Annotated in this window: 55 protein-coding genes and 1 pseudogene (2 of these 56 cut by a window edge); 32 read left to right on the plus strand and 24 right to left on the minus strand. The window is 47.6% G+C overall.

Annotated elements, in window-relative coordinates; translation table 11 throughout:
• The 3 genes from FHS17_RS09890 to FHS17_RS09900 all read left to right on the plus strand — a co-directional run.
• A protein-coding gene (locus tag FHS17_RS09890; RefSeq protein WP_167278260.1) for a hypothetical protein crosses the window boundary here: on the plus strand, positions 1–19 show its end. 1,409 nt of this gene lie to the left of the window's left edge; 19 of the gene's 1,428 nt are visible here — the last part of the coding sequence; its start codon lies off the left edge, out of view; its stop codon occupies positions 17–19.
• 389 nt (positions 20–408) lie between these two features.
• Positions 409–1,509, plus strand: coding sequence for a glycosyltransferase family 2 protein (locus tag FHS17_RS09895; protein ID WP_167278261.1), 1,101 nt, complete (start codon positions 409–411; stop codon positions 1,507–1,509).
• On the plus strand, positions 1,506–2,108 hold the full coding sequence (locus FHS17_RS09900) for a glycerol-3-phosphate acyltransferase (protein WP_167278262.1): 603 nt from the start codon (positions 1,506–1,508) through the stop codon (positions 2,106–2,108). The genes FHS17_RS09895 and FHS17_RS09900 overlap by 4 nt, the downstream gene beginning before the upstream one ends.
• A gap of 85 nt (positions 2,109–2,193) precedes the next feature.
• On the opposite strand, the gene FHS17_RS09905 is transcribed toward FHS17_RS09900, so the two are convergent.
• The 3 genes from FHS17_RS09905 to FHS17_RS09915 form a co-directional block, all read right to left on the minus strand.
• Positions 2,194–3,480, minus strand: a complete 1,287-nt coding sequence (locus tag FHS17_RS09905; RefSeq protein WP_167278263.1) for a WD40/YVTN/BNR-like repeat-containing protein — start codon at positions 3,478–3,480, stop codon at positions 2,194–2,196.
• Positions 3,481–3,720: 240 nt separating this feature from the next.
• A complete protein-coding gene (locus tag FHS17_RS09910; protein ID WP_167278264.1) occupies positions 3,721–4,629 on the minus strand; it encodes an AraC family transcriptional regulator in 909 nt (302 codons plus the stop codon).
• Between the two features lie 140 nt (positions 4,630–4,769).
• Positions 4,770–5,690, minus strand: coding sequence for an aldo/keto reductase (locus tag FHS17_RS09915; RefSeq protein ID WP_167278265.1), 921 nt, complete (start codon positions 5,688–5,690; stop codon positions 4,770–4,772).
• 304 nt (positions 5,691–5,994) lie between these two features.
• On the opposite strand from FHS17_RS09915, the gene FHS17_RS09920 reads away from it, so the two are divergent.
• Together FHS17_RS09920 and FHS17_RS09925 are read left to right on the plus strand one after the other, a co-directional pair.
• Positions 5,995–6,855, plus strand: coding sequence for a patatin-like phospholipase family protein (locus tag FHS17_RS09920; RefSeq protein ID WP_167278266.1), 861 nt, complete (start codon positions 5,995–5,997; stop codon positions 6,853–6,855).
• 237 nt (positions 6,856–7,092) lie between these two features.
• Complete coding sequence (locus FHS17_RS09925) at positions 7,093–7,746, plus strand: FusB/FusC family EF-G-binding protein (RefSeq protein ID WP_167278267.1); 654 nt, start codon at positions 7,093–7,095, stop codon at positions 7,744–7,746.
• A gap of 48 nt (positions 7,747–7,794) precedes the next feature.
• Here FHS17_RS09925 and FHS17_RS09930 read toward each other — a convergent pair whose 3' ends face one another.
• Positions 7,795–8,241: a DUF4395 domain-containing protein gene (locus FHS17_RS09930; RefSeq protein ID WP_167278268.1), complete on the minus strand. Its 447-nt coding sequence runs from the start codon at positions 8,239–8,241 to the stop codon at positions 7,795–7,797.
• 180 nt (positions 8,242–8,421) lie between these two features.
• Here FHS17_RS09930 and FHS17_RS09935 point away from each other — a divergent pair, with 180 nt between their 5' ends.
• The 3 genes from FHS17_RS09935 (at position 8,422) to FHS17_RS09945 (ending at position 10,783) form a co-directional block, all read left to right on the plus strand.
• Positions 8,422–8,880, plus strand: coding sequence for an HPP family protein (locus FHS17_RS09935; RefSeq protein WP_167278269.1), 459 nt, complete (start codon positions 8,422–8,424; stop codon positions 8,878–8,880).
• 103 nt (positions 8,881–8,983) lie between these two features.
• On the plus strand, positions 8,984–10,381 hold the full coding sequence (locus FHS17_RS09940; protein ID WP_167278270.1) for an MATE family efflux transporter: 1,398 nt from the start codon (positions 8,984–8,986) through the stop codon (positions 10,379–10,381).
• 249 nt (positions 10,382–10,630) lie between these two features.
• Positions 10,631–10,783 (plus strand): anti-repressor SinI family protein, encoded by a 153-nt coding sequence (locus tag FHS17_RS09945; RefSeq protein WP_243865285.1) that lies wholly within the window; start codon positions 10,631–10,633, stop codon positions 10,781–10,783.
• A 2-nt stretch (positions 10,784–10,785) separates the two neighbouring features.
• Here the strand turns inward: FHS17_RS09945 and FHS17_RS09950 are convergent, their stop codons facing one another.
• Positions 10,786–11,130 carry a helix-turn-helix domain-containing protein gene (locus FHS17_RS09950; protein ID WP_167278271.1) on the minus strand — a complete coding sequence of 115 codons (345 nt, stop codon included), beginning with the start codon at positions 11,128–11,130 and terminating at the stop codon, positions 10,786–10,788.
• 357 nt (positions 11,131–11,487) lie between these two features.
• Here FHS17_RS09950 and FHS17_RS09955 point away from each other — a divergent pair, with 357 nt between their 5' ends.
• Genes FHS17_RS09955 through FHS17_RS09965 form a run of 3 tightly spaced genes read left to right on the plus strand, consistent with a single transcriptional unit; the run spans position 11,488 to position 13,871 of the window.
• Positions 11,488–12,612 carry a hypothetical protein gene (locus FHS17_RS09955; protein WP_167278272.1) on the plus strand — a complete coding sequence of 375 codons (1,125 nt, stop codon included), beginning with the start codon at positions 11,488–11,490 and terminating at the stop codon, positions 12,610–12,612.
• Positions 12,584–13,168 (plus strand): signal peptidase I SipW, encoded by a 585-nt coding sequence (sipW, locus tag FHS17_RS09960; RefSeq protein ID WP_167278273.1) that lies wholly within the window; start codon positions 12,584–12,586, stop codon positions 13,166–13,168. The genes FHS17_RS09955 and sipW overlap by 29 nt, the downstream gene beginning before the upstream one ends.
• Positions 13,125–13,871, plus strand: a complete 747-nt coding sequence (locus tag FHS17_RS09965) for a TasA family protein (RefSeq protein WP_243865286.1) — start codon at positions 13,125–13,127, stop codon at positions 13,869–13,871. The genes sipW and FHS17_RS09965 overlap by 44 nt, the downstream gene beginning before the upstream one ends.
• Before the next feature lie 68 nt (positions 13,872–13,939).
• Here the strand turns inward: FHS17_RS09965 and FHS17_RS09970 are convergent, their stop codons facing one another.
• From FHS17_RS09970 to FHS17_RS10000, 7 genes are all read right to left on the minus strand, one after another.
• Positions 13,940–14,179: a DUF6953 family protein gene (locus FHS17_RS09970; protein WP_424992010.1), complete on the minus strand. Its 240-nt coding sequence runs from the start codon at positions 14,177–14,179 to the stop codon at positions 13,940–13,942.
• A 346-nt stretch (positions 14,180–14,525) separates the two neighbouring features.
• Positions 14,526–14,960 carry a hypothetical protein gene (locus FHS17_RS09975; protein WP_167278275.1) on the minus strand — a complete coding sequence of 145 codons (435 nt, stop codon included), beginning with the start codon at positions 14,958–14,960 and terminating at the stop codon, positions 14,526–14,528.
• 34 nt (positions 14,961–14,994) lie between these two features.
• On the minus strand, positions 14,995–15,900 hold the full coding sequence (locus tag FHS17_RS09980; RefSeq protein WP_167278276.1) for an ABC transporter ATP-binding protein: 906 nt from the start codon (positions 15,898–15,900) through the stop codon (positions 14,995–14,997).
• Complete coding sequence (locus tag FHS17_RS09985) at positions 15,887–16,918, minus strand: ABC transporter ATP-binding protein (RefSeq protein ID WP_167278277.1); 1,032 nt, start codon at positions 16,916–16,918, stop codon at positions 15,887–15,889. The genes FHS17_RS09980 and FHS17_RS09985 overlap by 14 nt, the downstream gene beginning before the upstream one ends.
• 42 nt (positions 16,919–16,960) lie before the next feature.
• Positions 16,961–17,806: an ABC transporter permease gene (locus FHS17_RS09990; RefSeq protein WP_167278278.1), complete on the minus strand. Its 846-nt coding sequence runs from the start codon at positions 17,804–17,806 to the stop codon at positions 16,961–16,963.
• Positions 17,807–17,810: 4 nt separating this feature from the next.
• Positions 17,811–18,761 (minus strand): ABC transporter permease, encoded by a 951-nt coding sequence (locus tag FHS17_RS09995; RefSeq protein ID WP_167278279.1) that lies wholly within the window; start codon positions 18,759–18,761, stop codon positions 17,811–17,813.
• A 108-nt stretch (positions 18,762–18,869) separates the two neighbouring features.
• Entirely contained in the window at positions 18,870–20,483 is a 1,614-nt protein-coding gene (locus tag FHS17_RS10000; protein WP_167278280.1) for an ABC transporter substrate-binding protein, read from the minus strand.
• 467 nt (positions 20,484–20,950) lie between these two features.
• On the opposite strand from FHS17_RS10000, the gene FHS17_RS10005 reads away from it, so the two are divergent.
• From FHS17_RS10005 to FHS17_RS10035, 7 genes are all read left to right on the plus strand, one after another.
• Positions 20,951–21,820: a hypothetical protein gene (locus tag FHS17_RS10005; RefSeq protein WP_167278281.1), complete on the plus strand. Its 870-nt coding sequence runs from the start codon at positions 20,951–20,953 to the stop codon at positions 21,818–21,820.
• Between the two features lie 145 nt (positions 21,821–21,965).
• Positions 21,966–22,874 carry an ArsR/SmtB family transcription factor gene (locus FHS17_RS10010; protein ID WP_167278282.1) on the plus strand — a complete coding sequence of 303 codons (909 nt, stop codon included), beginning with the start codon at positions 21,966–21,968 and terminating at the stop codon, positions 22,872–22,874.
• Between the two features lie 204 nt (positions 22,875–23,078).
• Positions 23,079–24,818 carry an ABC transporter substrate-binding protein gene (locus FHS17_RS10015; protein ID WP_167278283.1) on the plus strand — a complete coding sequence of 580 codons (1,740 nt, stop codon included), beginning with the start codon at positions 23,079–23,081 and terminating at the stop codon, positions 24,816–24,818.
• 59 nt (positions 24,819–24,877) lie between these two features.
• Positions 24,878–25,831, plus strand: a complete 954-nt coding sequence (locus FHS17_RS10020; protein WP_167278284.1) for an ABC transporter permease — start codon at positions 24,878–24,880, stop codon at positions 25,829–25,831.
• A 36-nt stretch (positions 25,832–25,867) separates the two neighbouring features.
• The gene (gene opp4C, locus FHS17_RS10025) at positions 25,868–26,779 is read left to right on the plus strand and encodes an oligopeptide ABC transporter permease (protein ID WP_415639901.1); all 912 of its coding nucleotides are present in this window, start codon (positions 25,868–25,870) and stop codon (positions 26,777–26,779) included.
• A 13-nt stretch (positions 26,780–26,792) separates the two neighbouring features.
• The gene (locus FHS17_RS10030; protein ID WP_167278286.1) at positions 26,793–27,776 is read left to right on the plus strand and encodes an ABC transporter ATP-binding protein; all 984 of its coding nucleotides are present in this window, start codon (positions 26,793–26,795) and stop codon (positions 27,774–27,776) included.
• Positions 27,769–28,734 (plus strand): ABC transporter ATP-binding protein, encoded by a 966-nt coding sequence (locus FHS17_RS10035; RefSeq protein ID WP_167278287.1) that lies wholly within the window; start codon positions 27,769–27,771, stop codon positions 28,732–28,734. Before FHS17_RS10030 ends, FHS17_RS10035 begins: the two co-directional genes overlap by 8 nt.
• 380 nt (positions 28,735–29,114) lie before the next feature.
• On the opposite strand, the gene FHS17_RS10040 is transcribed toward FHS17_RS10035, so the two are convergent.
• Together FHS17_RS10040 and FHS17_RS10045 are read right to left on the minus strand one after the other, a co-directional pair.
• Positions 29,115–30,626, minus strand: coding sequence for a response regulator transcription factor (locus FHS17_RS10040; protein WP_167278288.1), 1,512 nt, complete (start codon positions 30,624–30,626; stop codon positions 29,115–29,117).
• Positions 30,623–32,404 (minus strand): cache domain-containing sensor histidine kinase, encoded by a 1,782-nt coding sequence (locus FHS17_RS10045; RefSeq protein WP_167278289.1) that lies wholly within the window; start codon positions 32,402–32,404, stop codon positions 30,623–30,625. The genes FHS17_RS10040 and FHS17_RS10045 overlap by 4 nt, the downstream gene beginning before the upstream one ends.
• A 134-nt stretch (positions 32,405–32,538) precedes the next feature.
• On the opposite strand from FHS17_RS10045, the gene FHS17_RS10050 reads away from it, so the two are divergent.
• The 3 genes from FHS17_RS10050 to FHS17_RS10060 are packed head-to-tail and all read left to right on the plus strand — an operon-like array spanning position 32,539 to position 36,039.
• Positions 32,539–33,438, plus strand: a complete 900-nt coding sequence (locus tag FHS17_RS10050) for an ABC transporter permease (protein ID WP_167278290.1) — start codon at positions 32,539–32,541, stop codon at positions 33,436–33,438.
• Positions 33,439–33,449: 11 nt separating this feature from the next.
• The gene (locus tag FHS17_RS10055) at positions 33,450–34,322 is read left to right on the plus strand and encodes a carbohydrate ABC transporter permease (RefSeq protein WP_167278291.1); all 873 of its coding nucleotides are present in this window, start codon (positions 33,450–33,452) and stop codon (positions 34,320–34,322) included.
• Positions 34,323–34,353: 31 nt separating this feature from the next.
• Positions 34,354–36,039, plus strand: a complete 1,686-nt coding sequence (locus tag FHS17_RS10060) for an extracellular solute-binding protein (RefSeq protein ID WP_167278292.1) — start codon at positions 34,354–34,356, stop codon at positions 36,037–36,039.
• A gap of 335 nt (positions 36,040–36,374) precedes the next feature.
• Here FHS17_RS10060 and FHS17_RS10065 read toward each other — a convergent pair whose 3' ends face one another.
• From FHS17_RS10065 to FHS17_RS10085, 6 genes and pseudogenes are all read right to left on the minus strand, one after another.
• Positions 36,375–36,794 carry an SRPBCC family protein gene (locus FHS17_RS10065; RefSeq protein WP_167278293.1) on the minus strand — a complete coding sequence of 140 codons (420 nt, stop codon included), beginning with the start codon at positions 36,792–36,794 and terminating at the stop codon, positions 36,375–36,377.
• Positions 36,795–36,848: 54 nt separating this feature from the next.
• Positions 36,849–37,166, minus strand: coding sequence for a metalloregulator ArsR/SmtB family transcription factor (locus FHS17_RS10070; RefSeq protein ID WP_167278294.1), 318 nt, complete (start codon positions 37,164–37,166; stop codon positions 36,849–36,851).
• A gap of 17 nt (positions 37,167–37,183) precedes the next feature.
• Positions 37,184–37,606, minus strand: coding sequence for a DoxX family protein (locus FHS17_RS10075; RefSeq protein ID WP_167278295.1), 423 nt, complete (start codon positions 37,604–37,606; stop codon positions 37,184–37,186).
• A 306-nt stretch (positions 37,607–37,912) separates the two neighbouring features.
• Positions 37,913–39,001: an S-layer homology domain-containing protein gene (locus tag FHS17_RS10080; RefSeq protein WP_243865287.1), complete on the minus strand. Its 1,089-nt coding sequence runs from the start codon at positions 38,999–39,001 to the stop codon at positions 37,913–37,915.
• 159 nt (positions 39,002–39,160) lie between these two features.
• Positions 39,161–39,577 (minus strand): annotated as a pseudogene (locus FHS17_RS31225) (cohesin domain-containing protein); the annotation flags it as partial.
• Positions 39,578–39,692: 115 nt separating this feature from the next.
• The gene (locus tag FHS17_RS10085; RefSeq protein WP_243865288.1) at positions 39,693–41,879 is read right to left on the minus strand and encodes an amidase family protein; all 2,187 of its coding nucleotides are present in this window, start codon (positions 41,877–41,879) and stop codon (positions 39,693–39,695) included.
• A gap of 727 nt (positions 41,880–42,606) precedes the next feature.
• On the opposite strand from FHS17_RS10085, the gene FHS17_RS10090 reads away from it, so the two are divergent.
• Positions 42,607–44,166, plus strand: coding sequence for a DUF1565 domain-containing protein (locus FHS17_RS10090; RefSeq protein ID WP_415639900.1), 1,560 nt, complete (start codon positions 42,607–42,609; stop codon positions 44,164–44,166).
• Between the two features lie 124 nt (positions 44,167–44,290).
• Positions 44,291–44,719: a hypothetical protein gene (locus tag FHS17_RS10095; RefSeq protein ID WP_167278297.1), complete on the plus strand. Its 429-nt coding sequence runs from the start codon at positions 44,291–44,293 to the stop codon at positions 44,717–44,719.
• A 148-nt stretch (positions 44,720–44,867) separates the two neighbouring features.
• On the opposite strand, the gene FHS17_RS10100 is transcribed toward FHS17_RS10095, so the two are convergent.
• Together FHS17_RS10100 and FHS17_RS10105 are read right to left on the minus strand one after the other, a co-directional pair.
• On the minus strand, positions 44,868–45,506 hold the full coding sequence (locus FHS17_RS10100) for an HD domain-containing protein (protein ID WP_167278298.1): 639 nt from the start codon (positions 45,504–45,506) through the stop codon (positions 44,868–44,870).
• A 32-nt stretch (positions 45,507–45,538) separates the two neighbouring features.
• Positions 45,539–46,186, minus strand: coding sequence for an FMN-dependent NADH-azoreductase (locus FHS17_RS10105; RefSeq protein ID WP_167278299.1), 648 nt, complete (start codon positions 46,184–46,186; stop codon positions 45,539–45,541).
• 191 nt (positions 46,187–46,377) lie between these two features.
• On the opposite strand from FHS17_RS10105, the gene FHS17_RS10110 reads away from it, so the two are divergent.
• On the plus strand, positions 46,378–46,890 hold the full coding sequence (locus FHS17_RS10110) for an Rrf2 family transcriptional regulator (RefSeq protein WP_167278300.1): 513 nt from the start codon (positions 46,378–46,380) through the stop codon (positions 46,888–46,890).
• A 145-nt stretch (positions 46,891–47,035) separates the two neighbouring features.
• On the opposite strand, the gene FHS17_RS10115 is transcribed toward FHS17_RS10110, so the two are convergent.
• Positions 47,036–47,569 carry a DinB family protein gene (locus tag FHS17_RS10115; RefSeq protein ID WP_167278301.1) on the minus strand — a complete coding sequence of 178 codons (534 nt, stop codon included), beginning with the start codon at positions 47,567–47,569 and terminating at the stop codon, positions 47,036–47,038.
• Between the two features lie 67 nt (positions 47,570–47,636).
• On the minus strand, positions 47,637–48,584 hold the full coding sequence (locus FHS17_RS10120) for a helix-turn-helix transcriptional regulator (protein ID WP_167278302.1): 948 nt from the start codon (positions 48,582–48,584) through the stop codon (positions 47,637–47,639).
• A 264-nt stretch (positions 48,585–48,848) separates the two neighbouring features.
• On the opposite strand from FHS17_RS10120, the gene FHS17_RS10125 reads away from it, so the two are divergent.
• The 8 genes from FHS17_RS10125 to FHS17_RS10160 all read left to right on the plus strand — a co-directional run.
• On the plus strand, positions 48,849–50,069 hold the full coding sequence (locus FHS17_RS10125) for an ABC transporter substrate-binding protein (RefSeq protein ID WP_167278303.1): 1,221 nt from the start codon (positions 48,849–48,851) through the stop codon (positions 50,067–50,069).
• 23 nt (positions 50,070–50,092) lie between these two features.
• Positions 50,093–51,898, plus strand: a complete 1,806-nt coding sequence (locus tag FHS17_RS10130; protein WP_243865290.1) for an ABC transporter permease — start codon at positions 50,093–50,095, stop codon at positions 51,896–51,898.
• Between the two features lie 2 nt (positions 51,899–51,900).
• The gene (locus tag FHS17_RS10135) at positions 51,901–53,091 is read left to right on the plus strand and encodes an ABC transporter ATP-binding protein (RefSeq protein ID WP_167278305.1); all 1,191 of its coding nucleotides are present in this window, start codon (positions 51,901–51,903) and stop codon (positions 53,089–53,091) included.
• Positions 53,063–53,827: a PHP-associated domain-containing protein gene (locus tag FHS17_RS10140; RefSeq protein ID WP_167278306.1), complete on the plus strand. Its 765-nt coding sequence runs from the start codon at positions 53,063–53,065 to the stop codon at positions 53,825–53,827. Before FHS17_RS10135 ends, FHS17_RS10140 begins: the two co-directional genes overlap by 29 nt.
• 26 nt (positions 53,828–53,853) lie before the next feature.
• On the plus strand, positions 53,854–54,693 hold the full coding sequence (locus FHS17_RS10145; protein WP_243865291.1) for a MurR/RpiR family transcriptional regulator: 840 nt from the start codon (positions 53,854–53,856) through the stop codon (positions 54,691–54,693).
• 195 nt (positions 54,694–54,888) lie between these two features.
• Positions 54,889–55,494, plus strand: coding sequence for a hypothetical protein (locus tag FHS17_RS10150; RefSeq protein ID WP_167278307.1), 606 nt, complete (start codon positions 54,889–54,891; stop codon positions 55,492–55,494).
• Positions 55,495–56,042: 548 nt separating this feature from the next.
• A complete protein-coding gene (locus tag FHS17_RS10155; RefSeq protein ID WP_167278308.1) occupies positions 56,043–57,194 on the plus strand; it encodes a hypothetical protein in 1,152 nt (383 codons plus the stop codon).
• A gap of 13 nt (positions 57,195–57,207) precedes the next feature.
• On the plus strand, positions 57,208–57,671 hold the 5' portion of the coding sequence (locus FHS17_RS10160) for an ATP-binding protein (protein WP_167278309.1). Its footprint extends 1,279 nt past the window's final position; the window shows 464 of its 1,743 coding nt (coding positions 1–464); its start codon is at positions 57,208–57,210; its stop codon lies off the right edge, out of view.

A 57,671-nucleotide genomic window follows, 5' to 3' on the forward strand; every position in this document is an offset into this window, starting at 1 on the left:
GAGTATTAAACTTGCATAGAGGTGCAGATGTTTTAGCTGCTCAAACAACAATAAGACCCTGCCAGGGTCTTATTGTTGTTTGAGTGGTTAATTTTGGCTGAGATAAGATCCTACGGGGATCTTATCCGTCAGTGAATGGGCGTGAAACAAGCCGAATTGGCTATTATGTGAAGCGATAAAACCCTGCCAGGGTCTTATCGCTTGTTAGGGCAGTTAGAATTGGCGGGATAAGACCCTGCGAGAGTCTTATCGGCCAGCTAACGGGAGACATTTTTCATTGAACGATCCTATTTCAAGCGATTGTCATAAAAAATGAAAGGTCCAAGCCTGCCTCGCGGGCAGATAAACGTTCTTAGAACAACAGCAGGGGCCATATATTTGTTATATATGCAAAATGGGGGTGTGGATATGGGGATGTTGATCACAGCATTGCTCGTATGCGCTTGTGCCATGGGGCTGGTGTTGTTTCGGAAAAATACGATCCCTATCTATCGTGAAGGTCCCATTCAGCAGAGGAAGCTGTCTGTCATCATTCCGGCTAGGAATGAAGAAAGCAATCTGCCTTTTTTGCTGAGCTCACTTCAAGCTCAAACCTACACGGACCTGGAAATTATCGTCGTAGATGACCATTCGGAGGATCGGACCAGAGAAATTGCGGAAAGTTACGGAATCAAGGTGATTACGAATCCCGAGCTCCCTTTGGGATGGACAGGCAAGAATTGGGCGGTATGGAACGGTTACCTTCAGGCTACCGGTGATTTAATTGCTTTTCTGGATGCGGATGTCCGTCTTGCACCACATGCACTTCGTTCACTTCTTACTGCAAGAGAACAAGAGGGAGGGGTAATTTCTGTTGTGCCGTTCCATATTGCTGAGAGGTTTTATGAGCGGTTAGCGTTGATTGTGAACGTATTAGGCTTATTTGCCTTCACGTCCCCTATGGAGCGGACAAACCCGAATAAAGGCTTATATGGCTCCTGCATCCTCACCACAAGAACGGATTATGAGCAGGCAAAAGGCCATGAAGGTGTAAAGGCTGAAGTGCTGGATGATCTCAACTTAGGGGCAAGGTTTATGGAAGCCGGTGTAAAAGTGACCAATTACATCGGACGCGATATGGTCTCCTTCCGAATGTATCCAGGTGGTATCAAGAGTGAGATCCAAGGCTTCAGTAAAGGAGCGGTGCTTAGTACAAGTAAGTTGAATATCGGTACATCGCTACTTGTTGCCGTTTGGCTGATCGGCTTAATTGCTGCAGAAGCAGCGCCTTTTGTTATAGGTACCTCTTATCTGCTGCCGTTTGCTATTGGATATGTGCTGTACACGCTGCAGATTTATTATTTTGTCCGCTATACCGGAAGGTTCGGGAAATGGCTGCCGATCGTCCATATACTGAGCACGGTCTTTTTCCTCTATATCATGCTGTATTCGCTTTATCAGGTGGTGTTTCTACGGCAGGTTGCTTGGAAAGGCAGAAGCATTAAGGTTGGGGGGCGTGGCAATCCATGATTATTTTATGGACAGCGGCATCGTTTCTGGCAGGATCCTTGATGTTCTCGTATTGGATTGGTTTAGCGAAAAATCATAATCTCCAAGAATATGGTGATGGTAATCCCGGTGCAATCAACTTGTGGAAAGCAACGGGTTATACCTACGGCATTGCCGGTATTGCACTGGACTTCTTGAAAGGGTATTTACCGATGCTTTGGCTTCACCATAGCGGCGATGTTACTGGATTTGCTCTTGTTTTTCCGGCAGCAGCGGCTATTCTTGGACATATCTTTTCTCCGTTTACGGGCTGGAAAGGCGGTAAGGCCATTGCAGTGACGTTTGGCGTATGGAGCGGGCTGACTGGATTTGCGGTATCGCTTGCGTATGCGATTATACTTGCTGTACTGCTCTCGGTAACGAGACTGATCAACAAGGGCAGGTCAACCTCCTCAGAAACGGATGCTTTTCATGTTGTGCTTGGTATGCTCCTGCTGTCGATTTATTTGGTTCTGGATCATTACTCTTGGCCCATTGTTCTGCTTGGCGTTATTAACTTTATTCTGCTTTCCTATTCGCATCGAAAGGAGCTCATTGGCGTTAAGGATGTGAATCATTAATGTCATATAGTTTTATATAAAAAAAACCCTCCATCATACACCGATTGATTATCGGGTATGAGGAGGGCTTTTCTGGCTATTCTGCTTATGGCTTCTTGAAGGTATAGACCTTATGCAAGGTCTTGCCGCCATCCGTAGAAGTGTACAAGACAGATGGATCGGTATGATCAGTAGTGATGAACCAGATATGACTCGCGTCAGAAGCACCAATAACCTGGGTGCCGTAACCGGTCAATTCGGCCTTGCTGATCGTCCAGCTCTTACCGCCGTCTTTGGTTTCCATCAAAGTGTTGGCTTTATCACAAGCTTGGCATTGACCGCCCATAATCGCTGTTTGTGAATTGACAACATACAACGTGCCCGGGCTTGTGCTGGTCATGCCGCTTGGAACCTTCGGATCATCCATTGTAAACCCTGGGGCTGGACCGGATCCTGCGCCGTTCTTCACGATTGCCGGGAGCCAAGTTTTGCCGCCGTCGGTTGTGTGGAAGAGCGAGTAGGAGGTTTGCGACATACCTGAGCCTCCAATGAGCTCAATCCAAGCATCGTTTGCTGCCGTAGAGCGGATGATGACGTTATTAGGGGCTTCTTCTGTTGAGCGTGTCATAACAGTATCCCAAGTTTTACCGCCATTGCCTGTATGCATGAAGAGCATCCTGCCATTCACCATTTGTACGGCCCAGCCATTGTTGAGGTCATGGAAGTACACTTCGCCGATTTCTTTGCCAGGTGTTTGCAATGTTGTCCAGGTCTTACCGCCATCCTTGGACATGGCATCGTCGCTAAAGGCTGTTTTTTCATTAGTAAAATGGAGATAGCCGCGGTTAGGCACAGTGCCTGCTTTCGTCCATGTTTTGCCGCCGTTAGTAGATTGAATCAGTGTCAGGCTGCTTGCGCTCTCGTCGCCAATGGTTGCCCAAACTTTGCTGCTGCTCAGAGCGAAAATTTGGTTAACCGGTTTGTTGCTTGCGTATTGAAGCTTCCAGTGAGCACCACCGTCTTCTGTTCTTGCAATTTGGCCGTTGCCGGCAACCCAGCCGGTCTTGGAGTCAGCAAGGCGCAGGGCTGTAACGGTGCTGATTTGAACGGTTTTTTCACCAGTACTAACTGGAGTTGGATTTCCTGAGGTTCCGCCACCGGTATTACCGGGCTGCTGAGAAGAAGTGCCTTCGTCAGGGCTGGTACTAGGCGTACCCGTATCCGTGTCCGTATTTGTATTGCTAGGGTTCGATGAAGGAGCAGAGGAGTTGTTCCCGGCTTCTTCCGATGCTGGCGTATTATTCGAAGTATTGTCAGCTTTCGAACAGCCTGCCAAGAGCAGGGATAAACTGAGCGTCACGAGGAGAAGCAGGGTGCTGATTTTCTTAATCATGATGTTCACCGCCTAAATGGTTTATAGATATAGCTTAACCTTCCTCCCCTTAGACGAACCATATAAAGAGAGTGTTGCAGTAAATTTTAGTAATAAAGTATTTTTGGACGAAAGATAGAGGAAGGAGTTGGGTGAACGGGTACGAAAAGCGAAATAAGAGGAAAAACCGTATTACAGGGGGCGTCGAACGTACGATTGCAAAAAAAAGCGCGAGAGCATAAGCCCTCGCGTTGTCCCAAGCTATTCAGCTTTTTTCTTAATCGGGATATAGATATCCATCTGGATTTCAGACAGCTCATGGTTGCTGCGCTCATCATACAGCTCGAACTCTGGCTTGCCTGCATGCTCGTAGCCGGAATGAGGGAACCATTCCCCGAAGATTGTCATCCAGGTGCTTTGGATCGAGGAGGAGAACTGTTCACGCGGAACCTTTGGCGTGGTGAATACAGCGTACTCCGCGGCATCAAACTCGCTGCAGACGAGGTCTTCGCCCTCTACACCTTCAAAGCTTTCCGCTTCCATACCAATCAGATAAGAGAAGCTGTCGGAGTCCATATCGAATTTATGGCAGATACCAAGCTCGACAGGGGAGTCCTTATGCACACGGTTGGGGATGTTTTTAGACAGCCCTTTTTGAATATATTCCTGCCAGAAGGTCGGGATCTCTCTATGATTGTCACCATTTGCTCTTGTACGGATCTCGTAGCCGATCACTTTGAAGGCAGGCTTCGTTATAATTTTGTAATCCATTCGTATTCCTCCTAAATAGGGATTGTACTTGCGCTGCAGCACATTCAGCTTGGAGTATGCCGGGGGTCTAATCTCCCGTTTACGGTAGTCGCCCGGTGTCATTTCGAATATGCGCTTGAAAGCTCGGGTAAAGGTCTCATGATTCTGAAACCCCGTATCGAGCGCGATATCGATCAGCTTCGCATCCGAATATGCAACCTGATAAGCGGATATCGCCAGACGACGTTTACGCACATATTCCATCACGGTCTCTCCTGCCATGGATTGAAAGACACGGTGAAAATGAAAGTCCGAAAGCCTCGCAACCTGCGCCAGCCGCGATAAAGACAGCTCTTCGGAAATATGGGCTTCGATGTAATCAATCGTCTGTTGAATCTGCCTCAAATAATCCTGCTTCATTCGGATGACTGACCTCCTCGTTCTCGATGACCTCATTGTATACGAATGGATGATCCCGTTCTTGATGATTCTTGCTCTATGAAATGAAACAGCAGCCTCTGGTCATTTAAGACCAGAGGCTGCTGCTATACCTTCGAAGCTTATGGCAAAATATTGCCTGCCGCGCGGTAGATCGCGTACCATTCTTCGCGGGTAAGTGTAATGTCGGATGCTTTAACGCAGTCTTTCAGACGCTCGATGTTCATCGAACCGATAACCGGCTGCATTTTCGCAGGATGACGGAGGATCCAAGCGATCGCAATCGTTGTGTTGCTCACGTCATATTTGCCAGCGATCTCATCGATCACTTGGTTCAGCTCAGGGAACTTGTCACTTCCGAGGAATACACCTTCGAAGAAGCCGTATTGGAATGGCGACCAAGGCTGTACCGTAATGTCGTTCAGGCGGCAGTAGTCGAGAATGCTGCCGTCACGGTTAATCGCGGAGCTGTTCTCCATGTTCACATTGATGCCGTTGGAGATCATGTTCGCGTTCGTGATGCTCAGTTGAAGCTGGTTCGCAACGATTGGTTGTTTCACCGATTTCTTGAGCAGCTCGATTTGCATCGGGTTCTGGTTCGATACGCCGAAGTGACGTACTTTGCCGGAGCTTTGCAGACGGTCGAAGGCTTCAGCAACTTCATCAGGCTCAACCAATGCATCTGGACGGTGCAACAGAAGAATGTCGAGGTAGTCGGTGTTCAGACGCTTCAGAATCGCATCCGTCGAAGCAAGGATATGCTCCTTCGAGAAGTCGAACATAACGCCCGGCTTAATGCCGCATTTGGATTGCAAAATAATATTTTCACGAACACTGTCGTTCATATGAATCGCTTCTGCGAAAATTTCCTCGCATGTGCCGGCGCCGTAAATATCCGCATGGTCGAAGAAGTTTGCCCCTTGCTCAAGTGCCGTTTGGACAAAACGCTCTGCCCCTGCTTTATCCAAGGAATTAATACGCATACAGCCAACCGCAACTACCGGTACTTCGAGCGTGCTGTTTCCGAGTTGAATCGTTCTCATTGATAAGTCCTCCTAAAAAGAATTGTGAAGCAATTCTTACTTCGTAAGCATTTGCTTAAAGAATTGTGAAGCAATTCTTGCTTCGTAAGCATCCGCTATAAATCGCATATGTAACCTTTTTGATTGTGACATAGTTGGCAAGCGGTTTCAAGACAAGGACTTAGGGAAGTTTGTTAAGTTTTTTTAGCCATGCCTCTGCGCCTATCCATTTTAGGCCGGATGCCAAATTGACTAACACGAACGGCGATGGCTACAATTACAGTAACGAATAGAGGCAGAGCCTCTTATAGGGAGGCAAAAGGGCATGAGCCAAGCAGATTCGATCGGACTCATATTGGAAGGTGGAGGCATGCGCGGCGTTTATACGGCCGGGGTACTGGAGTTTTTTTCAGAGCATAACATTTATTTTCCATATATGATCGGGGTGTCGGCGGGTGCCTGCATGGGGGCTAGTTATCTGTCGAGACAGCTTGGACGCAACCGGATCGTGAATGTAGAGTGGGTGAGCGATCCGAGATATATCTCATGGAACAATCTTTGGAAAAAAGGGCAGCTTTTCGGGATGGACTTTATTTTCGATGAAATCCCAAATAAACATGTTCCATTCGATTACGAAGCTTTCCGGAATAGTCCGGAGGAGTTCGTCATCGGCACGACTGACTGCGTAACGGGCGAGACCGTCTATTATCGGAAAAGCGATCCAGACTTCGACCTCTTGCAGCTGCTCAGGGCATCCAGCTCCCTTCCCTTTATTGCACCAATAGTCGAATATGGCCGCCGGAAGCTGCTGGATGGCGGGATCTCCGATCCGATTCCACTGCGAAAAGCCGAGACTGATGGCTGTAAGCGGAATGTTCTTATTTTGACAAGGAATGAGGATTACCGGAAGTCGCCGGGGCGGTTTGGCTGGATTGTTCAGCGTGCCTACCGGAAATATCCGAATCTGGTGGAGAAGATGTTCAAGCGGCATGAGCGTTACAATGAGACACTTGATTATATAGCGGAGCAGGAGCGCACGGGCTTGGCATTTGTGATTCGGCCGCAAGAGACGCTTGTGGTCGGGCGGATGGAGCGGGACCCAGCGAAGCTAGACGCGCTTTACAGGCAGGGATACGAGGATGCGAAGCGGATGATGCCGCAGCTCCGGGAATGGTTGGAACAATAAGAACGAGGATTGCGGACGGTGCAGCGTTTATTTTATAATCTTAGTAGTAAAGGGAGGCGGTAAAAATGGCAAATCAATTTGCCGGATTACGAATCAGCTTCATGCAGAGCCTGAATTAGGGGCGATACTTTGCATGGGGCGTACTTGAAAGAATGGTCGCCCGGCTATCGTTTCTAATAATGGGCTTTGCACCTTATTGATTTATGATTTTATACCAAATAAGGGGCTGACAAAGCAATGTATACACCATTTATTAGAAACCATCAATTGAACGTCATTAAAAAGCAAGCAGGTCAACTGCAGCAAGCCTGCAGTACCGTATCGGATCCGAAGGTGATTGAATCGGTTCGATCAAACACGTCATTTAAAGTCATGGAAGCTTTCCCTGGGGCATCGGAGCAAGAGCAGCAGCTGCTTGGAAGCTTTGCGTCATTAAGTTCCCCGCAGGAATTTCAGGGCTATGTGCGTTCACTTGAAGAGTACGTTCTGCCATTCGAGAAGGTCGAGGAGAAGCAGCTGAAGAAGCTGTTCCCGAAGGTAAAGAAGCTGAAGGTTCCTGACCTCGCGGCGATGGATCTTCGCTATATCACTTATATGGGCTGGACGGATATTGGCACGAACAAGATGTATCTCGCTTATCATTTGAACAGTCGACTGGTAGGGGTAGAGGCTAGATTCACGCCTGTGCAGAAGAAAAGCGTATGCTTCTTATGTAACAAGCATGAAGAAGTGGCGTTAGTCTCGGCGATTACAAAGTCGAAGCCGGCGAATGCTTCGCCAGATTACTACAAGGCGATTGGCAACTATATGTGTGTGAACAGCGACAGCTGCAACAAGAACATTACGGACGTGACCGTTCTAGAACGGTTTATCTCTGATATTGTTCTCTAAGCTTATATACAAAAGAGCCCACCAAATTTGGCGGGCTCTTTCTCATGGTTAATGTCTTTGCTGGCGCAGACGAAACTGTTTGTATTGGAAGTACATAAAGCAGCCAAGGCAAAAGCCGCTTAAGGCAGCCACAACAGCAGCTGTGAGCATACCAAGGCTGATATAGGACAGCACGGTCAAGCCGAGATAGTGAGCTGCGAGTGTAACGACGAGAAAAAGAATAGCGAGCAGATTGTTGAAACGCAGCAGCTCGCGTGCTTCGGTCCGTGGGCTTACCGGTAGTAACGGCGAGAATAGGCGGACGAAGACGTTATATTTTACTCCATACGTACGACTGATTAATTGCACGACTAGGGGCAGGGCAAGAATCCACCATTGCTGGGTTAGGACGGTTGCGATCACGCTCAGTAGAATGCCAAGCTGATTGCCGCGTACACGGTGTAAAGGCACTTCCTCTACACATTCATAACTTAAGTTAACGACCGGCTGGGACATGAACATCCTCCGTTCAAGGTTCGATTTATAAAATCGGTTATATTCAGTATACACTAAATCATAGTTATCTGGTGGGAAATAAAGAGTATAATTTTAGAGATTGACGCTCTATCCAAAACTCTTTACAATGGAGCAGGCGCAAAATTGCACGGCCGCTGACAGGAGGTAATCAAGAAGCTCATGAACTTGAAAACAATCGTGATTTGTCTCTATGTAGGGCTTATTTATTGGCTGTCTCTACATTTCTCCTTCCTGGATACACTGTTCTTCCCAACGCTTGGTGCGTTTAGTTTTCTCTTCCTATCCCGCTCATCGACCATATCCGAAGTGGGAAAAGTCACCTTTGGTGCCGTCGTATCGTCCGGAGTTGGAACACTGCTGTATTACATTTATCCAAGCACAATCTCGTTATTTATTAACGTCATTATAACGATCTGGTTAATTAATAAATTCAAGTGGAATGCCCCGCCAATTGTGGCCGTGGCGCTTATTCCGTTCTTTTCACACTCGGCTCATCACTGGGCTATTCCGCTCTCCGTATGTGCGGCGCTGCTTGGCCTTATGCTTGTACTCTACATCGCCGGGCTCGTCGAGAGCAGACGTGCGACTGCTTATGAATCGAAATCCACAGCCGCTTAGGCTGTGGATTTTATGTCTTTGGGAGCAATCCACAAAGGACAAATCTCTGCTATAGTAAGAGATAACTGAAGCTTTACCAATCCAACAAGAAGAATGTGATGATATGGGTATAGGACGACCCAGACAACTAGGAAAGCGTGAAGCTTTCCTGAATCGACACTTTACCGGAGTGTCCATTGATTACAGACAGATTATATCCTTGTTTATTCCGATTCTGATCGATCAGGCGTTCCTCGTTGGTCTGAACCTTGTGAATACAGCGATGATTAGTTCATCTGGTGTTGACGCGGTTAGTGCCGTTAATATGGTGGATTCGCTTAATATATTCCTGATCAGTGTCTTTATCGCGGTGTCGACCGGGGGAACGGTTGTTGTTGCCCAGTATAAAGGCAGCGGGAACGATCAGATGGTATCCAAATCAGCGGCGAGCTCCGTATCCTCGGTTACACTAGTTGCTCTTGCGATCAGCTTGATTGTGGTGGCTTTCCATAATCCAATGCTGAATCTGCTGTTTGGTGCTGCAACACCGGAAGTATTCGCAGAAGGCAAGACGTATCTGATCGGCAGCGGCTTGTCCTATGTCGGGATTGCGATGATGGAGGCTGTATGTGGAGCATTGCGTGGTATCGGGCGAAGCCGGGCTTCTCTCATGTTGTCCCTCGTTATGAACCTGTCGTATGTACTGCTGAATATTGTCTTTATTAACCTGATGCATATGGGCGTGCTTGGACTGACGATTTCCGTGAATATCTCCCGGTATGCGGCGGCCATTCTCGCTATTATTTATCTGGTGAAGATTGATACTAGCCTGCGGCTGCGTATTCGCGATTTGCTGGCATTTAATTTGACCATGCTGAAAAAGATTCTGTTCATCGGTATGCCATTTGCAGCGGAGCAGATGTTCTTCAATGGCGGGAAAATCGTCACCCAAACGTTTGTCGTTGGCCTTGGCACCTATGCCATAGCGACCAATGCGATTAGCGGCTCGCTTGCGAATGTCCTTCAAATTCCTTCGAATGCCTTGGCGATCACGACGATTACGGTCATTGGTCAATGTATTGGGCAGCAAAATATTGAGGATGCCAGGAAGTTTACACGATCTTTCCTGTGGCTGTCCGCCGCCTGTTTGCTCTTCATGACGATTATTATGATTCCACTATTCTATCCGCTGGTAGGGCTGTTCCATCCCCCAGCAGAGATTGTAGATGATATCCTGATCATTTCGCTTATTAATGCCCTCATGCAAGTGGTGTTCTGGTCGATCAGCTTTATTATGCCGTCGGCTCTTCGCGCAGCTGGGGACTCGAAGTTTACTTCCGTCGTTTCCTTATTGTCCATGTGGCTGTTCCGGATTGTACTTGGTTACTTGCTCGCTATCGTCTTCGATTTCGGAATCATCGGCGTCTGGGTTGCGATGAATCTGGAGTGGGGCGTGCGGGGAATGATCTTCCTCTGGCGCTTCCGCGGCAAGAAGTGGTATCGGCATAAGTTAATTGATTAACAAGTAACCCTCGGCATCGTATGATGACTGAGGGTTATTTTTTTGCTGCGATTACGTGGAATTGAAGGCTTATTGTGGATGTAAGACTTTAGAACCGGTTGGGAAAAATATTTTAATAGTCTGTCAAGGTTCGACAACCTTTTTAGGATACAATCTGTATCATATTGGTTGGAAGTAACTATAGAGTGTAGGCCTCTAGTCCTGTTTGAGAGCGAAAGGCGATATAATTTCAATGGAGGGCCGGATAACATGCTATCGATGACAACGAGGGATGTTGCAAGTGAACAGGATTGGATCCATTTATTGATGGAGGCAAAAGATATAGGGGTATCCATCGAGGAAGTTAGAAGGTTCTTGCAATCTTATACGGTTATACAACAAAACAATCCGGAATGGTCATAGGACTATTCCGGATTTTCATTATTCTTCTTCCATTTTTGAAACTCTAGAAATTCCTTGAATTGACTTTTGCTAATGCCCGAGTCCATTGCTTCTCGTAATAGGAGCTGCCAGTCGTTATCAAGCAATTGCTCAGTCTGCGTGGGATCATTGTACAGAATAGAGTGAATCGATACATCCAGGGCAGATGCTACCTTCTCCAGAAACTGAATAGAAGGATTAGACTGTAAACCTCGTTCTACATTACTTATATAAGATTTAGCGACTTCAGCCCGTTCAGCAAGCTCGGATATGGACATGCCCTTGTCGCTTCGCAGTTGTTGGATTCGTTTTCCAATCTCATCAATCATGTTCATGCATCCTTATCTTAAAAAATAATAGGAATTGCTTTGTATTTATTATCATCTTACGGACATTAACTATTTTTGTAAAGAAACATGTAACATTTTCATGAAATCCGGCTATGGGGCCGGATTTTTTTTGTTAATCGGGACATTTGATAAGGAGCTGTTCATTATTAAGAACGAAATAAGGAGATATGATGAGATAATAAGTGATTTTCGGGTTAAAAGTGACCCATTTGTTCTTAAAAGAGAATATTGGGCGTTATTTCCACCTTTTCAAATATGGGAGATATAGGATATATTGAGTATACAAAACGTTCTTAATAACGAACAAAAACGTTCTTAGTGAAGGCGGGTGTGCTCTTGCAGCGAAGATCAGACAGGTTTAAGCGAAGTAGGAAAGAGCGTATTCCGAAGATCCTTTTTGTAGTCATGAATACCCTCTCTATCGTGTTCCTGCTATTCATTATGACAGCGAGCCAAGTAGGTACGACCTTCGGGAATTTCACAGCAACAGCTGAGGTAACAGGAGAGATTGGGATCTGCTCGGTGTTTCCGGATCAAGTGGAGCAGCTGTTAGGACAAGCTGAACAGCATGTCCATGAAGGTGATGCGGAATATGCAGAAATATCGGGTTATACAGGATCACTGGATGAAACTGCTGGGGATTTGGATCTGTCAATGGTATCCGATGAGCAGTTAGGGACATTAGGTGATGGAATTAACTCGCAAATCAGCGGTATTGCAGGAAAGTTAAATCGTCTAGCCGAGCGTTCGAGCACGAACGTATCCGCATGGGAGGATGCACAAGGTGAGCTTCATTCCTCTTCGGTGGTCCTCACTGAACTTTCCGATTATATGTCGAGTGTCAGCTTGAGCTGTCTCACACCTAGAGATCCATCAGTATTGTCCAGCTTCCTTGCCTCGATGAATGGAAGCAGCATGGCTTCAGAGGCATTGGAGTCACGAGCTTGGGAAGTCTACGAAGCGTTATCCGGCAGCCCGGTATATACCGTCTCAGCAGAACCCATTGCAGGATCACATGCAGTCCTGTCGCCAGTATCACCCATTAGTGAAGAAGCCGAAGCCGGCTATGAAGCTGCACAAGCTTCTATTCATGATGCCAGCGCTTCTTATATACAGCAGCAAACAAGCTTACAGCAACAGCTTGCACAGGTAAATGCAGAAATAGCAGCAAGAGAGAAAGCAAAGGCGGAAGCCGAAGCTGAAGCAGCGGGTGAAGTAGATGTGCCGGAGAGCGAAGTTGTTCCGGGAGAAGAGCAGGCTGTAGATCAAGAGACAGGACAAGCTGTAGAAAAAAGTCCAAATGGAACGGCTGATCCTCAGAGCCATCCAGAAATCTCTGAACCAGATCAACAGCAGGTACCTGATGATACTCCAAGTCTAGAGATTGCAGAAGAAAGTCCATCAAACTCCAATGAACCAGGTGGTGTATCGAATGAAACTAATGAAATCAATCATGAGTAAGGCAGTAACGCTATTGCTGCTGGTCGTATTCCTTCTAGTTGCCTTCTCCGTGATTGTCTCCAAGGCATCAGGCGGAGAGCCTAAGCTGCTGGGTTACGAGATCAAGATTGTATTGTCTGGCTCCATGGAACCGGGCATCCATACAGGCTCCATCATTACGATCAAGCCGGGCGGGGATATGAACCGCTTTAATGTCGGCGATGTCGTTACTTATAAAGATAGTGAAAATCGCTTGATTACGCACAGAGTTGCAGCCGTTGATACGAAGGATGGACAAAAAGTGTATACGACCAAGGGTGACAATAACCCTACGGCCGACACAGCACCAGTACCGGCCAATCGTATCGTTGGGCAGTATTCCGGATTGACCATTCCTTATGTGGGATATGGGATGAACTTTGCCAACTCTAAGATTGGAGGCCTCATGCTCCTACTTGTTCCTGGCCTTCTCTTAATTCTCTACTCCATCATTAACATCTTGAAGGCGTTCGCTGAACTGGAGAAAAAGAAGAATGAACCAAGCACACCTAACCCGAATCCAGAAGCTTTATCGTAAACTGATTGTCCTTCTTGTGCCAGCGCACAAGGATAACAATATAAAAAACAAACCTCAAAATGAGGAAACCTTGGGAGGAAACAAAAAAATGGGAATCAAAGCTAAATTGGGTCTGAGTATGGCAACAGCAGCACTGGGTATTTCGTTGGTAGGCGGCGGTACGTTTGCATATTTCTCGGCTACTGAGAATACAACAGGTACATTCGCCGCAGGGTATATCGACTTGACTGCCAATCCAACGACGGTAATTAATGTAACTGACATTAAGCCAGGTGATTCTTGGACGAAATCATTCACCCTTAAAAATACCGGAACAGTTGATATCGCAAAAGTTCTTTTGCGCACAACTTATGAAGTTGGAGATTATGGCAGCAATAATACATTAGATCTTGGCAATTACATCAAAGTTGATTTCTTACGTAATACCACAAACGACTTGCCTGGAGAATATATCATTGAATCAATGACACTTAATCAATTGCAAGCTCTGACTAACTCACAAGATCCGGATGTTGTAAAAGATAAGCTTGGCTGGCTTACGGATTGGATTGACAATAGTGGATTGGATAAAATCAATAATGGCGAATCCAATGACTTCTCAGTACGATTCACATTCGTAAATGAGAACGGTGAGCAAAACCAATTCCAAAGAGATAGCCTTACTTTGCACTGGGACTTTGAGGCTCAAACAAAAAACCCATAATATTAAAAATTGGCGTCAATGACTATAGTCATTGACGCCAATTTTTATAGCTATAACTTACTTTCCAGCTATGTCCAAGCCCAAAAGAATCCGTCTCGATCCCAAGCGATACGGCCGCCATGCTGCTTGCGGAAGGCCTTCTTTACTTCTTTTTCGAGAGAGACGTTACCCTTTTCATTTACAAATACATATTGTTCTCCGAAGTGTTGTTTGACGTGCTCGATGGCTTCCTCTTGGCGAAGCATCCCCCGGAATTTAATCTCGTTAATCATCCATTCGGCAATTTGATTCTCTGTTGTTGTATCCACGTTTCGTGTGACCTCCATTTAGCTGCTAACTAGTTCCCGTTATTATACCATCATTGAGCGTTTTCTTTGCTATTTCGAGCTGACCTGTCTAAATCGTCTCTTTATCTGGAATAGTGAGGTTTTACACCTTATTCAAACGTCGCCCCTCACTAACAGTGAGTCTAGCCTCACTGTTGCCTCAAAAGTTACTCGAACACCATCGTTTACGGCGAAAAGCCTCACTAATTAGTATGGCTCCTTCACTCGGGAGGCGGAGGAAGCTGCGAGAGCTGGAGGGCAGGTTGGTGAAACTAAAAAATAAAAGAGCAGCTTTCTCGAAGGAGAAAGCTGCTCTCATCAACCCTATTTACCGCTGTATAGGTTCGATCCGGTACGAACCAGCCTTGCCGTTAATCGGCTCGATCGACCAGCCGAACGACAGCGCCATTTTAACGCGTTCCAGTTGTTCTGGTGTTAGCTGTGCCGTTACGGCTTCTTGTCCGGCTTCGAGCTCAAGCTGAGGCTCTTCGCCAAAGGCAACCCAGATCCAGCTGCGAATACCGCGCACGGTATTGTACTTAATCTGGTAGCCGTTACGTACCGCAGATTCGAACGTCTCCCGATCTTTCTGAGCAAAAGCAGCCAGATCGCTGTAGTTAAATTGGAAGATACTATCGTCCGTTGGGAGGTCAATTCCACCTGTTACTTTTGCAATAATCTCGTCGTTGGACCAGCCATGTCCCTTACGGAGCGACTCCACGAGTAATGCATCCCATTGCGACAGCTTCACGATATTCGTCATTAGGTTTCAGCCTCCCTTAGCTAGCTCGTATGCCTTACGGCAGTGCTACAAAATGCCCCGGACTTACTTCTCTCAGCACCGCAGCTTCTTCGGCTGCAGCATCCGGTGTATAAATAACCCGTTCGACCACTGCACGTGGATCCGGTACCGGAATCGCGGACAGCAGCGCTTTTGTATACGGATGAAGGGGATTCTCGTACAGCTCATCACTGTCCGCTACTTCCACAAGACGGCCGTGATACATCACGCCGATCCGATCCGAGATATGCCGAACCATGGACAGGTCATGTGCGATAAACAAATACGTCAGGCCAAATTCAGCCTGTAAATCTTCAAGCATGTTAACAACCTGTGCCTGTACGGATACGTCCAGCGCTGAGATTGGTTCATCACAGACAACAAAGTCGGGACGTACGGATAAAGCGCGGGCAATCGAGATCCGCTGGCGTTGACCACCGCTGAACTCATGAGGGAAACGGGTCAGATGCTCACGCTTCAGACCAACCTTTTCGAGTAATGCGCCAACGGCTTCTTTCCGCTCATCCATATTTTTATATAGACCGTGAATATTCATCGGCTCGCCGATCAGGTCCAGCACGCTCATGCCGGGGTTCAGCGAGGAATAGGGATCTTGGAAAATCGACTGGATACGCCGGCGGAACGGCTTTAGCTGTTTCTCACCAAGCTTAGCTAGATCATGTCCGTCGAACTTAACTGTTCCATCCGTGTAATCGTACAGACGCAGAATGCATCGGCCAACCGTTGATTTACCGCTGCCCGACTCGCCAACAAGACCAAATGTCTCGCCCTGGCGGATCTGGAAGCTGACACCGTCAACAGCCTTCAATACTTCCGAAGTACGGCCCCAAGCATCACGGCTCTTTACAAAATGTTTCTTAAGCTGCTGGACATCCACCAGCACTTTTTTATCCTCTGACATGTGCAGCGCTCCCTTCAAGCTCCGGATGGCGCGCGATTTCGGCTTGAACTTCAGCGTCGTTCAACCAGCAGAGGGCACGATGGCCTTCGCTGATTTCAAAATGCGGAGGAAGCTCCGCACATTTTGGCATCGCATGCGGACAACGCTCCATGAATGGGCAGCCCGAAGGTGGGTTAAGCAGATCCGGCGGAGTGCCTTCAATTGGTACAAGCCGCTCACGTGAACCGCCTTGGCGCTGCGGAACCGAACGAAGCAGGCCTTGGGTGTATGGATGCTTGGAACGATAGAAGATGTCTTCCACCGTACCTTCTTCCATGACCATGCCGCCGTACATGACGATGACGCGGCTGCATACTTGCGCGACAACACCAAGATCATGGGTGATCAGCGCAATGGATGCGCTGGTTTTATCTTTTAATTCCTTCAGCAGATCGAGGATCTGCGCTTGAATCGTTACATCTAGAGCGGTTGTTGGCTCATCGGCGATAAGCAGCTCCGGCTGGCAGGACAAGGCCATTGCGATCATGACGCGCTGACGCATACCGCCGCTGAATTCATGCGGATACTGCTGGACGCGCCGTTCAGGCTCGGTAATACCAACCTGCCGAAGCATCTCGACCGCTTCTTTTAAAGCGGCTTCCTTGCTAAGACCACGATGCCGTCGAATGACTTCGATCATCTGATGACCGATCTTTTTGACTGGATTAAGCGAGGTCATCGGATCCTGGAACACCATTGCGATCCGGTTGCCGCGGATCTGACGCCATTTGCGCTCGGATAAACCGCTCAGGTTCTCTCCGGCAAATGTAATATCTCCGCTGACAATTTGGCCTGGAGGCGGGATCATCGCCATGATAGCTTTGGCGGTAACGCTTTTGCCGCTGCCGGATTCACCAACGATGCCGATCGTTTCGCCTTGATCAATATGAAGGCTGACGCCGCGAACCGCTTTGTTTTCTCCGCTGCGGGTATGGAATGATACTTGTAGGTTATTGACGGTTAGCAGCCTGTCTGCCATCTAACGTTCACTCCTCTCGGACGCGCACGGGGCAAGAAATGATTAACGTTTGCCCAGCTTTGGCTCGAAGCCAACGCGCAGTATATCACCTAGAATATTAAAGCTGAGCACCGTCAACAGAATGAATAAACCTGGGAACAACGCAAGGTAAGGCGCTTGTGCAATATAGCCCTGCGCATTGTTCAGCATACTTCCCCAAGTTGCATTAGGAGCTTGTACCCCAAATCCGAGGAAGCTTAGAGATGATTCCATCATAATCGCGGATGCCACGTTGTTCGTAGCGCCAACGATAATGACCGGAACAAGGCTAGGGAAGATATGACGGAAAATAATACCCCAGTGATTCTGGCCGGAGGCTTTGGCATACAGCACGTACTCGCGCTCCAGAATCGTCATCGTTTCCGCTCGTATGATACGGGCCATGTTCATCCACATCAGGAGTCCGATAATGAGGACGATACTGGTCAGGTTCGGCTTCAGGAACACGCTGAGCAGGAGCATAACCAGGAACGATGGGATGGACAAAATGACTTCCAAAAAACGCATCAGCAGATTGTCGATCCAACCGCCGAAGTAGCCGCTGACAACGCCAACGATCACGCCGATTGAAGTCGCCAGAATCATAGCCGAGAAACCAACCATGAGGGATACTCGTCCGCCGTACAACGCACGGGCGAAGTAGTCACGGCCATAGTCATCTGTGCCGAACCAATGCTCGGCGCTTGGCGACTTCAGTCGCTGCAAGGCGTCCAGAGCATTCGGATCATGAGAGGAGAGGAAAGCAAAGACCGCTCCTAGTATAAAAATAACGAGAATCGCGATAGACACGATCCCCATTTTGCTGCGTACGAGCTCGAGGCCCGCATTTCGCCATTTGGTCCGATTCATGAGCTCACCTCGTTGATTTGATTCTCGGATCGGCGAATCCGTATAAAATATCCGCAAGCAAGTTGCCGATGATCAGGAACAAGGCGGAGAAGAGTGTAATACCCATAATAACGGGATAATCCATCCCTTTTACAGCTGTCATGCCAAGCGAGCCAATGCCCGGCCAGGAAAAGACCGTTTCCGTCACAATCGCGCCGGTAACAAGGTCCGCCATCGACATCCCAAGCAGTGTAATAACCGGCAGCAGGACATGCTTCATCACATGCCGGAACAACACTTGCCGGCGAGTTGCGCCAAAGGCGTATTGAATCTGAACGTAGTCTTCCTTCAACTGGCCAATCGTGCTGGAACGGATGTACCGTACATAGACCGACAAGAAGCCAAAGGCGAGAACTGTACAAGGCAGAATGCCATGCTTAATGACATCCCAAGCAGAGTGGACACCAATCGTCCGCATACCCATAATCGGGAGCCAGTGCAGTTCAATTGCGAATAAATAGATAAGTAAAATAGCGAGATAGAACAGCGGTACCGAAATGCCGACGTAAGAGATCATGTTAATCAGCTTATCCTGCCAGCGGTCACGGTTCGCACCGGCTGTGAGGCCAAGCGGAATAGCTAACAGAACAGCAAGGACAAGGGCGCAGCCCATCAGTCCTGCCGTTGCCGGCAAACGGTCTAGAATTTGGTCCATAACAGGCTGATGATTCACAAGCGAATAACCAAGGTTGCCTTGGAACAGCTCTTTGATCCATAACAAATATTGCATATAAGCAGGCTTATCGAGCCCTAAGTTATGACGAATACGTTCAATGTCTTCGGGATGCATATTAGGCGTCACGAAGGAAAGAACAGGATCCCCGGGAGCCAGCTTAATTAAGGCAAAGCAGGCGATCGAGACGAAGAGCAGCAATGGAATCGTCTGCAGTAAGCGTCTAGCGATGAGTTGTCTCATACGATTGTCTCCTATGCTGTTTACGGCAAAAAATAACTGAGAAAACTCAGCTATTTTTTGCCTGTATCAATATTCACTTTAATTTTAAAGCAGAGAGCAGAGGTTTTCTTATTTCATGTACAGCTTGGACGGATCTTCGAAAATAACGACTGGTTTCAGAACCGCTTGATCGAGGCCGCCGTAACGTTTGTCGATAGCTACGATTGTTTTTGTGTAGCCTACAGGGTATACAACAGCATCATCAGCGATGATTTGCTGCAGCTTTTGGTAAGCCTCGCCGCGTTTAGTTGCATCTGCTTCACCAGCACCTTGGTTGAACAGTGTATCTACTTCTGGGTTCGAGTAACGAGCGTAGTTGGAATTGGAACCGCTTGTGAACAGAATGCGGTAAGCATCCGGGTCGTAACCCATGATGTAGCCTGCATAGGTCAGTTCATAATCTTTGGATTTCAGGTCCGTAAATTTCTGACCGTAAGCCGAAGCGTCCATGCTTTGCAGTTCAACCGTGATACCAACAGCTTTCAGCTTTTGCTGAATGTACAGGGCAGCTGCTTCTTGTGCTTTGTTGCCGCTGGATACGATGAAACGAAGCTTCAGGTTGCTTTCGCCAGCGGAAGCCAGCAGTTCTTTTGCTTTATCTACATCATTATCGTAAGAAGTAACGTCGTTCGTGTGGAACAGGCCGTCCGGTGTTACGAACGATTTGGCTTGGTCGGCATAGTCGCTCGAGCCATATACCGTTTGGATCAGCTCTTCACGATTCAGGGCGTAAGAGATCGCTTGACGAACTTCTTTTTTCTTCATAGCGCCAGTGTCGCTGTCTTCATTAAAGAGCAGGTAAGCAAGGCGGCCTTCGCTGTAAGCTTGAATATCGAAGTTGCCAGTGCTTTCGATTGTCGATACGTCTTGCGGATCAAGGTATTTCACATTGATTTCGCCATTTTGAAGAGCCAGGTTCGCTGCGTTCGCATCTTTTGCTACACGGTAAGTGATCGAATCCAGATGCGGTTTGCCTGCGAAGTAGTTATCGAAACGCTCAAGCGTTACATACTCGCCTGTTTTGTATTCTTTGAATTTGAAGGCACCAGAACCTACTGGTGTGTTGTTCTTTGTGCTTTTCTCAATATTCGCTTCGCCTTCGAAAATATGCTTAGGAATCGGAGTCAATTGCACAAGTGTTGCTTCGAATGCCGGGTTAACTTGCGGCAGTTGAAATTCAACTGTTGTATCGTCAACTTTCACTGCTTTGACCGGCTTACCGCCGATGATCAGGTTCTCACGGAAGAAGCTGTTTTGCTTCTCGTCAAGAATCGAATCGAAAGTGAAGACAACGTCGTCTGCTGTGAGCGGCTGGCCATCATGCCAAGTAAGACCACTTTTCAGCTTCAAAGTATAAGTCAGGTTGTCAGCCGAAGGCTCAAGGCTGTCAGCCAGGTAGAATGTTTTCTCACCGTTGTTCACTTGGAACAGTGGAGCGTAAAGGGCTTGGTCAATTGTCAGGCTGACACGGTCGCCTGCATAGATTGGGTTAAGAATGACAGGGTCGGCTTGTACACCAAGGATCAAGCTGCCACCGTCTTTTGGTTGATCGGCTGCTGCCGTATTCGAAGGCGATGCTTCGGAGTTGTTGCCTGCATTATTGCCATTGTTGTTACCACTGCAAGCACTGATTACTACTGCTAGAATAATGAGGGTAAGTAAAGCGGGAATGCTTTTGCGCATGATTCCATCCTCCAGTTTTGTCTGAGCTGTTCTGATGAAATTTATATTACATCGGATTACTCGGAATTACAACCTTTTAATTTCCACAACTGAAATTTTCAAAATCAAAAATTTTGTTTGGCGCTAAATCCTTCCTTTAACCGCGGTCGCTCATCGTGAATAAGCTTCGATAGAGGATTTATTATATTTCTCTCATTATGCTCCAAAATAGTAGTGCTGTCGATGCAAGGAACCCCCTCTTATGGCGGGATATTACAAGGTTTCCCTTATCTTGGGGGATGTTATTCATAAAATTAATGTAACCTTTACAGGAGAGAATTCGTTTGTAATGGTGAGCAGTGCTTACGAAGTAAGAATTGCGTTGCAATTCTTTAGCTAATGCTTACGAAGTAAGAATTGCGTTGCAATTCTTTAGCTGATGCTTACGAAGTAAGAATTGCGTTGCAATTCTTTATAGGAGGTAACAAATGAAAAACAAGAACATCACGACAAAATGGACTATTCTGCTTAGCAGTACTGTCCTGGCAGCTTTTCTACTGTCCGCTTGCAACGGTAACAACAATAACAATGCGGCTCCTACGACGAGTCCAACGGAATCGGCAACACCGGCGCCTACGGAATCACCAAATGCAGAAACCAAACAAGGTCATGGCGTGTTTGTCGGCTTGGCCGACTCCCATACGGTTGAAATTACAGTGGATGGCGAGGCAGCTGCCTACCAGCTTGGAGAGGGAACAGAGGAAGCGGCAAACGCTCTGAAGGAAGGCGATGCCGTAACGTTCGAGTACACGGAGGCTGCGATTGAAGGTGATGCAACAGTCAAAGTGCTCACCATTACGAAGATCGAGAAGGCGGCAGGAGATACGCCAGCCAAGGATCTCCCAGCTACGAAGGACTTCAAATTCCAGCTGGAAGGCAATGAAGAGACCCGTACCGGCACGCTGGCGAAAGGCGAAGGTTATGCGCTGTATATCTTCGAGCAGTTCAAATTCGATGCGGCTGCGAACAAGCTGATCATGAATGTCGACAACAACTATTATGTAGAGATCAGCAAGCTGCCGGAAGGCTTCAAGCTGGACGATATTAAGGCAGATGCGGAGAAAGAGCTTGCAGCTACAGGTGATGTGCAGACGATTGATCCGAAGGACTCAAGCTCCATGATTGGCGACTTCGACCTGATGCTCAAAGCCGCGGGCGATAAACTGACGAAGGAAGTCATCGTGAAGACGGTTGACGGCGCGAGCTTCCTGTTCAAAGTGAATCAGCCGGTAGGCGAGCCAACGGAAGGCTTCTCTCCGCTGGCATCTGCATCGATGGGTTCCATTGTTAGCCAATAATTAGAATCTACTATTATAAAAGAGCAGCATCCGGGGAGCATTATGCTCCTTGGGTGCTGCTCTTCATGTTGCAATCGTATTCATTTCCGTGTAGAATACGCCCAAGTCAAGGTATTTCGACCTAGAAGGCGAAGGGTGGGTGTGGATGGATTACCATATAGACATCGAATTTAAACCGCTGAACGAAGCGATCAGTAGTTTGCATACCTATATTTGCCGAAAATCACATAAGAAGCTCGATCTTTCACCTAGCTGGGCACAGGAAACCCGCATCAAGCTGACTCCGGATTTGGCGGAATGGCTGGATCAACTATCTATTGATCAGGAATGGAAATATGCGTTTCTGCTTGTTCATTTGTGTCCGGAAACGGATGTTCCGGCCTTTGTGAATTGGCTGTCCAAGCAGGGTATGGGCGAACTGTATGAAAGGATGTCTCCGTACAGCAGCAACTTCCCGGTAGATATGAGCGCATTCAAAGAGAAGATCCTCAAGCTGTTCACCATGTGGCAGGAGCAATATTTCGAGCATATCAGCCCGCGAATATTGAGCAGCCTGGAGGAGGTTGCAGCGGAGAGAAAGAACGCCAAGTCAGCCACGCCAGCCTGGCAATTCATAGATGAGACGACAAACGGACTTATTTTTGAGCCTATAGCGAGTTTAAGTAAGCTTGTGATGATTCCGCAGTATCACTTTCAGCCCATTAATGTGATATCGCACTTTAATCAGCTAACGCTTTGCTACTACTCAGCGAGAGTGGACCTTAGCGAAGGGGATTTTTTATCCGCCCATGATTATCGCATCTTAAGAAGCTTGGGGGAGAAGAGCAGACTGAAGATCCTGCGTTATCTGCATCAAGGCCCAAGAACCTTTATAGAGATTCACCGCCATTTAAAGCTGTCTAAAGGAATTACGCATGATCATATTACGAAGCTTCGGAGCGCGGGACTGATTCATGCCCATTTTGAAGGGGAGAACTTGACGGTTTACAGCTTGCGTGCCGGAACGCTTGATCGTTTGCAGCATGCCATTATGGATTATATAACCGGAAAATAGCAACATTGAAAATGCCGCTTGCCCCAATTAGGGGAAAGCGGCATTTTTGTTATTCCCTTTATTTCTCTGAAAAAAGAAATATTTTTTAGTTCTCTCTTTACAGAACTGTATCTAGTTTCTATAATAGGGACTAAAGATTCCAATTCATAGTCATTTAATCGGAATTAATCGGATATCAGTATTGTACATTATGGGAGGGTATTTATGAAGAAGTTAACTTTAGCCACAACATCGGTTGTGCTTGCCGGCACCTTGTTCCTTGCTGCTTGCTCTAATAATGGCAATGAGGCGCCCGCGAATTCACCGACATCCGGCAATACCAATGTTCAAGCCGGCAGCGGCAATAACTCCGGCTCTGCTTCGCAAGGATTAACGGACACGATTCTAGCCAGCGACATCAGCAAATTGCCTGATCAAGCAAAAAAGCGGACGGATATGATTATTGTCGGACTCACCGACCCAAGCGGTGCATTTACTCCTTATTTCCAGCAAAGCGGTTATGACGGCAACGTCTCTTCGCTTCTCTATACCCCGCTTGTAACCGTGGATGACGAGGGCGTTCCTCAGCCAGGACTGGCGGAGAAATGGGAAGTATCGCCTGACAGCTTGACCTATACGTTCCACCTGCGCAAGGATCTGAAATTCAGCGACGGCTCTCCGCTTACAAGCGAGGATGTAGCGTTCACGTGGACGATCCTGAATGACAAGTCGTATGACGGTGATTCGCAGGTCAATACGCTGGGTGTTAAAGGAAGCGCGGCTTACAAAGACGGAAGCGCGACCTCTATTGAGGGAATCAAGGTGACAGATCCGCAGACTATCTCCGTCACTTTGGATAAGCCCAATGCGGCTGCCCTGGTGCTGCTTGGTTCCGATGTTCTGTCCAAGGCTTACTACGGCAAGGACTACAAGCAAGGCAATCTGGATTATATGAAGCAGCTTAGCTCGAAGCCGCTTGGCACCGGCCCGTACAAGCTGGAAAAATTCATTCCTGGCCAAGAGGTTCGTTTTACGGCTAATGAGAACTACTACGGCGAGAAGCCGAAAACCAAAAACTTCATCTATAAAACATCCGAAGGCGATACGTGGCAATACCTGGAGACAGGTGAAGTTGACTATGCCTCATTCAGCGCCACTACCGAAAATATAGACAAGCTGAAGTCGCTCGGCTTCGTTAATATCGTTCCATATACGCCAAGCACTTACAGCTACCTGCAGCTAAACTTTGAGCACAAGGCGCTTCAGGACAAGAAGGTGCGTCAAGCTCTAACCTACGGTCTTGACCGCCAAAGCATCTACGTCGATGCCAACCAGGGAGCAGGCGTTGTGGCTAATATTCCATCTTCGCCAATCTCTTGGGCTTATACGGAAGATAACATTAACCCTTACAAATTCGACACGGAAAAAGCGAAGTCGCTTCTCGATGAAGCCGGTTGGACCGTTGGAGCAGGCGGCATTCGCGAGAAAGACGGCGAGAAGCTGAAAATCCATTATCTTGGCACGAAGAGCAAGAACACGGATATTTTCATCGCGGTTGCCAAAGAAAACTTGTCCGCGCTTGGCGTAGAGTTTGAGCCTGAAGTATTTGCCGATTTCAACTCGCTGGTCTCCAAGGTAGAAGGCGGAGACTACGACATGGTTTCTTTCTCGACACCGCTTCTGACGGATCCTTCCGACGGTTTGTTGCAATTCGTAGACGGCGAGATTAAAGGCTATGATAATCCGAAGTTCAAGGAGCTGTACGAGAAAGGGCTTGCTACAACCGACATGGAAGAACGCAAGGCGATTTACAAAGAAATCTTCCAGCTTCTTAACGATGATCTGCCGGTTATCTTTACCAACTACAAGAAAAGTGTCTATGCTTATAACGCAAGAATTGAGAACCTGTCCCTCAGCCCATTCTACGGACTGGCGTCAAGCCTGCCGAATTGGAACCTGAAGTAAAAATAATGTCCCCTGCCCGGAGCAAATCCGGGCAGGGGATGTGAGGTTAAGGAGCCGATATGAGCACTTATTTCGTGAAGAGATTTACCTACATGGCTATTATATTGCTCGCCGCTTCCTTTCTGATCTTTAGCTTGTACGCCTTGACGCCGGGTGATTTCATCACCGGCAATATTAAATTAACCCCGGAACGCAAGGCGGAGCTGCGGGAAATTTACGGGCTTAACAAGCCATTGATCGAGCGGTATCTCACTTGGATGAAGAATGCCATACATGGAGACTTCGGCTATTCGCTTGCCCAGCAGAAGCCGGTACTCACCTTGTTCAATCAATACATCTGGAACTCATTCCTTCTTGCGGCTATCTCCACCTTCTTTACCTGGCTTATTGCCGTCGTGATTGGGGTCATTGCGGCGTATAAACAATATTCCTGGTTTGATACGCTGGTGATGGTGCTTATTTTTGCCGCGATGTCTATCCCATCCTTCTTCATCGGGCTGTTCCTGATTAAGGTGCTTGCCGTTGATTTGAAATGGCTGCCTCCAGGAGGAATGATTACGACGGGCAGCAACGCCCAAGGATTTGCCTATGTGAAGGAAGTGATTCATCATATGACGCTTCCGGTAATTGTTATGACGCTGCTGGGCGTTGGTTCGCTGACGCGTTACTTCCGCAGCAACATGATTGACGTCATTAAACAGGACTATATACGAACTGCCCGGGCGAAAGGGTTGACGGAACGCAAGGTATTATTCACCCATGCGCTTCGCAATGCGTTGCTGCCTGCCATCACGCTGGTTGGCTTCGAGCTTCCGGCCTTGTTCGGAGGATCTCTTATTATTGAGAAGATTTTTAACTGGCCGGGTATCGGGCAGCTGTATATGCAGTCCTTCGGACTGCGCGATTATCCGCTGCTGATGGGCTTTACGATGTTTATCGCCGTGCTGACGGTAATCGGTACGCTTATGTCCGACATTCTGTATCATCTCGCGGATCCGCGCGTGAAGCTGTAGGAAGGGGGCTTATAGATGACGATTGCCAGTGGTGAAATGGCTCAGGGAGTAAAAGTCAATAAGAATCAATCGCATGTCCGTTCTTCGTTATGGCAGCAATCCTTCCGGAGACTTGTGCGCAACAAATTGGCGATAACGGGTTTTGCTGTTGTCATTATTATGTTTTTGTCTTGTTTTATCGGACCGTTCTTCTCGCCTTATGCCGATAACAAAATCAATATGGCGTTAATGAATCACGCTCCATATGCCAAGCACTGGCTTGGTACTGACACGCTTGGTAGGGATGTGCTGACCCGCGTGCTTCAGGCGGGGAGAATCTCGCTTACGGTCGGACTCGCTTCGATGGTATTGTCCGTCTTCATCGGTACTTTACTTGGCATTATTGCCGGTTATTATCGCGGTGTTGTCGACCAGCTCATTATGAGGCTGGCGGACTTGCTGCTGACGATACCAAGCCTTCCGCTCCTGTTCATTATCGGTGCGCTGCTATCGGAGTGGAAAGTGCCGCCGGACTACCGGATGTATATCGTAATGCTGATGCTTAGCATCGTCAGTTGGCCGGGATTAGCCCGGATGATTAGGGGGCAGATGTTGTCCTTGCGAGAGCGGGAGTTCATGCAGGCGACGATCGTACTTGGCCTCAGCGATAGACGCAAGCTGTTCCGGCATCTGCTTCCGAATCTTGTGCCGCTTATTATCGTTATTGCAACGCTGAATATCGGCGGCGCGATATTGAGCGAATCGGTGCTTAGCTTCTTCGGATTGGGCGTTATGCCTCCGACGCCGACATGGGGGAATATGATTGATGCCGCGAATAACATGATTGATTTCCAGGAGCGGCCATGGCTGTGGATTCCGCCGGGCTTGTCCATTTTTGCGACTGTCATTGCCATCAATATATTTGGCGACGGCCTGCGCGATGTGCTGGATCCGAAACAGAAAAGGTAGGTGAGCTTCTATCATGAAGGATTTGCTAACAATTGATCATCTCCAGACCTTCTTCAAGACGGAAGCCGGAACTGTCCGTGCCGTGGACGATGTCAGCCTGCGGATCAAGCCGGGTGAAACGGTCTGTATCGTAGGGGAATCCGGCAGCGGAAAAAGCATCACTGCCATGTCGGTAATGGGGCTTATAGGAAATGCGGGCGGCAAGGTAGAGGGCGGCAGTATCCAGTTTCAGGACCGCGATCTGCTCAAGCTGTCCCGTAATGAGCTTCGTACGATACGCGGTCATGAAATCGCGATGATCTTCCAAGAGCCGATGTCTTCGCTTAATCCCGTTCTGAAGATCGGCGAGCAAGTGATTGAACCGCTGATGGAACATCTGAAGCTGAGCAGGAAGGCGGCGCGCAAGCGTGCAATTGAGCTGATTAAGCAAGTGGGCATTTCCAGGGCGGAACAGATTGTCGATGCGTATCCGCATGAATTAAGCGGCGGCATGCTGCAGCGGGTTATGATCGCAATGGCCATCTCCTGCGGGCCTAAGCTGCTTATTGCCGACGAACCAACTACAGCGCTCGACGTGACCATCCAAGCGCAAATTCTCGATCTGCTTCGCAGCCTGAAGGAAGAGAGCGGGATGTCGATTCTGCTCATTACCCATGATCTTGGCGTAGTGGCGGAAATGGCTGATTATGTAGCCGTCATGTACGCCGGCAAAATCGTGGAGCAGGGGGAAGTGGAGGCGATCTTTGCGAATCCGAAGCATCCTTATACAAAGGGACTGCTGCGTTCGAAGCCGATCATGAATCAACTGCAGGATGAGCTTTATTCCATTCCCGGACAAGTACCGAATCCGCTTGAACTCACGGAATCGTGCTACTTCCATGACCGTTGCGAGCAATGTATGGCCATCTGCCGGACCAAGCAGCCCGAGCTCACCACGGTAGGCGATCTGCAGCAAGCGGCTTGCTGGCTGTATGAGGAGGAGAAACGGTATGCCTGAAGCGTTGCTGGAAGTGCGCAATCTGAAAAAATATTTCCCCATCCAGTCGGGACTTCTGAATCGGACGGTTGGTCATGTGAAGGCCGTTGATGACCTCAGCTTCACGATCCGCAAAGGCGAAACCTTTGGTCTTGTGGGCGAGTCGGGCAGCGGCAAAAGCACCGTCGGCCGTTCGATTGCCCGCTTGACCGAGAAGACGTCCGGCGACGTTCTGTTCAAGGGAACGGATATCTATTCGCTTCCGAAGGATGAGCTTCGGCAATTGCGGCCGGCTCTGCAGCTGATTTTCCAGGATCCATACAGCTCTTTGAATCCGCGGGTGCGTGTGGGCGATGCGATAGGCGAGGCACTGCTTGATCATCAATTGGCCAGCAAGTCGGAGATTCGCAGCAAGGTGCTGGAGGTGCTGGAGCTATGCGGTTTGTCTGACTATCATATTGACCGTCTTCCGCATGAATTCTCGGGCGGCCAGCGTCAGCGGATTGGCATAGCACGGGCGCTTGCGCTTAATCCCGAGCTTATCATTGCCGATGAGCCGGTGTCCGCGCTGGATGTATCAATCCAAGCACAGATCATCAATCTATTCCGTAAGCTGCAGGAAACAAACGGGTTATCTTATTTGTTCATCTCTCATGATCTAAGCGTTGTGGAGCACCTGTGCAACCGGATCGGCGTTATGTATCTCGGCTCCATGGTGGAGACGGGTTCGAGGGAGGACTTGTTCCTGCGTCCGCAGCATCCTTATACGAAGGCACTGCTGTCAGCCGTTCCGATCCCGATTCCCAAGCTGAAGCGGGAACGAATTGTATTGAGCGGCGATATCCCAAGCCCGGCTAATCCGCCATCCGGCTGCAAGTTCCATACCCGCTGTCCCTATGCGACAGAACGCTGTAAGGAAGAGGTGCCGGCTCTTCGGACCATTGGCACCGATCATCTGGTTGCTTGCCATCTGGTTTAATAGAAAAGTATAAAAAGGACTCTCTCGACCGTTATTACCGTTGAGAGGGTCCTTTTCGTATATCGAAGAAGACAGTCAGTGAGCCTGAATCGCTCAAACGAAGCGTACCGCTGGCTACGTTGGATTTCGTCCAGCATAATTCTCGAAATAAGTCTTGGCAGCTCGAAACTCTGCGAAAATACTGGATAAATTCCAATCTAGTCAAGGGAAGCGGCCTATCCACGAGAAATGCACGGGATCAAATCCAACGTAGATGTGCGCCGTCGGAATCCCGAATTAGCATCACTTGATCCGAGGTAACTGAAAAGGCTTTATCTAAGCTCCGTTCCATTGCAGCAGCAGCCTCCTAGGGGCACGCTGCTCTTTACGCCTTTGCGCTCTTAATGATGCTGCCGGAATTCGCTCGGCGAGACTTGGAAGTGTTTTTTAAACACGCTCGAGAAATAGGTGGAGTCGTCGAACCCTACGGTCTGGCAGATCTCCGAGATCTTCATATCGGTATTGCGCAGCAGCACCTGTGCCTTCTGCAGCTTCAGCCTGGTGACGTAGCCGGTGAACGTCTCGCCGGTTTCTTTCTTGAACAATGTACTTAAGTAACTAGGGTTCAGATGGATACATTCGGCTACCTGCTTGATCGACAGGTCGTTGTCTAAATAATGCTCTTCAATATAGTCAATCGCTTGCTGGATACTGTTCACGTATGGGTTAGCCTGCTGCTTCCACCGCTCGAGCCGGGCTGTAAAATCGCGACAGGTATCCTTGAACCAGTTCCGCAACTCGCCGTTATTATGAAGCTGATCGATCATCTGCAGCAGCACCTCCACCGGTTTGCTTTGATGGGAGAACAGCCCGAGTACCTCGGAGATTTGATCGAGCGCAAGGGTATGGTTAATCACATTAAGCTTACCTTCAGTAAGATGAAGAATACCTACTTGCTGACCCACCTTCTCGAAATAATCCTGCAGCGCAAGATGGTCGCCGGAGATAATTAATGACATTACTTCATTTTTCACGGCTTCCACTGCTTGATGTTTGTTGCTCTTGCCCTCAGGCTGCGGAATTCCCGTTGGCAGTGTAAGATGCTCGCAGTAGTCCGTGTAAACAGACATTAATTGAGGGATATTCGAGCTTGTCCCAAGCAGAATACTATCGATCTCAATTCCGAGATACTCCCGAACGGCAATCGCTGCATTTTCACGCCAAGATTCGGTTGTGTGCTCAGAGGAGGACAGCGATAAGATAAACTGGTCTTCCTTCAGAATGAGCAGCTTGGCATCCGCATCCTCGCTCAAAGCCAGCTCCAAAATAATATTATAGATCCCGTATTGCAGTACATACAGATCGTCAGCCCGGTAGTTTTTCGCTGCAGGGAAGTAATCCGTTATCGTAATCAGCCACAACTGGCTGCTTTGGAACAGTTGAATGAAATGAGATGCCAGCTCCTGATTCCTCTGATACTTGAGCAAAATTGAACGGAGCAGATGCTCCTTGGTGGCCTGCTGCTCCTTGCGTTTCACTCTCAACCTCTTAAATGCACTGTCCAGAATACCCGAAATGTCTTCATCTGAGCAGGGCTTTAACAAGAAGTCCATCGCACCGTACCGAATAGCAGATTGCGCATATTGAAAGTCTTGAAAGCCAGTGATGATAATGAACAGAATATCGAGGTTATGCCTGTGAATACGCTCCGCCAGCTCAATTCCGTTCATAACCGGCATATGAATATCCATCAGAATAAGGTCAGGCTTTAGCTCCACGGCTTTATTCCAGCCTTCTTCTCCGGTCTCCGCTTCCCCAATCACGGTCCAGTTCGCCATACTTTGGCTGATAAAAAACTTCAGTCCCTCACGAAAATTAGGCTGATCCTCGACAATTAAGACGGTTCCCTTCATACGAATCCCCCCTTACTACTGATCGGTAAAATGTAACTAACAGTTGTTCCGCTATCCACCTCACTTACGAACTGAAGGCCGTAAGGTGCCCCGTACACAAGCAGGATCCGCCGCACCGCGTTATGAATGCCCAAATGATTGCCATGAACGTCCCGTTCACTGGCCGCTAATTTGCGCAGCATCTCGGGTTCAATACCTCTGCCGTTATCCGTTATATCTACTCTCAGATGAGCCTGCTCCTGATAAGCATGGATTCGCAGCAGCTTCTTGTCCGCTTTTGTTTTATTGGCAAAGGCGTGGACAAAGACATTCTCGACCGCTGGCTGTAGAACCAGTCTTTGAATCTCCGTCGACAGCAGATGCTCGTCCGTCTGAATATCCAGCTCCAGCTCGGGATGGAACAGCTCCATCTGAATCTTAATATAGCTCCGAAGCTGCTCAAGCTCCTCCCGTAATGTGCTTGTCTGCTCGATAGGCTTCAAGGAATATTGCAGGATTTTGGACAGCGACTGGATGATGCCAGCTGTGTCCTTCACATTCTGGAGATATAGCTTCCAGTAGATTTCGTTCAATATATTATATAGAAAATGCGGATTCAACTGCGCCTGAATCGCCCTCAGCTCGGCTTCCTTCTCCCGCAGCTGCTTCAGCAGCACCTCATCAATCAGCTTCTGAATATGGTCGGCCATATCGTTAAACGACTCTCCGAGAAAGGCAAGTTCATCCTTGGAGCGAACTTCAACGCGGGCGTTCATGTGACCTGAACGGAGCCGCCTCATCCCGGACACCAGATTGCCCAGAGGACGAAGTAACCTGGTACTGGTGAGCGTCAGAAGCAGACTAGTCAGCAGAATACTGAACAGGCCGGATATGGCGATCGTCTTCAATATATCTGCGTTCCGCTTGTCCAGCGCATCGAGCCCTAAGCCGCTGATCAGCTTGAAGATACCGGAATCGGAAATGTTTTTCACAAACAGATAGTTGCCTTGATCGGTAGCTTGAACAACAGAAACCTGCTCATCCACGTCGTGTTGCAGCGGAATGGCTTCGGGCTTTGGCTCGGCCTCAGTATCATCCTGATTCTGCTCGCTAAACAAAAGGCGGTCCTTTCGGTCAAGCAGATAGACAATGCTGTCATCTTGTCCAATATCGTCGATCACCTCGGAGAAAAAACCTTCGTCCAGCACCAACACTAGTGTCCCGTACGTTTGCTGGAAGGTACTTTTCATTTGGCGTGCCGCTATAATCATGTTCCTGTAACCGCTTGGATCCGCTGTGCTCGGAAGCTTCAACCTGAACCAGGTCAACGCCCCGTTCGTCCCAGCCAGCTCTTGATTAATGAGGCTGCGAGTAGGCTGATCCAGCATCGACACAGCTCCGAAATTCGCATTATAATAGCTTTCGCCGCGCAGATTGTAGATGAACATCGCACGGACATGGGGTGCATCCAGCTTGGCCTGCGAGACCATTTCATACATAAGCTGAAGCTGTTCGACTTTATCTTCGTTTTTCAAGGAATTCGTCAGGATGGACACAACGGTAGGATGGAAGACGATAGACTGCGAGACGCGCTCCACCTCGCGAATATTCTGATTGATTCGCTGAAGCGCCTGCTTGTTATTTTGCAGAAATTGGCTTCGGATTTCCTCTCGGAACATCTTCTGATTGGACCGGTATACGATAATTCCGGTAATAGAGGAAGTGAGAATAACGATGAGCGACAAACTGAGAATAAGCTTTACGACAAGACTTCGGGTTTGGAAAGGTAAGTTGAACATAGATGTCGTCCTCCGTTAACACAAGATCTAATTTAAACAAAGGTTCCTCTAATTAAAGTTAAAGAAGTGCATTTTGTAAACGGATACACTAGTTACAGGTCAAAGGTTAACAGAAACTCGAAAGGAGGGAAAACATGAAATCAGCATCTAAGTTCAAAAAAAATGTGCCTCTTCTGTTGATGTTCGCTCCGGCACTTGCATATTACTTGATTTTTAGATACTTGCCAATAGGAGGGCTGATCATCTCCTTTGAGAACTACAACTTCTTTGATGGGGTGTTCCACAGTCCTTGGGTAGGCTTTAAAAACTTCGAAATGCTATTCAGCAATGATAAAACGCTTCGGATTATATGGAATACACTTTGGCTGAGCGTGCTCAATCTGGTGGTAGGGTTCCCGGTACCGATTGTCCTGGCACTCATGATTAATAGCGTTAGACGTACATGGTATAAAAAATTCGTCCAGACAGTCGTTTATCTGCCCCATTTCTTCTCCTGGGTTATCGTAGGCGGCATGGTCATCACACTGTTCTCGATGGAATCCAGCTTCCTGAACCATTGGATTGAAGACAAATACGGCGAACCGTATCCGTTCCTGTACAAAACCCTCTCCTGGGTCACGATCTTTGTAGGCTCCGGTGTATGGAAGGAGATGGGCTTCAGCACCATTATTTATCTGGCAGCTCTTACATCCATTTCTCCAGCACTTTATGAAGCGGCTTCGATTGACGGGGCAAGCAAATGGAAACAAACCTGGAATGTTACGCTGCCAGGAATTAGAGGCACAATCATCTTAGTGCTAATTCTCTCCATGGGACGAGTCTTAGAGGTTGGTTTCGATCAAATCTACAACCTTCGTAACGCAATGGTATCCGATATTTCGGAGGTTATTAGTACTTATATTTATACACTTGGTATTCAGGGTGGACAGTTCAGCCTGACAACGGCGCTAGGCCTGTTCGAATCGGTTGTAGCCTTTATTCTTATTTTGGCCGCAAATCTGTTGGCTAAGAAGTTCGATAACAATTTGTTCTGAGGTGAGCGAGGATGAGAGAATCTACTGGAGATAAAATAACAAGAATAGGGATTTCGGTTCTCCTGCTGCTCATTTCGATCTCGTGTCTAGCACCGGTGATCAACATTCTGTCCATATCCTTCAGCGGCAAGCAGGCCGTTGAGTCAGGCAAAGTATTGCTCTGGCCCATCGATGTCACGCTACAGAGCTATTCGGCTCTTTTTGAAGGAACGCGGGTGCTGGCCTCACTTTGGAACGGGGTTGTTATGACAGTTGGCGGCGTCATCATCTCGATGGTCTTTACCATCTGTGCGGCTTATCCGCTGTCGAAGGGCTATTTCTACGGCAGAAGAACCTTTACGCTGATGCTGCTGTTCACGATGGTCTTCACCGGCGGCTTAATTCCTACTTATCTGGTTGTGAAGAGCCTCGGTCTGATAGACTCGTATTGGTCGATTTGGATGCCAGGGGCGGTCAGCACGTATAATATGCTCATTATGCGTTCTTACTTTGAAGGCATTGAACCGGAGATTGAAGAGGCGGCACGAATTGACGGCTGCAAGGAAATGACTTTGCTGTTCAGGATTATTCTTCCTTTATCCATGCCGGTCATTGCAACACTAGTCCTGTTCTATGGCGTAGGCTATTGGAACAATTTCATGAACGTACTCATTTATATCAACTCGACCGAAAAATATACAATTACCGTTCTTATTCAGCAGATGATTGCAAGTCAGTCCTTGCTGACCGAATCGCTTGCGAATGATACGACTGCTCTGGCACTTGTGCCTGAAGGAATCAAGTCGGCTGGTATCATTGTACTGATTCTGCCAATGGTTCTAATCTATCCGTTCTTGCAGAAGTATTTTGTAAAAGGTGTCATGCTTGGGTCTGTGAAAGGTTAACTTTACATTATGGCGATGGGGGAATAGATATATGGTAAAGATGACGAAGAGAAATGCTTTAATAGCAGGTACATCGTTAACACTGCTTGCGGTTCTGGCAGCTTGCGGAAATAATGACAATACGAATAACAGTGCACAGTCCGGCGACAGTGGCAGCGGTAAAAAGCCAACGATCAGCGCAACGGTCTACGACCGTGGATTGATTGCAGCGTCCGAAGGCACGATGGAGAAAAACCGCTGGACCAAGTGGATTAACGAGAACGGTCCAACGAATGTGAAATTTACGGCTGTTCCACGGACAGAGTCAAAGCAAAAGCTGAATACACTGTTTGCATCCGGCAGTGCACCGGATCTGATCTTCGAATTCGACCCAAATATTAAGAACCCGCTATATGATCAGAAGCAGCTGATGCCGCTGGACGATATGATCAACCAATACAGCACGACTTACAAGAAGCTTCTGGAGGACAATCCGGCTCTGAAATCAGCAGCTACCAAGTCGGACGGGAAGATGTATGAGTTCGGCAAGTTAAATGAAGCAATTCCGCAAAATGTTATCGTTATTCGCCAGGACTGGCTGGACAAGCTGAAATTAACAACTCCGAAAACAACCGAGGAGCTGTATCAGGTGGCGAAGGCATTCGCTGAGCAGGACCCGGATGGCAATGGCCAAAAGGATACGTATGGTTTGAATATCGGCCCAGGTATTACGGATATTTTCGGCGGAACTGGCATGAATAACTCCTATGTAGACGAAAGCGGTAAGCTGGTGCGTACATGGGATAACTTCGAGCAATACATTGCTTTCGCTAAACAACTGTATGATGAAGGAATTATTGATAAAGACTTTATTACCGACAACAACGGAGCAAAGGCTCGCCAGGACTTCCTGAACGGGAAGACAGGCATCTATTTCGTACAGGCAAACACGAATATGTGGAACCGTCTGTGGATTACGGATTATGCGACGTTGAAGGCAAACGTACCAAGAGCAGATCTTGAGATTGTACCAAATCCAAAATCTCCGCTTGGCCAGTACACAGTCTGGATTAACAATCCGGTGCAGCTGACAGCGGTTGTGAATCGCAATGCTAAGGATCCGAAAGCGATTATGGAATATGTCGACTTCCTGTCAACACCTGAGACTGGCAGAACGCTGACGAACGGCATTGAGGGCGAGCATTGGCAAGCAGGGGCAACCGGCTGTCCGAATCCAATTGATCAAGAGAAGAACAAGACGGAACTGGGCTACCTGGGTCAAGACTATAATATGATCTTCTCTGTTGTAAGCGGCGGCAAATGTTCGTTCATCGCAAGCAGCTTTAATCCGGATAAGCCGGATGAGAAGCTCGCGAAGGATAAGTTCAAGGAAAACATGGAAATTCTCTATAACATGATTGATCAAGGTGCCAAGTTCCCTGGCCTGACACACGTAGAGCATTTGCCTACTGTTCCGCAAGACCTGCTGGTGGACCAACAGAATGCGACTACTGAGATTGGCAACCTCACCACGAAAGCAATTGTAAGCGGCGCAAGCTATACACCTGAAAAGGCTATAACCGAGATGCAAGGTCTTTGGAAGAAATACAATGGTGAGAAGATTGATGCGTTCTACCAAGAATGGTATACCGCGAATAAAGATACCGTGCTGATGCCGGATGATATTTTCCAGATCGTGAAGGATCAGAAGACAATTCAAGAAGATATCTTGAAATAGGAAAGTGTGAAAACAAACAGCCCCCGGGGAGCGTGATGCTCTCCGGGGGCTGTTTAGTTTAATGCTTTAAATCGTACAACGCGGACATCTAACCACTTAAACAAGGCAGTTACGTTGGATTTCCTCCACTAAAAATAAGCCAAAAAGGAGAGGAGGCGCGGTGCTACGTTGGATTCGATCCAGTAAAAATGGCTGAGAAGAGCCATGTCGGACGAAATAAACTGATTATCTTGTACACAATCCAACGTAACCCAAGCCGCTGGTCAAATATTCCGCATTTGGCTGCACATAATCCAACGTAGCCCAAGCTGCCGAACGCTCACACCCTAATCACCTTAAGCAACGACCTTTTCAAGCTCGCCGCACCATTTGCTCCAGCCATATTTAGCCCCATTAACGGCCTGAACATTAGCGAATCCGGTTTGTTCGAGGTGAAGATTGATCTTGCCGTCTCCCAGATCCTGCAGCGTCCAGGTAACGGTGTGCTTCATACCTCCGCTGTTCCATGTGTAGGATATCTGGTTAGGTGCGTCCACCGTAAGCACCTCGCCGTCAATAATGCCATCCCAATACTCCGATGGTTGCGTACGGAATTGAAAATGGTATCCGACCTCGGGCTTGAAGTTATTTTCCATCGCTTCGCCGGTATGGATGTTGGCCACCCACTTGCCAAGCTTGCTTGAATCGGTCAAGGCAGACCACAGCTTCTCGATTGATGTTTTGTATTGAAAATCCAGGGATAAGGCTAAACTCATTGTACTTCCTCCTATAAATAGTTATGAAAGAATAAGTAGCTTCGTAAGCATACGCTACTCTAATAGCTCGTTCAAGCGTTTCATATTCGTACTCCAGGACTTGCTGTAGAAAGCTACCCAATCTTGAATTTCTTTGATAGGGGAGGCGTTAAGCCTGAATCGCGTTTCTCTGCCGACTTTTCTGTCCGTCACCAGCCCGGCCTCCTTAAGAATGGCCAAATGCTTGGATACCGCTGTCCGGCCTATCGGAAACTGTGCTGTGATTACGTGCAGCGGTATCTCTTCCGTCTCTGCTAATAGTCGAATCAGCTGGCGCCGGGTGGGATCTGCAATGGCGTCAAATACATCCCGAAGCGGATTTTCCTCATTCACGCAAGTTCATCACCTCCTTAAAGCTTGCGGCTCTCCGGACGCAGCGCCCACGAGGCGATATTAAGAGCAGCGTAGAAGAGCGGAAGGATAACATTAAACCCGCCATCGCCGTAATCGTGATCAAGCAGGTGAGAGAAAGCTGCGCCCGTCATGAGGAAGAAGATTCCGGCGTGGGTCCATTCTTTCAGCCGCGGAAATCGCGGCGCGAGAATAGCAATCACTCCCAGCAGCTTCCAAATCCCTAGAATTTGCATGATGTATAAGGGGTAACCCAGATTCGTGACAAGATCCACATTACCTCCTAATTCCATCAACTGCCCGAGACCACTTAACGTAAGAGCTCCCGCGAGTAGTGCTGTTACTGACCAATAGGCAATCTTCTTTCCTTGGGGCGTGGCGTTAACTTTTGCGGTTGTTACCGCTGCGATTGTTTTGCTCATTTTTGTTTCCTCCTCGAAATGGGCTTTAAGTTTATGCAAGCTGCATGAGTGACTGATTTTTAATCCGACACCATTTGGTGTCTGTTTACGATTTTTAGTATATGACACCATTCGGTGTCATGTCAACGGCGTTTTGAATATAATTTGTAAAAAATTCTAGGGGGGTATTGTTAGAGGGGGGGTTCGCGGATTCGCTCTGGGGCACGAATGACTGCTTTGCATGCAAATAAACGCAAAAACGGAAGGGAACCAGGTTCCCTTCCGTTTTTGCTGAAGCTCCGAATCGCCGTGAATCGGAATTACAGCTTATTTCATAACCCCGTAAATCATTTGCGCGGCTTCGGCGCGGGTGGAGGTGCCTAGCGGGAAGAATTGACCATTCGCCCGTCCTTGAATGAGACCAAGAGATGCGGCCTTCTTGACGTTATCCAGCGCCCAAGCGGAGATGGTGGCTTCGTCCTTGAACGGTTCGGCCGCCGCAACTGCAGGCTTGCCGTTCAGCAATTCGTAGCCTCGCATCGCGATCGTGACCATCTCCTCTCGGGTAATATTGGCGCCAGGTGAGAACGTCTTACCGCTTACGCCTTGAACGATACCGGCTTTATAAGCGGCGGCAACGTCATCCGCATACCAGGCGCCCGTGGGAATATCCGTGAAGGCAGGCGTTCCTTCCGCCTTCAAGCCAAGCGCCCTGACGAGTATCGCCGTAAATTCGGCGCGGGTAATGCTGCGGTTCGGCTCGAAGGTAGAGGCTGTCGTGCCGGTCACGATCTGCTTCGCGAATAGCTCCTTGATTACGCCGGAAGCCCAATAGCTGCCGGGGACATCGGAGAAATTCTTGTCGATCTCGAGTACCGCGTAAGAGCTGAAATGCGAGAGCTGCGCGACATATACGCCATTCTCGTACGTCCCGCCTACGAACTCGGGAGTTCCGCTATCCGGGAGATAGAAGATGGACGCCAGCTTCGGATTGATTGAGGCGTCAACCGGCAAACGAAGCGTCACAGGCTCGCTGAACTGGTGCAGATCGTAGGATGTGCCGTCCGCCGCAATCCTTTGCAGCTTCAGCTCATAGCTGCGTCCGCTCAGCTTGATATCCGTTCCGAGTGCTGGCGCACCGGCGACGGGTTTGACGGTCAGGGAGATGGAGCCGCCCTGCAGCTGCGCAGCGATCAATCCTTTCTTCAGCTCGGTGAACACGCCCGCCGGAATTTCCAATACAGCTTTGCCGGAGGTGACGACGTTCAGCTTGGCTTTCCCGAGCAGCTCGTCCGTATTGGCCGGCAGCTTGATTACGGTGGCCGATTCCGGCACCGCGATTGTAGCATGGCCCGTGCCGTCTGCCTTCAATTGATCGGCCGTCACATTAAACGTACCCGCTGATTCAACGGGCAAGCCGCCTCCCGAACCACCGGAACCGCCGGAGCCACCGGAACCGCCCGAGCCACCGGAACCGCCCGAGCCGCCCGATGATCCGATCTGAATCGAGGTGCCGTAATGGTCTTCAACGGTACTCGAAGTAAGCCCTGAATCGACGAGCCGGATTTTTCTGACCTCGACGTCGGCCTTTCCTTTGGCAGCTGCCTTGAAGGTAAAGGAAGCCAGATCGAGCTCGCCGCTGTCGCCGGGCGAGACTCCCGATTTGGTGTGGGCGAACACGAGATGGGATTCGCCTCCGCCGTCGGCGACGACTTGGGCAGGAGTGCTGAAGCCGACAACGTCCGTCTTCTCGCTGCCCGTTTTGAACGTCAGCAGATCGGAATCGTAGTACACATGTAATTCGTAGGCATACACATCCTGCATCTCATTTCCTTTTACCGTCATGGTAACTTCGTCGCCGCTGTTCAGGGTGCCTTTGTCGGATGTCACGGTAAAGGAGGGTGAATCGGCCGCGGCCAATGCATATTGTGGTACGAGCATGGCTATCGCTAAGCAGATCGTCGTAAGTAAGGAAAGTCGTTTACGCGCCATAACAGGTTCGTCCTTTCTCGTATAGTAAAACGCCGGCGAATGCGGAAGCGGGGGAAGAGGCGAAGGGGGACATGTTCTGTCCGCCTCTCCGCTCTACAGTCACGTTCCTTGGATCTTATTTGCCGGACAAAGCTGGAACCGAATTCGGCGCTACGCGGTGATGCGTCGCTTGTTCGTAAGCATAGCCAAGCTTGATCAACTCGCCTTCTTCGTAAGGGCGTCCGAGCAGCTCGATGCCGACCGGCAGGCCGCTGGACACGTATCCGGCCGGAACGCTGATAGCGGGGAAGCCGGAGAAGGGGCTCAGTCGGTTGGCATTGCCGGAGCTTGAACCCGCAGGTCCCGTAGTCGAAAGATACAAGATCGCGTCAAGATCGTTGCTCGCCATCAAGCTGAGCAGCGACTGCTGGGTTGTGCGCGTACGGAACAGCACGATATCCTTGTATTCCTGTGTATCGAGTGACTCGACGTTGTTGCGTGTATTCAACGTACTATTCAGCGATGGAAGGAAATCGCTGCCCGAGTCAATGATGTCCTTCAGCGAATGATAGCGGACCACAGCCGGGTCGACCATCCGCGCGTTGGACAGGTAGTCGTTCAGGTTGAATTTGAATTCATAGCCGCTGAGGCTTGGGTATTTCATGATATCGGCGACGCTTGGGATGTTGACGCCGATTACTGTTGCACCTTGATCCCGCATATCCTGAGCGGCGTTATTCAGAAGACCAAGCGCTTCCTGGTTGGTTCCGACAACGCTGCTATCCAGGACGAGGCCGATGCGTGCGCCTTTTAGTCCGTTTTTGTCCAAGAATTTGGTATAACTGACCGGTTTCTTGCCGAAGCTGCCGGCCGTGACGATATCGTTCGGATCATAGCCGCTGACCGCGTCGAGCAAAACGGCGGCGTCGGATACCGTTCTGGCCATCGGTCCGCCGACGTCCTGCGACAGCGCGAGTGGGATAATGCCGTCGCGGCTCGTCAATCCGATCGTCGGACGGATGCCGACAATGCTGTTCCATGACGAAGGGATGCGGATCGAACCGCCTGTATCGGTGCCGAGACCGGCTACGCCAAAGTTGGATGCAAGCGATGCGCCTGTACCGCCGCTGGAGCCGCCCGGATTTTTTTTCAAATCGTAAGGATTCCACGTTTGTCCGCCCAACGAACTGTTCGTGTCCGTGTTAATCGCGAATTCGCTCAGGTTGGCCTTGGCCAGGATGATCGCTCCGGCATCCTTCAGCTTCTTGATCATGAAGGCATCGCTGACCGTCTGGTTATCCTTCAAGCAGGTACAACCGGCGCTCGTTGGCATGCCAAGGGTGTCGTAGTTATCCTTAACGATGATAGGGATGCCGTGCATGAGACCGCGCGGGCCCTTCTCCTTGCGCTCGTCGTCCAGCGCTTTCGCAGTCGCCAACGCATCCGGATTGATCGTAATGAGGGAATTGATGTCATCATCGAATTCGTTGATCCGGTCCAGGTACATCTGAACGAGCTGCTCCGAAGTCAGCTTGCCTGCGGCAATGGCGTTCTGAATACTCATGATATCGGCTTCCATCAGCTGGAACGGCTGGCCGTTGTCGTAGAGCACCTTTTTGCCCAAGGAAGCTAGGTCCTGCAGATCGATCGTGTTGTCCTTGTTGAAATCGCCATTAGCGACTTTAGGCCAGTTCGGGTCATCCGAATGAATGCCGAAGTATTTGATCAGGACGGAGAGATCGCCGACATCGATGACGCTGTTGGCGTTCAGATCACCCTGGGCGGCGTCGGTAATTTGGACGGCCACCGATTCCTCCGGCGTTTGAACCGTGCTGCCGTCGTCCATGCCGAGCTCTACGGTACCGCTGATTCCGCTAAGGTCCGTGGCGGCGTTGGCTTTGAAAGTCAAGGTAAGGATGGAGCCGACAGTCGTCAAGGTTCCCGTTGTATCCGTTGTTACAATGGTGACCTTGCCGGTCTCGGCGTTTACGCCGGCAATGCTGACTGCCGAGTTGGCCGAGGCAGCGGAAATGTAGTCAAACTGAGCAGGGTCATATTCGAAAATGAATTTTCCCGCGGTCGCATCGCCGGTCGCGCCCGTTAACGATACGGTTACGTTGAAGCTGTCACCAACCGAAGTGAGCACAGGGCCGGATAGCTGAACCATCGCAGTTGGCGCCTGAGCTTGAGTCTGTTCCTGAACGAGAGACGTGCTCGTCGAAGCGTTGGCGTATGCGCCGGTTGTGTTCAGGAGCGGAGTGGAATAGATAAGCATGCTGCCCAGCAGCAGAAGACTGGTAAATTTAATAATCGGTTTAATCATGGCGTCCTCCTTGGATTGGCACAGGCCAGTCTATTAATGTCAAATATAATAACTTGGTAGATAAAATTGCTTAAGAAATCTCTATAATATCTGACATTAACATTACATAAAATGTTCCTCCCTTGAATCTCTCTATCAGTCTATCGCTTATATTAGTTATGTTAGCTAAGTAAATCAAACCGATAGAAAGCTGAAGAAACCGCTTAAATGCTATGTTTTATACGTTTTAATCGTTTTCTCTTGAGTGATCTCTTTAGAGTGCAAAACCTATAATATAAATGTTAAGTTTTATAACATTAATATTTAAGGGCTTCAATGAAATTAATAGAATGAGGCTGGAACGCCATTGATTGGGTTTTTACTAGGTGAAATTCAACGTAAGGCGAGAAAGAGGGTCAAACGAGGCAGGCGATTATGCTGGACAATATCCAACGTAAAGGAGGAATCAAAAAACCAAAAAAGGAGCTGCCGCTGATAGCTACTCCATTTTTTATTAATCTAAAGGGAAGAATTAGAGTACAACAACCGAAGGGAGTGTTCAAATGAAAAGAGGAATCATACGGATAATCATATATTGCTTCCGGGAGAAATGACTGGCTCGGTCGTTAATCGGTTAATTGGAACTTAAGATCCTTTATCCGAATGGACGTAGTATAATGAAAAGAAAACATTAAGGAAAGGCAAATCCATCTCCATGCGACTCAAAAGTATATTACTCATTCTAGGTATGGTAGTTATAACTGCAACTGTAGTCATTATGATGGGGCAATTGATTGCTACTTCTACATCTACTTCTACATCTACATCTACTTCTACTTCTACTTCTACTTCAACAGCCGCTCCCACCTATTATGTAGATTCCAGGGGCAACGATAATAATGCGGGCACCAAAAAGTCGCCTTGGAGAACTCTCCAGCATGCAGCAGACGCAGCAAAACCGGGCAGCACGGTGTATGTAAGAGAAGGCGTCTATAATCAAAAACTAAAAATAACCCGCTCCGGCTCAGCCCGGGGTGGTTCGATCACGTTCTCAAACTTTCCGAAGGAAAGGGCAATCATTGATGGAAGTGGACTTTCTGTCACGGGACAACAAGGCATTGTTGAGATTGAAGATGCCAGCTATATTACGATAAAGGGGTTTGAAATCCGTAATTTTATCACAACAAAAACAGAGCAATTGCCTATAGGCATATATGTCCACGGCTCAGGAAGCTATATTAAGATTCTGAATAATAAAGTACATGATATCAAAAATACCGCTGCACCAACCGGCAGAGACCTGCTTGGCCGGGATGCTCACGGGATCGCTGTGTATGGTACTGATGCACCCGACTCCATTCATCATGTAACGATAGAAGGGAATGAACTTTACAAGCTTGTACTTGGTTCAAGCGAGTCCCTAGTTTTAAACGGCAATGTCGATACTTTTTCCGTGATGAACAATCTCATTCATGATAATGACAATATCGGCATCGATCTCATCGGCTTCGAAGGAACAGCGCCGCATCCATCCTACGATCAAGTGAGAAACGGATTAGTCAGTGGCAATACAGTATATAACATTACATCCAACTTCAACCCGTCTTACGGTAAATCACTTCCTAACAATAGCAATGCGGCAGGCGGTATTTATGTAGATGGGGGGAAAGACAGCATTATTGAACGAAATTATAGTTACAAGAACGACATTGGCATTGAAATTGCCAGTGAACATGCAGGGAAATCCACAAGCGATATTACCGTGCGAAGCAACATCGTCCACAGTAATCGGTATACGGGAATAACGTTAGGCGGCTACGATAGCGAACGAGGCGCAACTATAAATTGCAAGATTATCAATAATACCTTATATCAGAATAATTCGCTGAATGACGGCAGTGGTCAAATTCTGCTACAGTACGATACCAAGAATAATATGATCACAAATAATATCATCTTTGCGGACTCATCGAATGTCTTCATCTATAACGAATACACGAAAAACTCGGAAAATGTGGTAGACTACAATCTTTATTACGCTCCCGGAGAAGTTTCGAAAGCAACTTGGATTTGGAAAAACAAGGAGTATGTCGGTTTCCACTCTTATAGGACCAGTACCCGAAATGATGAACACTCTATATTTGCCGATCCTAAGTTTGTGAATCAAGCGACAAATAACTTCCACCTTAAAGCTGATTCTGCGGCAATCGATGCGGGTAGATCTTACAGTTCGATTATCAAAACCTTGGACATCGACGGTCAAGGAAGGCTACAGGGAACATCAATTAACATAGGGGCAGATGAGTAACGGGCAGTAGTGCTGCTCTTGTCCTGTGACTGTTTATTGGACGTTTCTTACTCTACGGACTTAAAAACAACCCAACATATCGAAAACCTATATTGACTGCCAAGTACGAAAACATGCATGTAATTTGAGGACTGATGCGGCGGCGGTTAAGCTTGCGACTGCTCAACCGAGCGCCAGTGAAGCTCCAATTCAGCTTGAACAGCTGAAAGCATTGGATATTAAAATTGATAGTGATAACGTGAAAATTAAGATCGAGCTCGAAAAAGAAGAATCGAAGACCGAGTCCAAGGTAGAAATTAAACTTGGCGAGGATCAGAAAAAATATCTAACAGGCAGTGAAGCGACTCAATTTATTCAGCTTACGAAACAAGAGCAGAAAAAAGCTTTGATTGCACAGAAAAAAGCGCTGCAGCAAGCCTGGCAAAAGGCTCATAAAGAGCAGCAAGCAAAGAAGCAGCAGCAAAAGCAATTGGTTCGCAGTGATCGGGATCACGACCATGAAGGCGATCATGGTAAATACGATAAACATGAAGAGCATGATGATAAGGACTAATCACAAACTCAAATAAAAAGGCCCCAAACGGGGTCTTTTTTTTCGCTCCGATGGGGCTTTTACAAAAGAGACGAGGTTTACAAAGTAAATATTGTAATCCTCGTCTTTTTAACTTTTTAGCTATCTTTCACGCAGAGAGTCATGTCTACTACTCATCCCAACGGGAATGAAGAACGCTATGACAGAAATTGGGCCTTTTAAATCCCGGAAGCAGCATCTCGCACACGTCGGCGTTAATCGTGCCGAAAGTGGTTTCCGGTTTGTGCTTAAAGCCTTCCAAGAAGGCATGCAGGATCCCATGTTTGAAATTGTCGCGAGGAAAATGTTTGACAACTTGCTCCCGCGCTTCTGTTGAGATGAGATCGAAGTTCTTCCCTACGACATCGTATCCAACGCCAAAATTCATAAGTGCAACTTCGGCTTCCTTATATTCGACTATTCCTATTGTGCTATGAAGAGCTACAGCATCCCAAGCCAGCCGAATAAACTCTTCCGGAACGCCGCGGCTTTTAAGAAAATCACGGACAGCATTAGCTCCATCGACCTCAAAGCGTTTGTCATCGCTCCGGAATTTAGGGGTAAGTCCGATATCATGAAAAAGCGAACTAATATAAAGCAATTCAGGATCATATTTGATTTGATTAAGATTACCCTTCATAGCCGCAAACAAAAATACCCGGTTCGAATGGTTCCACAATAGATCGTCGCCATGCTCCCGCAATAACTCAGCTGCTTCAACAGCTAGCTTACTATCGGGAATCTTGATATCTGCAATAAAATTGGACATGGATTATTCCCCTCTCTTCCAAATCATTCACTTCAAGCAATTACCTTATTTGCTAGACGTGCTGCTGCTTCTTGGGCTTCTTTTTTTGCTTTTTCCAGCACATCCGTTTTGTCCATCACGTTTGTGCCTTGCGCCCGAATGATCTGATAATCCTCGATGCCGAGGAAGTTAAACATCGATTTAAGGTATTTGTGTGAGAATTCGTTATCCGTGTACCAGTCGTTATTCGTGTAAATGCCGCCGCTTCCTTGAATCACGAGTAAACTCCGGCCGTCAGTCAATAAGCCTACGCCACCGTTTTTCGTATATTTGAAGGTCTCGCGAGCGATCATGATGTTATCCATGTAATCCTTCAATCGGGAAGGAATATTGAAGTTGTGAAGCGGCATGATAATGACATATTTCTTTGCACTTTTGAACTGCTGCAAAATGTCATTCATCTTGCCGGTGACGCGGTTCTCTTCGTCCGTTAACTCTCCGCCGGAGGCTAATTTATCCCAAGCGCTTAACACGGTACTGTTTAATTCCGGGATTTCTTCACTATAAAGATCGATTTGCTCAATCGAATCGTTGGGATTCATCTTGCGGTAATTCTCAATAAAATGATTGCCGACTTGAAGGCTGACAGAAGCAGGGGAATCCACAGTAGGATGTGCATTGATAACAAGCAGCTTTTCCATTTTTCCACTCCTAAAATATATATATTATCATATTGGCGACAAAATTAATCGTCGATATAATTTGACTATAATATACGACCTCTTGTCGGCGAAGTCAAATCCATTTTTTATGGCAAGCCCAAGGTTGACAATAGGCGCGGTTATCTTTAAATTTATTAGTATTTACCCATGCAAAAATGGGAGGAGTCATTATGCAGTATAGTGTCGGAGTAGAATATGCATTGCATTGTCTAGTTTACTTAATTCCAAACGAATCAACGATTGGTATCAAGGAACTTGCATTTTTTCAAGGCATTCCAGAGACTTACTTATCCAAGATTTTCACAAAACTTACTAAGGCGGGTATTATTTCGTCGGTTCCCGGCGTTAAAGGCGGATTTAAACTTGCACGCGATCCGGACGATATTTCCTTTTGGGATATAGTCGAGGCCGTGGAGGGAAAGAAGCCGATTTTTCAGTGCCAGAACATAAAGGATAAGGGCTATCTCTATCGCGACCGCGATTGTTCGGGCTGTGAAGTATCCACGAGTTCCTGCTCGATTAATTTAGTAATGCTCGAAGCCGAAGAGACTATGCAGAATTATTTGCGAAGTAAGAAATTGTCTTGGCTGGAGGAAGAGTTGGATCGTGTTTTGCCTGCGCAGACACGCAAGGAAACGCGGGCGTTCTTTGCGAAGGGCAATTCCATAAACGCAAGCGAATAGAGGCAATGCAAGCGGACTAAATATAAAACAAAAAACAAATCAGCGTTCCCATATTAGAATGGTAACGCTGATTTGTTTCCGGAAGGCCCAGTAAATTGCTAAGCGTGACACGCATTCATGGACAGAAGCTCTTATCGTCCGAAACTCAGGCTCCTAGGGCTTTCAGCCGTTCCAGCTGCGAGAGATGATGCCTGTAATGCATCTCCACTAACAGGAACCACTCTTTTGCGTTTAACGCCCCGAAATTAGGATGGGGGACTGTATTTCCTTCGGGTGCTTGATTCAAAGTGGGCTCGGTACGTTTCATCCGTTCCACTACGCCTTGAAGTCCTTCGATCAACTGTTCCATACTCTCCGGCTGACTCGGTGTATATTGAGGCGAAGCCGGGACTCGTATCCGAATGGGTGGAAAACTTCCAAGCTCGAAGGCTTTCTTTCCGTTCTCTGTTTTTTTCCCGGTGCCCTCGGGCGCCGCATCGCTTCCTGCGATACATTGATCCACGTTGCGTAGATGCAAGTTTTGAGCAGACCGGATTAAATGGACATACATTTGGCCGATCGACCAATCCTCCTCGCTTGGTTTTGCAAGTAACTGCTCCATATTGAAGTTACCCAGTTCATCTATATACCGTTCAACCGCTGCCTCAAACGCCTGCAATGCTTCCGTTGTGCTTCTCATATCAACAACACTCCTCATTTGTTTCGGGATAACTCCACTATAAAAAAACACTCCTGACAACAGTGTGTCAGTAGCGTTTTAACATTTTTTCGGCCTCTTCCCGAATGCGGTTGCGTAAGGACTCCGGTTCTAGAACCTCAGCGGCTCCTCCCCAGCTGAGGATAAGATGCAGCAGCTCCTCCGGCGTTCTAACGCGAAAGCGGACCAACAGACCATCCTTGTGCTCCTCAGCGGATTCGAAGTAGAAATGACCAGTCTCGGCGATTTTATCGGCGATTTCCGGATTAGCTCGGATCAGCACATGTTCGCTGCGGTCGTCGCGCGGACGGTAACTGCTGAGGTTAAACCCGAGCGGCAAGGCAAATGGTTTGTCGAGCACGGCTAGTTCTGTCATGCGCGACAACCGGAAATGACGGATGTCCTGCCGCAGGTCGCAGTGCCCGATTAACATCCAATGGCCTTGAACGAGCGCCAGTCCGTACGGAGAGACCTCGCGCTTGCTCTTCCGATTGCCGTCCGGCTCTGGTGTGTTTTTCTTGTACGAAAAGCTTATTTTTCGCCGATCTAAGATGGCGCGTCGAGCTAGACCGAGATTGTCCTTTTCCCTTAAGCCGGTTTTTGGTTCGCCAGCGTGAAGAAGCTTCATCGTTTCCCGAACCCGCGCCGACTCATCCCGCACCGGCTCCGGCAGAATCGCTTCAATTTTACTCCTGGCAGCCTTAGCCACTCTTCCGTAATCGCCATCCAGCCGCTGTTCGATAAAATCAGCACCCATTAGCAAAGCTACCGCCTCTTCAGCCGAGAACCCGATTGGTGGTAGAAAATAGCCTTCCATTAAGGAATAGCCGTGACCCGGAGCTCCAAAGATCGGAACTCCCATTTCGCTCAGAGCTTGAATATCTCGGTAGATGGTCCGTACGCTTGTCTCGAACAATGCGGACAAATCCTCCGCTCGCACTACCTTGCTCCGCTGCAGTTCAAGCATGATCGCGAGCTGCCGATCGGTTTTGTTCATTTTGATTTCCCCCGGGCATCCATCTTTGAAGTCTATTATATCTAATATTCAAGCTGGACGTCAGCACGCATACGGTTTTCCAGTGAATCACTCAAATGAAGAAAAACTTTCATAACGTGAAAAATAATAGTTTTTTACTAAAACTCCACATAGCCGTAATATGCCACTTACAATTGAGCACTATGATCTTCCTTGAGAGAACAAACATACGAGGATGAGGCCATAACCATAGAGAGCCCATCTATCTAGGAGGAAGTTATCCTTATGTTCATGTCGAAGAAGAAGCCAGCTCTGGTCCTGCTTACGGTCGTATCCGCTATGACGATCATGTCCGCTTGTGGGGACAACAAAAGCTCGAACACGTTATCGAACGCTGTTCCAGCTAACACAGAAAACAGCACCAATGCGAATGCCTCGGCGGCACCAGCCGAACAGTCAACTGCTCCAGCAGCAGAGTCGCTTGATGAACTATATGCGAAGGCGAAGGAAGAGGGCAAAGTGATTGTCTACTCCACCTCGGGCCGTGCGAACGACGCAGCCGAGACCTTCATGAAGCAATACCCGGAGATCAAAGTGGAAGTGAGCAAGGTTAAGTCCGACGAGATGATGGACAAGGTGACGAAGGAGCAGGACGCAGGTCAGTTCAACCCGGATGTCATTATTACGAAGGAAGTAAGCGGGGCGGTTGAAGAAGAGATGGTCATGCAAGGCCGCTACCTTAAATACCTGCCGGAAGAGATCGCACCAATGGTGGATGAGCCTTACCGCACACAAGCAGAAGCTTACGCCAACTATGTGGAATTCCGCACGCTTTTCTATAACGAGTCTACATACTCGGCACCTCCAGTAACAAACTGGTGGGATCTGACGACTCCTGAGTTCAAAGGCAAAGTGTACACGGCTGATCCGCTCAGCTCCCCAGCTTTCATGGACTTGTTCACGACGATGGTCATCAATAGTGACGACATGGCGGCGGCTTACAAAGAGAAGTTTGGTAAAGACATTGTCTTGAACGGGACGGAAAATGCCGGCTACGAGTTCATCCAAGAGTTGTTCGATAACGGTCTGATCGTCCTCAAAGGCAGCGACGATGTACTTGATGCGATTGGCAAAACAAAAAGCGACGCCCTCGGCCTAGCCGTATCCGGCGACGTATCGAAGAACGAAGAGAACGGCTGGACGATCGCGCCGATCTACGATATTAAGCCAAAGACGTCCGTTCCGGACTCCGGCTACTTCTTTATTGCCAACAAAGCGCCGCATGAAGCGGCTGCGAAGCTGTTCATCCGCTGGATGATGGGCGAGAAGGACGGCACGGGCGCTGGTCTAGATCCGTTCAACGAAGTAGGCTCATGGGTTCCGCGCTCCGATGTGAAGACGAAGAATGATATCTCATTCGAAGATCTAAACCTGTGGCTGTTCGACGGCGATAAGCTGTATAACACCGCTCCGAAAGTACGTGACTTCTGGATTAAACAAAAATAATGGCAGCAAGGGTGGAGAGAGAATTGGCGCAGCGAACAAGATTCCATAACCAAGCCCGCAACTGGCTGGCGAATCCCGTTCATCTGATCGGGATCGCCGCCCTCCTCTTTTTGGCGTATACGATTGTATGGCCAGTCCTGAAAATCATGTATACGACCTTCATATGGAGACAGCAGGATGTCCGTCTGACGGGAGAAGCGAATCCGGGGCATTTCACGCTGTATCATTGGGACCGCGTTCTGGCCAGTGATATGAGCATGAACTTGTTTTACAAGCCGATCTTGAATTCGCTTGGCGTTGGCTTCGCCGTCTCTGCGCTCTCCATGCTGATTGGATGCGGGCTTGCGTGGCTGGTGGTTAGAACGAATATCCCTTGGAAAAAGACGATCTCCTTCCTCGTGGTCATTCCGTATCTGCTGCCTTCGTGGATTATTTCGCAAGCGTGGCTCACCTTCTTCAAAAATGGCAAAATCGGCGGGACACCCGGCATTCTTGAAGCACTTGTCCATGTGTCTCCGCCTGATTGGCTGTCTTATGGCTTTGTACCGATTGTTGTTAGCCTATCAATTCACGACAGTGTGTTCTTCTTCCTGATCGTTGGGGCGGCGTTAAGCTCGATGAACAGTCAACTGGAGGAAGCAGCTAATGTGTCCGGGGCGAAAAGAATGACGATCCTGCGGCGAATTGTTTTCCCGCTAGTGATACCGTCGATTTTGTCGGGGTTCATCCTTATTTTCACCAAGGCGATCAGCTCTTACGGGGTTCCGGCACTGCTTGGCACGCCAGTGAACTTCTATATGATCTCGACGATGCTGTATTCCAGCATGCGTTCGCGGCTGACGACTGAAGCGAATGTCCTTAGCCTGACACTTATGATCATCTCGATTCTGACGATTTATCTAAACCAGAAGGTGATCGGAAGGCGGAGGAGCTTTGTAACCGTCACGGGCAAAGACAGCGCAAGGACATTAACGTCCCTTGGACGCTGGCGTTACCTGGCGGCGAGCGCGACGACAATAGGGATGATTATCATCTCCGTTGTACCGCTGCTTGTGCTGCTGATTCAATCCTTCATGCTGAAGGAGGGCAATTATTCACTGAGTAACCTGACGATGCATTACTGGTGGGGCGGCTCCAATCCGGACATTAATACGGGGGAGAAGGGTGTCCTGCAAAATCCTATTTTCATGCTCGCGCTGAAAAACTCTCTGAAAATCGCAGGAATAGCGTCCATTATCGCTGCAGTTATTGGCCTTATTTTAGGCTATGTGGTTGCGCGAGGCAGACAAACCTGGCTCGGGAGGGCAGTGGATCAAGTATCTTTCCTGCCATATCTCATTCCGGGCATCTCGCTTGCGGCTATCTATATCTCGATGTTTGCGAAGCCTACTTTTATTATTCCGGCCTTGTACGGAACAGTTACGCTGCTGATCTTAATTACGGTTGTGAAGGAGCTGCCGTTCACCGTGAAGGCGGGCAGCGCCTCAATGATGCAGATTGGCAAAGAGCTGGAGGAAGTAGCGCAGATCAGCGGAGCTTCCTGGTTCACACGTTTCCGAAGGATTCTGCTGCCGCTTAATCGCAAGAGCTTAGTGTCGGCTTTCCTCCTCGTCTTCATCGGTGCGATGAAAGAGATGGAATTGATCATCATGCTTATCACACCGCGAACGGAGACGCTGACGACGATTACCTTTTACTATGCCGAAAAAGGCTATGAGCAGCTGACCAACGTTATTCTGATGATCATCATCGCGATTGTCATTACGGTATATTTCCTCGCCGTGAAGTTCGGCAAAGCCGATCTGACGCAAGGGATTGGAGGACAATGAACATGAATGCAATCGAACTGCAAGGCATCCGCGTTGCGCTGGATGGGAAGCAGGTTCTTCAAGATATTGATCTTACCATTAAGCAAGGGGATTTCATGACCTTCCTTGGTCCTTCCGGCTGTGGCAAAACAACACTGCTTCGCACCATCGCCGGGCTCCAGCATGCGGATGCCGGGACAATCACAATCAGCGGTCGAGAGGTTGCGAACGGGGAGAAACGGTTCCATATGGAGCCGTCGGCTAGAAGGCTAAGTCTTGTTTTCCAAAGCTATGCGTTATGGCCGCATATGACGGTATTCGAGAATGTTGCGTTTGGCCTGCAGGTGCGGAAACTGGCGAAGGCCGACATACGGCGGAGCGTAGAGGCGGCGCTGGATAAAATGCGGATCGCCGAGCTTGTCGCGCGTTACCCAAGCGAGTTGTCCGGTGGACAGCAGCAGCGGGTTGCTATTGCGAGGGCGATCGTGACAGAGCCAGATATTTTGCTGCTCGATGAGCCGTTATCTAACCTCGATGCCAAGCTGCGTGTAGAGATGCGCGCCGAGCTGAAGCGGCTCCATCAGGAGCTGAACACGACGGTGATCTACGTGACGCATGACCAGCATGAGGCAATGACGTTGTCGACGCAGGTCGCGGTATTTTTCGGTGGAAGGGTTGTGCAATTAGATAAGCCGCGTGAATTGTATAAACATCCGAAGACGCTGCAGGTTGCCGAGTTCATCGGTAATGGAGGTATGCAGATGAACCAGCTGGAAGGGGTCATCCGGGCAGGAGGCGGAGTATGGGGAAGCCACCGGTTGGAGACACCAATTGCCGTTATGCCACTAGCGGAAGGTGATGGGGTGAACGAAGGGCTTGAAGAAGGGCAGGAAGTTGTCCTGACAATAAGGCCCGAGGATATCAAGCTGTATGAGACGAACCAAGCGGGAAGCCTTGGTGTAAGTGTATCGGCTGTATTCCCATCTGGAGCAGAGACATTGGTGCAGCTGGATGCCGGAGGATGGCAGCTCATGGCCCGTGTAATTGGGGAGACCGAATACGAGCCGGGAGATACTTTGTTCGCGGTGCTGCGCGAGCAGCAGATGAATGTATATGATAAGAAGACAGGCTTTCTAATGGAATTAAGCTACGCAACTACCAACAACCAACTGGGGGAATCAAGTCATGAAGATCGACTTTCATATTCACGTTAAACTTTCGAAAAAAACCAATTTCGAGATCGAGCATTTCAACAGCATGATTAATGAAGCAAAAGCACATGGTCTCGATGCTATTACGCTCACCGAGCACTTCAACACACACCGCTTTGAGGACGTATACGGCACACTAGATCAGCTCTACCCATGTAATAACCACTATTATAATGTAGCTGGGTTTAAGCTCTTCACTGGTATGGAAGTTGATGTTGCCGAAGGTGGTCATATCCTCGTCAGCGGACCAAAGGATAAGCTGCTCGAAGTGCATGCGGTGCTGAAGGAGCATCATCTGACAGCGGATCGTTTTATCGGGCTGGAGCAATTGTTCGACCTCTGCCATCCGCGTGGTCTCATGGTTATCGGCGGCCATCCGTTCCGTGAATCCAATCATTTGTATCATATCGATAAAGAGCTGCTGAAACGCTTCGACGCGTTTGATTTAAACGGAAAAGATCTTTATGAGATCGGCATTCAGGAAAATATCGCAAAAGTACTGACGCTCGGCGAAGAGCTTGGTGTACCTGTTATCGCGGGAAGTGATGCACACCAGATGTTCCAAGTGGGCTGTGTGTATAACGAGTTCGAGGGGGATTTTGAAACCGTAGCGGAGCTTAAGGAAGCAATTCGTGCTGGCGGCTACAAGCGGGTGATCTCGCCAAACCTCAATCTGCAAGTTCGCGCGGCGAACTACGTGAAGAAGCTGCTGAAGAAGAAAGTTGAAGTGGTAGTCTAACAGGGAGCGGACGGGGGAGAGTAGCAATGGCGATGATGCTATTTGATGAAACGAAGCTGACCCGCGGTCATCAACGGATCGCGGATTATATAAGTAAGAACATGGACGACGTACCATTTATGGTAGAAGAAAATATTGCAGCAGCCTGCGGCGTAAGCATCTCCACCGTCTCTCGTTTCTGGGCAGAAGTAGGATCGAAGAACCTGAAAGAATTCAAGCAGCGCGTCAAAGACGAGGCGCTGCTTTCCCCTGCTCGGAAGCTGCAGTCTGCCTTTGATAAAGTAGGCGGAGAAAGCGGTGCAGCTGCTAATGTGCTGGGAGTGGCGGATTACCTCCAGCAGTCCGCTGATCGTATCGATCAGGAGTCGTTCGATGCGGCTGTGGGATTATTGGCCGAGGCGGGCACCGTCTATATCTACGGGCCAGGCTCGGCTGAATGCTTAACGGCGTTAATGGACTTTAGATTGTCTCGATTTGGCGCTGATGTTCGCCGTTTAGATCGCGGCGGCCATGAGCTATTCGAGAGCATGGTGCCAATCAAGCCGCAGGACGTCATCGTCATTTTCGGCTTCGTCTCCGAATCCCCGGAGATGGCCGTATTATTGGATTTCGCCCACGACCGCGGCTGCCGCACCCTCCTCATCACCGACCTCGCCGTCAGCCCCATGCTCACCAAAGCCACCATCTCCCTCTTCACCGCCCGCGGCCAGCTCTGGGAGTTCCACTCGATGGTGGCTCCAATCGCCGTCATCGAGGCTCTGATTGTTGCGGTGGGGAAAGAGAGAGAGCAAGCTGCGCTTGCTGGGAGTGAGGAGCTGCATCGGTTGAGAAGGAAGTATTCGAAGTTGTTGCCGAAGCGGGTATGAGATAGCACTATTAAAGCTATGAAAGCGTAATGATTGATAAAAGCAATGATATAACTTGCTTAAAGTGAGTGATAAATAGGCTGTCCATTGTTGAAAATCAGATTAAAAAAATTTGGTGCAAATAACAGGAATTTTAAGGAAAATGTCGAATTAGGTAATTAGTTGCATGCTTATATGACCAATGGAGGTGTTATATTGCCCTATACTATTACTATACCAGATAGTTTCTTTAATGCGGAGGAACAGACTAAGCTATATATGCTATTTGGATCAACCGATCATGCTAATTTCGAACAGTCTCTTAATAAAATATGTCTTGCTGCACTGACAGAATATAAAGAAATGCTATTAGGTAAAGGGTTACCAACAAGAGCAGATGAGATAAAACAGCATAGATTATTTCACTTAATTGTATTTTTATTTCAAAATACCTTACCAAATGAGGCAGAAGTAAGTTCTATGTTTCAATTAACTGAGTCAGAGGCTAGAGCACTTATTAGGAATGTTAGAACGAGGTTTAGGTATCAACTTGATGGCCATATACAAAATACATTGAGAGATATTCTTCAACAGGCTGCCCTAGATACGACACAGACCGAATATCATGTAATTATACAATCTAATAATGTACTGGAAGAACTAAATCGAATTATTGACCAATACGGGCCTCATCTTGATCCAATAGCCCATGTTCGAGGAAGTGCAAAAAAATATAAAATTATGCCTGATACATATCACCTATTACAAACAAGACTTCTTCCGGCAGCACAAACAGCAGCCGCAAACCAACAACATTCATGAATATAGAGCAGGTTCTAGATAAAACGTTTGATGCAATTAGTTTACTCCTAGCATTTTCATCTATTTTATTTGGGATTAGATATCCCGAAGCTATCAAGGTATTAGACTTTATATTAGATCCTTATAAACCAATAGAATTTAAGACCAAAAGACAGGAAATCAGACGTACTTTGTGGCTTAAGTGGTTACCGGTGGTTGGTTTATCCTTCATTCCTACATATTCGATGTCCCCGATTGTAGTGGCTATAATAAGACAATCTAATTTAAGTCTCTTTCATTTTGAAACAGTTAGGACTGCCTTTTTTCTAACGTGGATTGTCTCTTTACTTTTCTTTTTTTCGTCTTTAGTATTTGCTATAAAAATGGGTTTGAAGGGATATAAAAATATATAAAAGTTACTAACATATCAATATCGCTTTAGCATAGAGCAATTGGAATAAAGGTCGGGCACGCTTTAGTGACCGGCCTAAGTTTATGCCTAGGTAAAAAACAAATAAGAGAGAGAACTAAGAAAAAAATGGAGGGTAATAACATGTGGAGGTATAAAAGTGGGAAATGATAGTGTCGTTGTTGAAGATAATTATGATGGTGGATACTACGCCATAAAAGGTTTCCTTTATCAGTTTGATTCAACTTTATTGACTATACTTAAAAATCCGAATATTGATGTAAAATTTGAACAAGTTCAGGATATTTCATATGAAGACTATGTTATACAAGTTAAGCATAAAGAATCTCAAACTTATTCAGATAGTAAAATTAGAAAACCCGTGTTACAACTAATGAATTTATTTCAAAAAGATACTGAGAAAAAATATGCTTTATATTGTTATTTTAAGGATAAGCCAATACTAGAAAAAAATTTAAAGTTGAGTGAACTGGATAGTATCTTAGGAGCAGAAAAAAAGAATTATAAGCGTCCATTAAAAATTAAGTTTATACAAAATTTTGTAATAAAATTTTCGCACGACTATAGCGGACAATTCCTTGAAACTATAGAATTAATTAAAAAAACATATAGTTGCAAAGATAATGAAACGGCTGTTTACTATCACTCTATTTTTCGTTCAAAGCTGTTGGAAATGGCTATACAAAATAGAGACGAGCGCCAGCTAAACAGCGGTTTGTTAAGTTCACTTTTAAGTAACGTCAAAAGCGTTGTATTTCACGCTGCATATGCTGATTATCTAAGCAAAGAGAAGTATGAGGGAATTGTTAAAAAAATGTTTTTTACTTTAAAAAAAATGAATATTGATAATTATGAGAGACTATTTATTATCCCAGTGGATGACATGAGCAATGAAATAGTTCTTTTAACTATCATTGGTAGAATTTTTCAAAAATTTCATCGTCCTGATAAATCTCCACCACCATACGTTGTGTTTAAAAACATAAAACTTGAGAAGTTAAACTTGATAAAAAGAACTTTAATAGATAGAGAAATCATATTTAATGATGGTACTTACTTTAATGGTGATAAGTTTAGATTAAACAAATTAACTTCGCATGATAAAAGTGTCATGGTAAAAATTGTTGAAAATAAAGAACTTGAAGAGATAATGTCAGCAGTTTCTTTTCAAGAAGTGTACCAATTCTATTTTGATTCTTTAACAATGATTAATGAAGAAAATCTTAAGAAATCAAGACACTATCAAATACAGATAGATGAAGTCGAGCAAATAACTAAAATGATAACATAGGGGGCATATTTAAATGGAGTATTTTGAAGTGGCAAATAAACTAGCGAGGGTTATTTCTGTACTTCCTAATAAAATTAAAATTGAAGTAAATGATATCGAGAGATTTAAATTGGAAAGTGAAAGGTTTTCAGTTGGTACTTATTTAAGGGTATCTGATAGTGAAGATTGTGCACTAATATGTATTATAGAGAACTTTTCAATTCAAAAAACTGAAAGAGGAATTAATGAGTATATATTAGAGGCAATGCCTATTGGTTTTTTAGATTCAGATGGTACTTTTACAAGGGGGGGGAACAATATTGCAATACCTCCCACAGATGTTGAACCTGCTAAAATGAGTGAAATTCAAGCTATATATGAGGCTGTTGAAACTGAAAAAAGATTTTGTTTTTCTTCATTGTCCCAAGATTCAAATATTAAAGTTCCGGTAAATGGAAATAAATTCTTTAATAAACATATTGCAGTTGTAGGCTCAAC

Source organism: Paenibacillus lupini (assembly GCF_011761355.1).
GTDB classification, from domain to species: domain Bacteria; phylum Bacillota; class Bacilli; order Paenibacillales; family Paenibacillaceae; genus Pristimantibacillus; species Pristimantibacillus lupini.

Excerpts from the sequence above, each read along its gene's own strand:
- FHS17_RS09940 (WP_167278270.1), top strand. The coding sequence starts at position 8,984 with ATGGGTATAGGACGACCCAGACAACTAGGAAAGCGTGAAGCTTTCCTG.
- FHS17_RS09985 (WP_167278277.1), bottom strand. The coding sequence starts at position 16,918 with ATGGCAGACAGGCTGCTAACCGTCAATAACCTACAAGTATCATTCCAT.
- opp4C (WP_415639901.1), top strand. The coding sequence starts at position 25,868 with ATGGCTCAGGGAGTAAAAGTCAATAAGAATCAATCGCATGTCCGTTCT.
- FHS17_RS09950 (WP_167278271.1), bottom strand. The coding sequence starts at position 11,130 with ATGATTGATGAGATTGGAAAACGAATCCAACAACTGCGAAGCGACAAG.
- FHS17_RS10135 (WP_167278305.1), top strand. The coding sequence starts at position 51,901 with ATGAATGCAATCGAACTGCAAGGCATCCGCGTTGCGCTGGATGGGAAG.
- FHS17_RS09925 (WP_167278267.1), top strand. The coding sequence starts at position 7,093 with ATGTATACACCATTTATTAGAAACCATCAATTGAACGTCATTAAAAAG.
- FHS17_RS09915 (WP_167278265.1), bottom strand. The coding sequence starts at position 5,690 with ATGAGAACGATTCAACTCGGAAACAGCACGCTCGAAGTACCGGTAGTT.
- FHS17_RS09990 (WP_167278278.1), bottom strand. The coding sequence starts at position 17,806 with ATGAATCGGACCAAATGGCGAAATGCGGGCCTCGAGCTCGTACGCAGC.
- FHS17_RS10085 (WP_243865288.1), bottom strand. The coding sequence starts at position 41,879 with ATGATTAAACCGATTATTAAATTTACCAGTCTTCTGCTGCTGGGCAGC.
- FHS17_RS10065 (WP_167278293.1), bottom strand. The coding sequence starts at position 36,794 with ATGAGTTTAGCCTTATCCCTGGATTTTCAATACAAAACATCAATCGAG.
- FHS17_RS10090 (WP_415639900.1), top strand. The coding sequence starts at position 42,607 with ATGGTAGTTATAACTGCAACTGTAGTCATTATGATGGGGCAATTGATT.
- FHS17_RS10055 (WP_167278291.1), top strand. The coding sequence starts at position 33,450 with ATGAGAGAATCTACTGGAGATAAAATAACAAGAATAGGGATTTCGGTT.
- FHS17_RS09930 (WP_167278268.1), bottom strand. The coding sequence starts at position 8,241 with ATGTCCCAGCCGGTCGTTAACTTAAGTTATGAATGTGTAGAGGAAGTG.
- FHS17_RS10100 (WP_167278298.1), bottom strand. The coding sequence starts at position 45,506 with ATGTCCAATTTTATTGCAGATATCAAGATTCCCGATAGTAAGCTAGCT.
- FHS17_RS09980 (WP_167278276.1), bottom strand. The coding sequence starts at position 15,900 with ATGTCAGAGGATAAAAAAGTGCTGGTGGATGTCCAGCAGCTTAAGAAA.
- FHS17_RS10115 (WP_167278301.1), bottom strand. The coding sequence starts at position 47,569 with ATGAGAAGCACAACGGAAGCATTGCAGGCGTTTGAGGCAGCGGTTGAA.
- FHS17_RS10010 (WP_167278282.1), top strand. The coding sequence starts at position 21,966 with ATGGATTACCATATAGACATCGAATTTAAACCGCTGAACGAAGCGATC.
- FHS17_RS10110 (WP_167278300.1), top strand. The coding sequence starts at position 46,378 with ATGCAGTATAGTGTCGGAGTAGAATATGCATTGCATTGTCTAGTTTAC.
- FHS17_RS10145 (WP_243865291.1), top strand. The coding sequence starts at position 53,854 with ATGGCGATGATGCTATTTGATGAAACGAAGCTGACCCGCGGTCATCAA.
- FHS17_RS09910 (WP_167278264.1), bottom strand. The coding sequence starts at position 4,629 with ATGAAGCAGGATTATTTGAGGCAGATTCAACAGACGATTGATTACATC.
- FHS17_RS10075 (WP_167278295.1), bottom strand. The coding sequence starts at position 37,606 with ATGAGCAAAACAATCGCAGCGGTAACAACCGCAAAAGTTAACGCCACG.
- FHS17_RS10125 (WP_167278303.1), top strand. The coding sequence starts at position 48,849 with ATGTTCATGTCGAAGAAGAAGCCAGCTCTGGTCCTGCTTACGGTCGTA.
- FHS17_RS10005 (WP_167278281.1), top strand. The coding sequence starts at position 20,951 with ATGAAAAACAAGAACATCACGACAAAATGGACTATTCTGCTTAGCAGT.
- FHS17_RS10120 (WP_167278302.1), bottom strand. The coding sequence starts at position 48,584 with ATGAACAAAACCGATCGGCAGCTCGCGATCATGCTTGAACTGCAGCGG.
- FHS17_RS09895 (WP_167278261.1), top strand. The coding sequence starts at position 409 with ATGGGGATGTTGATCACAGCATTGCTCGTATGCGCTTGTGCCATGGGG.
- FHS17_RS10030 (WP_167278286.1), top strand. The coding sequence starts at position 26,793 with ATGAAGGATTTGCTAACAATTGATCATCTCCAGACCTTCTTCAAGACG.
- FHS17_RS10060 (WP_167278292.1), top strand. The coding sequence starts at position 34,354 with ATGGTAAAGATGACGAAGAGAAATGCTTTAATAGCAGGTACATCGTTA.
- FHS17_RS09945 (WP_243865285.1), top strand. The coding sequence starts at position 10,631 with ATGCTATCGATGACAACGAGGGATGTTGCAAGTGAACAGGATTGGATC.
- FHS17_RS09920 (WP_167278266.1), top strand. The coding sequence starts at position 5,995 with ATGAGCCAAGCAGATTCGATCGGACTCATATTGGAAGGTGGAGGCATG.
- FHS17_RS10040 (WP_167278288.1), bottom strand. The coding sequence starts at position 30,626 with ATGAAGGGAACCGTCTTAATTGTCGAGGATCAGCCTAATTTTCGTGAG.
- FHS17_RS09965 (WP_243865286.1), top strand. The coding sequence starts at position 13,125 with ATGAACCAAGCACACCTAACCCGAATCCAGAAGCTTTATCGTAAACTG.
- FHS17_RS09975 (WP_167278275.1), bottom strand. The coding sequence starts at position 14,960 with ATGACGAATATCGTGAAGCTGTCGCAATGGGATGCATTACTCGTGGAG.
- FHS17_RS10050 (WP_167278290.1), top strand. The coding sequence starts at position 32,539 with ATGAAATCAGCATCTAAGTTCAAAAAAAATGTGCCTCTTCTGTTGATG.
- FHS17_RS10020 (WP_167278284.1), top strand. The coding sequence starts at position 24,878 with ATGAGCACTTATTTCGTGAAGAGATTTACCTACATGGCTATTATATTG.
- FHS17_RS10035 (WP_167278287.1), top strand. The coding sequence starts at position 27,769 with ATGCCTGAAGCGTTGCTGGAAGTGCGCAATCTGAAAAAATATTTCCCC.
- FHS17_RS10015 (WP_167278283.1), top strand. The coding sequence starts at position 23,079 with ATGAAGAAGTTAACTTTAGCCACAACATCGGTTGTGCTTGCCGGCACC.
- sipW (WP_167278273.1), top strand. The coding sequence starts at position 12,584 with ATGAAACTAATGAAATCAATCATGAGTAAGGCAGTAACGCTATTGCTG.
- FHS17_RS10105 (WP_167278299.1), bottom strand. The coding sequence starts at position 46,186 with ATGGAAAAGCTGCTTGTTATCAATGCACATCCTACTGTGGATTCCCCT.
- FHS17_RS10140 (WP_167278306.1), top strand. The coding sequence starts at position 53,063 with ATGAAGATCGACTTTCATATTCACGTTAAACTTTCGAAAAAAACCAAT.
- FHS17_RS10045 (WP_167278289.1), bottom strand. The coding sequence starts at position 32,404 with ATGTTCAACTTACCTTTCCAAACCCGAAGTCTTGTCGTAAAGCTTATT.
- FHS17_RS09905 (WP_167278263.1), bottom strand. The coding sequence starts at position 3,480 with ATGATTAAGAAAATCAGCACCCTGCTTCTCCTCGTGACGCTCAGTTTA.
- FHS17_RS09935 (WP_167278269.1), top strand. The coding sequence starts at position 8,422 with ATGAACTTGAAAACAATCGTGATTTGTCTCTATGTAGGGCTTATTTAT.
- FHS17_RS09900 (WP_167278262.1), top strand. The coding sequence starts at position 1,506 with ATGATTATTTTATGGACAGCGGCATCGTTTCTGGCAGGATCCTTGATG.
- FHS17_RS10000 (WP_167278280.1), bottom strand. The coding sequence starts at position 20,483 with ATGCGCAAAAGCATTCCCGCTTTACTTACCCTCATTATTCTAGCAGTA.
- FHS17_RS09995 (WP_167278279.1), bottom strand. The coding sequence starts at position 18,761 with ATGAGACAACTCATCGCTAGACGCTTACTGCAGACGATTCCATTGCTG.